Raw genomic sequence first — 43,358 nt, 5'->3', positions numbered from 1 at the left:
CATGGAGCACATTAGCAAATCCGACTTTTCGGACAAAACCTAGGAGCCTAAACTGGGAAAAAGCCATTGTGCGTCAGGCGATTCATTCCGTGTTGTCAGCCGGCAACTTGATCAGCCGTTTCTCGAGAGCTGCGGCGGCAGCTTTAAAACATCAGGAAACTCGATGAAAGAGCCTCGAATAACATTAACCTGTCAAACCATGGTGTGGTTGTTCGGCCTCTGGTTTATCATGGCCGGAAACGCATCGTCGTTTGTGGGCAGTGAAAGCTGTGCAGGTTGCCACGAGAGCGAGTACGCGGATTGGCGTTCTAGCCATCATTTTGCCGCCATGGCTGAAGCAAGCGACGAAACCGTTCTGGGTGATTTCGACGACAGTAGCTTTACTTATAACGGCATCACGTCGCGATTCTACAAGAAGGATGGGCGCTTCTTCGTCTTGACCGATGATGCCGAGGGAGAGCTTCAGGAATTCGAAATCTCCTATACGTTAGGCTTTTATCCTCTGCAGCAGTACCTGGTCGATTTTCCTGATGGAAGAAAGCAGGTGCTGGGCATCATCTGGGACAGCCGAAGCGCCGAGGAAGGCGGTCAGCGCTGGTACCATCTCTATCCCGAGCACGACACGCTCAACCATGGTTAGCCCTCTCGAGCGGTGGATAGCGATGATCCACTACACTGGACGGGCACGTACTTCAACTGGAACAGTCGCTGCGCCAGCTGCCATTCCACGGATCTGCAAAAAGGCTACGATTCCGAGAGAGATCGTTACGACACGACCTGGGCCGAGATCAGTATCGGCTGTGAGTCTTGCCACGGGCCTGCCGAAGATCACCTCGCCTGGGTCCGGCAGCAGGGGGAGCCCCACGAGGCCGCAGCTTACCGTGGTTTTGCTATGTCCTTGCAGCCACGGAATGTCTGGGCGGCGATACAAGGCTTGGCAGACGATGAAACGGCCGACAAGCCGGCGGGAAAAGCCACCAAGACGGCGGAAAACGTCTGTGCCGCCTGCCACTCTCGTCGCTCCGAGCTGGAGCAGACGGACCCGCGGAACGATTACCATGACGCTTATAGCCTGACCCTGCTAGAGGCGCCATTCTATTACGCGGATGGCCAGATACGTGACGAAGTCTATGTCTGGGGGTCTTTCCTGCAGAGCAAGATGCATGGCGAGGGCGTTACCTGCAGCAACTGTCACAATGCTCACTCGTTGGAGCTGAGGATGGACGGCAACGGGCTATGCGTTCAGTGCCATACTGCCCAGGACTTCGATACGCCAAGGCATCATCATCACGCACCCGATAGCGAGGGAGCGCAATGCGTCAACTGCCATATGCCGGCGACCACCTATATGGGGATAGACGCGCGGCGTGATCACAGCCTGAGAATCCCCAGGCCTGAGCAGTCCGCCTCGATCGGGGCGCCCAATGCGTGCAATCAATGCCATCAGGACCAGGGGCCGACCTGGGCTCAGCGCAGCATCGAGGAATGGCTCGCGGGCAGCGGTGACGAGCTAGGACGTCACCCCTTTGCCGATGCCTTCTACGCGGCAGATAACGGAAAGCCCGAAGCCGCGCCACGACTTCTCGAGATTGCCACCGATGATTCGATGCCGGCAATCGCCCGAGGCAGTGCTATCCTCCGTCATGCACCTTATCACCATCAGGGCAGCCTGGAAGTGCTGCAACAGCTCCTGAGGGATGACGAGATATTGGTCCGCCTGGGGGCCCTGCGCTCGATGGAAACGCTGCCTCTCAATGTTCGCTACCATCTGCTGGCGCCACATCTCGATGAGACGGTCATGTCGCTTCGCATCGAAATGGCAAGACTCTTGTCCGGCATTCCCTTGGAACAGATAGAGCCCGACATGGCGAACCAGCTGAGTGGGCTGTACCGAGATTTTCACGAAACGGCTGACTATAACGCGGATATGCCTGGCCCCCAGGTTGTCGTCGGGCAATTCCATGCCAGTAACCGGGATTATGAAGCCGCCGAGGAGGCATATAAAAAGGCTCTGACACTGGCCCCACAGCACGAAGGTGCCTTGCTGAATTTGGCCGACCTCTACCGACAGATCGGGAAGGATACCGAAGGCAAAGCGCTGCTTGAGCGTGCCGTGGCAGCTGCACCAGAGTCTGCGACCAGTCATTATGCTTTGGGCCTATACTTTATCCGTCAGAAGCGTTATGACCAGGCCGCTATCGAATTGAAGGCGGCAGCGGACCTTGCTCTATCCAGTCCACGTTATGCCTATGCCTACGCATTAGCACTTGAGAACCTCGGAGAGGAAGAAGAAGCGATTGCCTATCTTGAGGAGTGGAAGGAAAGGGAGGGACCGCGACCACAGCTTGATCAGACATTACACAGACTAAAGGAAGACAGCCGATAGCATGAACCATGCACGTTTAGTGCGACAACGAGCGATTCTCGGCTGACGATTATCGAAAATGGCAGCAGCGTAGTCACCGAGGCCGGCTCTGGAAAAGGCCTTGGGCATGGTGGAACGCTTCAACGGCCGCATCAACGAGGTGCTGTCGACTCGGTGCTATACCTCCAGGCGAGGAGCTGGAGTAGATGCTCACACGCTATACTTGGCTGTACAATCCCCACATCCCGCAGAAAGCGCTGTATCATCGACCATCGGTTGTGAACCGTCCCAGGATTCCCGGGACGGTTCAGTTGCGCTAATGAAGGAATGGCCAACTAATCGTCCTGAGTTATTTACCAAGCGGATGGTCAAGCGGGCATTCGCAGGCCGAGGTGCAGTCGAAATATCTAGTCAGACTAATGACACAAGGGGAGAACGCCTTGTCCCTCGCTCGGGACGCATCACACGGCGTTTTCCCGATCATGCCTCGGCATGGCTAGCCCGGAGGGATATCGTCCTCGCGTTCACGAGGACGATATTATTACCTGATGACGGTAGTTGTGCTTTCTCAGCTTGCCACCAAGTCGGGACGACGTTGTGTAAAACGGGCGGCCTGTTCATAGGCGTGAGCGATCTTCAGGACCTTGAGATCCTGGTGCCTGCGCCCGATCAGTTGGATTCCCATCGGCCGTCCTTGTGCATCAAAGCCGGCGGGCACATTGACTACCGGGCAACTGGCGAGGGTGCCAGGCGTCACCACCTCCATCCAACGGTGGTAGGTGTCCATCTGGCGGCCGTTGATCTCCTTCGGCCAGTGAGTATCGGCATCGAAGGGGAAGACCTGGGCAGAGGGCAGGGCGACGACATCATAGGTATTGAACAGCTTTTCAAGTGCCCCATACCACCGGGTACGAGCTTCGGAGGCCTGATAAACCTCCATGGCTGACAGCTTCAGGCCGCCCTCGATCTCCCAGATAAGCTCGGGCTTCATGACAGCCCGCTTGTCGGGATTGGCGTAAAGGTCTTGGGCGATACCGGCGATCAGGAAGTGGCGCAGGGTCAGCCAGGTCTCCCACAGCTCTTCCATGGGATAATCCACGTCTACTTCTTCAACCTGCCCTCCCAGGTTTGAGAAATGCTCGAGCGCCTGGCGACAGACATCAAGCACGCCGGGCTCGGTGGCCAGATAGCCATTGAAGTCGCCCAGCCAAGCGACTCGCAGGCCGGCAGTATCCATGGCCAGATCACCGGCATAGGAGGCATTGTCCGTCTCGAGCGACAGCGGTGCCCGAGAGTCGAAACCGGCCATGGTCGACAGTAACCGAGCTGTGTCCTGGACCGTGCGTCCCATGGGGCCTGCGTAGCCGAGCTGCTGATAAAACAGCTCCCGCGACGGACCGCGCGGTACCCGGCCCTGACTCGGCCGAAAGCCTATGATGTTGTTGTAGGCCGCAGGATTCCTCAGCGACCCCATCATGTCGCTGCCGTCAGCCACCGGCAGCATGTGGGTAGCCAGCCCCACCGAGGCACCACCGCTGCTGCCACCGGCGCAGAGGGCTGGATCATAGGCGTTGCGAGTGGTGCCGTAGACGGGGTTGTAAGTCTGGGAGCCCAGGCCGAACTCCGGGGTGTTGGTCTTGCCGATCAGGATGGCACCGGCCCCGCGCAGCCGCTCAACGAAGATGGCATCGTGTTCTGGCACCCTATCCTTGAAGAGAGGGGAACCCATGCTGGTAGTGATGCCCCGAGTCGCAGCCAGGTCCTTCACGGCATGGGGAAAGCCATGCATCCAGCCGCGGTAGTGGCCGTTGGCCAGGTCGGTGTCCGCCGCTTGGGCCTCGTCCATCAACTTCTCGCGGGGCTGCAAGGCGACAATGGCATTATAGGTCGGGTTGTAGCGCTCGATATGATCCAGGTAGGCCGCCATCACGTCTCGGCAACTGACATTCCTCTGATGGATAGCGGTAGACAGGCCGACAGCAGAGAGCGCGATGATGTCCTGGGGCGAGCTTGGCTGCACACTGGCCGCCCGGGCGGGACGAATCCCGCTCAGAGAGGAGGTGGCGGCGAGCACGCCGGCACCAGCCGTCAGCTTGAGGAACCCGCGGCGGTTCAGAGCGGAAATCGTTTTCGTTGTCATAGTGATGGCCTCGCAGCGATGAACAACTGTGGGAAGGCGCCTTGCGTCACCAGGCGCAGTCGGTTACGGCCGGAAGAGCCGAATCATGTCAGAAGGCATAGCGATAGGTCAGGTACAAACGATCGGCATGGTGGGTGATGATGCCCGCCGAGGACCTCTTCAGTGCCGTGCGCTGGACACCATCGGGCGTCCCTTCGGTGTCATGCTCTGTATGCAGCCAGGCCAGACTCAAGCCATCGAGGGCACCGGAGAACCGATATGCCAGCACGCTCTGAATTTCACGACGTGAGAAATCTTCGTAGCCCTCGGCGTGCTCCGAGGCGGCGTAATGCCCCTTCCAGCTCAGTCCGGGGAGCCCCCAGGTGGAGAAATCCAGCCCGGCGGTGAGCTTGACCATGGTTTCGTTCTCCAGCCCGAACCAGTAGAAGTTATTGGCCGAACTGTTCCAGCTGCCTTGTGCAGAGAAAAAGGGTCGATCGTAATCATCACCAGTAACGGTATTGAGATGGGCCCCCAGGTAATAGGGGGCATGATGATACGTCACCCCGAGATCATAGAAGCGGGCATCATGGTCCTCGTCGGCGGCAAAGGGTCCGCCACCTTCCGTTTCGAAGAGCGAGCCGGCATCCCATTGCCGACCATGACGCAGAGTCATGCCAAGGCGCCGCTCGTCACCGAGGAGCAGGTCATGGGTCAGCTCCACGAGGGCGGAGGCGAGGTAGTCCTCCGCTTCGGCGTACTCCGCCGCTACCCGGGTATCGGGGCCGATATCGAGGCTACCACCGAGTAGGCGAAGGTGATCGATGTCCTCGCCCAGAAAGGTATTCAGCGGCTCGGCGAAGCGCGAACTGTCGCGAGAATTGAAGCCTTCGATCTGCGTCATGTAGAGCGAGAGATCTCGCCAGCGATAGTCGACATCAAACCCCAGGGAGGCTGCTGGCAGAATACGCGTGGTGTTGTCGATGTACTGGAGTCGCGTCCTGGTGCGCTTGCCGTAGCCGGCGGTCAGGTGTTGCGTCTCGTCGTCGATCAAGCGCAACCTGCCGTAAAGCTCGCCCATGCCGGCGATGCTGTGGGGATCCTGAACGCTGCTATCCGCCTGCAGGTTGGTGATGCTGTTCGCCTCGTCGCCGACGTGCAGCGCATTGGCGGCCTTGACGCCAACATCGAGGCCAAACAGACCGGCGGCGTAGCCTGAGTGGAAGGTGATCTCTCCACCTTGCACCCATTCGTCCCGAGTCGGGCCGAAGCCATCGTCGGGATCTTCGTTCCAGTAGTACTGGCTGTAGCGAATACGGGTTTCGCTGTCGTCGAGAAAGCCATCGGCGGCTAGTCCCAGAGTAGGCAGCAGGGCCAGGCCAGCGGAAGCCAGGGTGGCGGTCGTCGATCGCATGTGAGCATGCCTTAATATTTTATTGTTAATAAAAGAATCGGAAACACAGTCAAAAGCTTCCGACACAAAAATATCTTGTAGTTATTCAGCACCGAACCGGCATCAACGGCCAGCCGGACAAACAACATTATGATGTTAAAAAAACAAAGCCATCAACCGAGACTTTTCACAATGTGCAAAGTTGCATTTTACATCTCCACCTCCACTACTATAGATTCCCTACCGTCCCCTTCTCACGAGCCTGTTTGCACGTGAAAAATCCAACAACATTGGTTCTGGCAGGAGTTGCTACATGAGACAGATAACACGTTCCAAGCTTGCGCTGACCACCTCTTTTGCCTTGTCCGCCACGATGATGTGCAGTCAGTCTTTCGCCGCTTCAACTGACCCTGACCACCCCAACATCCTGCTCGTGGTAGCCGATGACATGGGGTTTGCTGACCTTGGAAGCTATGGCAGCGAAATCGAGACACCCAATCTCGATTCACTGGCCAGTTCCGGCGTGCGCATGACCAACTTCCACACCACTCCGGCCTGCTCGCCGACCCGAGCCTCGCTGTTGACCGGCGTTGATCCGCACAAGGCAGGGCTTGGCAACATGGCCGAAGAGCTTGCCCCCAACCAGGAAGGCCAGCCCGGTTACGAGGGGCACCTGAACGACCGGGTCGCCGCCCTTCCAGCCCTGTTCAAGGATGCCGGCTACAACACCTATCTAACCGGCAAATGGCATCTGGGGAAGGAAGAGGGAAGCCGACCGACTGATCGTGGCTTCGATCACTCGTTTTCATTGCTGGTGGGCGGCGCCAGCCACTTCTCTGACATGAAGCCGTCTTATGCACCGTCCCCTGAAATCAAGGCACCCTATGCCGAAGACGGGGTGCTATTGGATGAGCTGCCCGACGATTTCGAATACTCATCCCAGTTCTACGCCGACAGGATGATCGAGTACATCGAAGCCGATAAAGGCAGCAACGCGCCCTTCTTCGGCATGCTCAGTTATACAGCCCCCCACTGGCCACTGCAGGCACCGGAAGACGCCATGGAAAAATATCGTGGCCGATACGATGCTGGTTACGATCAAATATTCAACGAGCGGCTGGAAGCACAGAAATCAATGGGGCTGATACCGGCTGATGCCGAAGGAGCTCCCCGTCCTCCCAAGGGACGCCCATGGGACAGCCTGAGCAGCGAAGAGCAGAAAGTCGAATCTCGGGCGATGGAAATATACGCGGCCATGGTGGACGAGTTGGATGCACATACCGGGCGCGTTTTCGATTATCTGAAGCGGAACGATCTATACGACAATACCATCGTCATTTTCATGTCTGACAATGGTGCCGAGGGGCACGACCTGGACGAGACCTGGCCGGCCGACCTGTTCCCGGAAATTCGCAAGGTGATCGACGAAACCAACGATTTCAGCTATGAGCAGATGGGTCGTGTCGGTTCCTACACCTTTTACGGTCCGAACTGGGCCTGGGCTGGTGCTCCCACGTTCAGATTGCACAAAGGGTTTCCGACCGAAGGCGGCACCCGCTCTATCGCCATCATCAAAGCGGCCGATCTGGAAGGCGGTGAAATCAACGACAGCCTCACCTCGGTCAAGGACATAGCACCGACCCTGCTGGAGCTGGCAGGTATTGAGCACCCTGGCACCGAATATAAGGGTCGCGAGATCGCGCCGATCACCGGCACCTCGTTGCTGCCGGTGCTGTCGGGCAATGCCGAGGTCGAGGATCGCGTGCTGGGCGGCGAGCTCTTCGGCAAATATTATATTCGCCAGGGAGACTGGAAGCTGGTCATGATGCCCAAGCCGTATGGCGACGACGAGGTCCAGCTGTTCAATCTCAGCGAAGATCTGGGTGAACGGCATGACCTGAGCCAAGAGCATCCGGAAAAGCTGGCCGAGATGCGTGCTCTGTGGGAGCAATATGCCGAGGAGAACGACGTCATCATCCCGAACTGGGTTAGCGGCTACTGATCCATCAGGCCGAGCCACACCATCCCCGCGTTCTTGACGCTGTTACCACCGACCTCAGCCCTAGCCACCCTTGGCCAGGGCTGTTTTCTGTTCTTCCTGCCCCCCGGAGCCTGACGGGATTCAGGCACACTCGGGCGCTTCAGGCGGCCTCATGATGTCAGTGCCTACACGTTCTCAGTAAAGTTCATGCTGCAGGATCTGGTCAGCGACCTGATCGGCAACGGCTCTGAGTTTGGGTAGAAGCTCCTTTTCCAGATGTTCGGAGGTGACAAGGGCTTCAAACCAGATCAGGCTGATACAGGCCTGCACCTCTTCCATGGCCATGACCGGGACGGCGGCGGCCCTTACCTGATAGGTCTTGCTGTCGTCAGGCCCTCCCTGATACCGCTCGTCGCGAACGCCATAGCCTCTCTCGCGCGTTTCCTGCAGTATCCTCTGCACCCATGGTTCATCGAGCGCCAGCCTATCCTCGGGGCTTTCACTCTGGCGCAAACGCTTGAGAATGGCAGCCTGATCGGCAGGGTGGCTCCAGGCCAGGTAAGCACGCCCCACGGCGGACTGCAGCATATTGGGCCGATACCCCATGAACCCCTTGTTGATAAACAAGGGGGACTGACGCCGTGTGGTTTCGATGATCTCCATGCTCTTGCCATTGTAGATCGCCAGATCCGAAGGCCATATCACCTCCTTTTGAAAGGCGTCCAGGATGGGGGAAGTCAAGTACGCCAGCTCATTCTGGGGTTGGACATGCCCCCCTAGCTCATGTATCTGATAGGTGAGGCGATATCGTTGATCTCCTAATCCACGATATACCCATCCCTCCTCCATCAGCGTCACCAGAATACGTAAAATAGTCGCGCGATCCAGCTGCGTCATGCAGTGCAACTGATTGAGACTCAGTGCACCGCCATGCTGGTTGAAAGCTTCGATGACCCTGATGGCCCGAGATATGGAACGAATTTTTTTTGGCATTGAAAAAGCGCTCTAAAGTATGGCGACAGCGGGATGCAACCTGGGGAGGCCGCCGCCATCCTGATGTCACTGGCGCAACAGCATCCAATCGCCATCCATGACACCCAGCATGTTCATCGCCATTTATAACCAATAAGCCAGCCAACAATGACTGGCCGTGCCCCCATTCCCTGACGGCGGTTTTATCGCATCGGCTCTCGAAAAATCCCTTCACCCCATAATGATAATGGTCATCAAGATATGGCATTGAACGCTGCTGCCATCATGCTTGACCCAGAGTGCCTCCGGCCGTGGGAGCCACCTGCCCGGCATCGCGCCTGCTGTCTGGCAGACAGGGACATGTGCCTGGCAGTCAAGTACAAGCCCGTGGCGCTGGCCAGTGCTAGCGTTGACTCGGACATGACCGACCCACGGCTCTGAGCCGTCGTTCTCTGCATGAGGCATCCACCATGACCGACTTTCCGATCGCACCGCTCCCCGAGGTCGATGCTTTCCTCTCCCGGGCCACCGGCTCCTTCATCGATGGGCACTACCTGACCGAAGGCGACCGCCAGGCCCAACCGATCAACCCCGCCACCGGTGAGCCGCTGGCCAGCCTGGCACTCGCATCGAATGCCGATGTCGACCGTGCCGTGGCAGTCGCCAAGGCCCGTTTCGACGACAAGACCTGGCGCGGCAAGAAACCGGCCGAGCGGGAGCGCATCCTGCTGCGCTTCGCCGATCTGGTCGAGCAGCACACCGAGGAGCTGGCACAGCTCGAGACCCTCAACCAGGGCAAGTCGATCAACCTGACCCGCGTGGTCGACGTCGGCTTCTCGGTGGATTTCATCCGCTACATGGCCGGCTGGGCCACCAAGCTCGAAGGCAAGACCACCGACGTCTCCATCGGCATGCCGGAAGGCGCCGAGTTCCACGCCTACACCCTGCGCCAGCCGGTCGGCGTGGTCGCCGGCATCGTGCCCTGGAACTTCCCGCTGATGATCGCGCTGTGGAAGATCATCCCGGCGCTGGCGGCGGGCTGCACGATCGTCGTCAAGCCGTCCACGGAAACGCCGCTGAGCGCCCTGCGCCTGGCCGAACTGGCGCTGGAAGCCGGCATTCCCAGCGGGGTCGTCAACGTCGTCGTGGGTGGCGGCTCGACCGCCGGTCAGCGCCTGGCGGAGCACCCCGACGTGCGCAAGGTGACCTTCACCGGCAGCACCGATATCGGCAAACGCATCGGTCACGCCGCCGTCGACCACATGGCCCACTTCTCGCTCGAACTGGGCGGCAAGAACCCCATGCTGGTGCTCGAGGACGCCGATCTGGACAAGGCGGTGGAAGGGGCCCTGATGGCCGGGCTGCTCAACCAGGGCCAGGTATGCGCCGCGGCCTCGCGCTTCTACGTGCATCGCCGCCAGTACGAGGCCTTCTGCGAACGCCTGCACCAGGCGATCAGCGGCATGTCGCTGGGGCCGGGCCTGGATCCCACGGCACAGCTCAACCCGGTGGTCTCCCAGCGCCACCAGCAGAGCATCCTGAGCTATCTCGAGATCGCCGAGCGCGAGGGCGCCCGCGTGATGCGTGGTGCCGAGGCGCCGGATGACACCGGCTACTACGTCTCGCCCGTGGTGCTGGCCGACGTCACCCAGCAGATGACCCTGGCCCGCGAGGAGGTTTTCGGCCCGGTGCTGTCAGTGATCCCCTTCGACGACGTCGACGAGGCGCTGGCCATGGTCAACGACAGCGACCTCGGCCTGGCCGCCAGCCTGTGGACCAACGACCTGTCGCAGGCCATGCGCCTGACCCCGGAGATCGAGGCCGGCACGGTATGGGTCAACACCCACGTCACCCTGGACCCGAACATGCCCTTCGGCGGCGTCAAGCAGTCCGGCATGGGCCGCGAGTTCGGCCGCGAGGCGGTCGAATCCTTCACCGAACTCAAGTCGGTGTGTATCGCCTACTGATCATCGATTGGACGTGACTCGGCTTCGCGTCACCTTGCGCCCGATGTGCCCTGTGGCATCGGGCGCTTTTTTGTCGCCGGCCGGCATCGACGCATCCTCCCGGGCACGCCTGGCGATCCGCGCGTCAATGCAGGCTATGGTGACGGCGATAGTCCCGCGGCGACATGCCGTGAGACTTCTTGAAGGCGCGGCTGAAGTGGGCCGAATCGGTGAAGCCCCAGTGGTAGGCGATCTCGGTGATCGAGTGCCGCGCTCGGCGCGGGTCCGACAGCGCCTCGGCACAGCGCGCCAGGCGCTGCCGCTGGACGTAGCGGCAGACGCTGTCGCCGTGGTGCTCGAACAGCCGATACAGCCGACGGACGGAGATGTGCAGCTGCTCGGCCAGGAAGGACGGCGTGAGACGCTCGTCCTGCAGGCGCTGCTCGATCAGCTGCTGGGCACAGCGATAGAGCTCCTCCCCCTCCGCCGGCGCCTCGGTGACCGCGTCGGCGTCGTCCCGACAGGTCGGCGCCAGCAGGGACAGCAGCGAATCACGCAGGCCGATGCCATCTTCTTCGGTCAACGGCTCGCTCAGCTGCCGGGATACCACGCGATTGACGATCAGCTGCAGGATCTGACCGCTGGCATTGCCGGTGTTGAGCTTGCCGAACGGCACCCGGCGATCGGCGAAACGCTCGATGACGGCATCGCGAGGCAGGTGGAAGGAGCTGTGCTCGATGAAGCCTTGGGGCAGGATCTCGCAGTCACGCGCCGAGTCCAGCAGGGCCATCTCGCCCGGCAGCATGTCGATGGTGCGCCCCTGCTGGATGAGGCGGGCACGCCCCTGACGCTGCACGATCAGGAAGCAGTAGCGGTCCTCCTCACGGTCACTGCACGGCCGCTCGCGAACGATGCGCTGCGCGTTGGTGGTGATCTCGGCAACCTCGAGGCTGCCGGCGAGCCGTGTGCCGACCGAGCCGTGGAAGGGCATGTCATCGGGCAGAGGGCATGACTCGAACTGGCCGCAGGTACGTTGCAGCTCGGCGAGCCAGGCGGAAAACGAATCTTGATGGGGATGGGCAGAGATCACAGGACCTCCTGTCAGGTGGCCGCGTCGGTATCATTTTTTATTAACATGTTATTAAAACATAGCGCCACCGGACTCGGGGGTCAATCGCCCCTTTCGTCGAGCCCCGGGGCACACCGGCCCCGGCGGAGAGACAGCAGAACAGGCACGGCCGGCGCTCGCCCTACAGCATCCGCTCGAGGGTGTCGTCACGCCGGCCGAAATGGTGGAACAGGGCGATGCCGACATGCCCGAGGATCAGCACGGACAGCATCCAGGCCAGCGGCGAATGGAGGCTGCCGAGGCCGGCCGCCCAGGCGATCTCTTCACCCTCCGGCACGATCTCCCAGCCGAAGGCGCTCAGACCGTAGCCACCGCCCAGCATGATCAGCACGCCGGACAGCGGCATCAGCAGCATGCCCGCGAAGAGCAGGCCATGCCCGGCCTTCACCAGCCGGGCGGTAGCCGGATGCTGGCGCGGGCGATGGCGGCGCTGGCCGATGACCCACACCAGACGCAGCACGATCAGGCCGAGCAGCAGGGTCCCGATGGAGACGTGCCAGGGCACCAGCGTCTGGCCGATCCAGTGCTCTCCCTCGGCGATGCGGTCGCCGAACTTGAGCAGCTGCCAGGCGATCAGCGCCGTCATCGACCAGTGAAACGTCTTGCTGACGCTGCCATAGCGTTGCTTGGAATCGTGAATCATGGGTACCTCTAAGGGTCGGTTGGGTCATCGTGGCCGCCGATGCCATCGGGCGGCCCTGGAGAAGGCCCTTATCGATCCCAGGTCGGGGCCAGATTGGCCGGGCTGAGGATGCGCCCCTGCGGGCGCGCCAGGCCGTCGATCATGGCCATTTCCTCGTCCGACAGGGCGAAATCGAAGATGGCGGCATTCTCCGCGACCCGCTCGGGGCGGGTGGTGCGGGTCAGGGGCACGTCCCCCTTCTGATGCACCCAGCGCAGGACCACCTGGGCCGCGTTCTTGCCGTGGGCCGCGCCGATGCGGGCCAGCAGCGGGTCGCGGGGCACCGCGCCCATGGCCATCACGAAGAAACCGGTCAGCGGCACGCCGAGCGCGTGCGCCCGCTGGCGCAGCGTCGACTGATCCAGATAGGGATGGATCTCGACCTGGTTGGTCGCGATCGGCGCCTCGCTGACCTCGACCGCGCGGGCCAGCTGGGTCGCATTGTAGTTGCTGACGCCGATATGACGCGTCCAGCCCCGTGCGCGCGCCTCGTTCAGCAGCTCGATCTGGCGCTCGATGGGCATGCCGTGGCCGGGCCAGTGCACCAGCAGCAGATCGACGTGATCCAGCGCCAGCCGGTCGAGGCTTTGCTCGACCGAGGCCAGGAAGTGCGTCTCCGAAAAATAGCGGTTCATCACCTTGGTGGTGACGAAGACCGCGTCGCGCGCCATGCCGATGTCGCTCAGGGCACGGCCCAGTGCCGCCTCGTTGCCGTACAGCTGGGCCGTGTCGAAGGCGCGAAAACCCGCCTGCCAGGCGGCGGGGATCAGCCGGGCGACCTGCCGGTCGTCCAGCTCGTCGAGGCCGAAGCCGATCGGGGGAAGCAAGGAATCCATCAGCACCTCAGTGTCGGAAGGTCAGGTCGGAGCCGTCGAAGAAGCGGTCGTAGCGGTAGATCGCCGGATCGACGGTGGGTGTTTCGCCGGCGATGATCTGGGCCATCATCTCGCCCGCCGCAGGGCCGACGGTCAGGCCGTTGCCCGAGAAGCCGCTGATCAGCGACAGTCCCGGCAGGCGGTCGACGGCGGAGATGATCGGCGTCGAATCCGGCGTGGCATCGATGACGCCACCCCAGGACTCGATGGGCGCGGACGCCCGGAAATCCGGGAAGGCCTCGCGCAGGGCCTCGAAGCGGCGATCCAGCTCGTCCTGGTACGGCTTGGCCGAGAGAAAGCGGTTGCGCTCGAAGGGCGTGACCTCGTCGCTCGACCAGTGGGTCGGCATCCGCAGCGACTCGAAGAAGTCCTGCCCGAAGCGCATGGTGACCAGGCCCGACGCATGACGCAGCGTGGGCAGGAAGCTCAGCAGCTCGGTGAAGCTGGCCCGCGTCACCGGCGCCACGTTGCGCAGCGCGCCCACCACGTAATTGCCATCGATCTGGCGCCGCCAGGTGAAATTGGGCGCATAGCCCGCACCGTCGGGGCCCTGCGCCCCGGTGACGCGCATCAGCGGCGAGGCGATGCCCAGCTGGGGGAAGGGCACGCCCAGGTTGCCCAGGAACAGCCGGCTCCAGGCGCCGCCGGCCACGACCACGTTCGAGGTCCGCACCACGCCCTGCTCGGTGACCACATGACGGATCGCGCCGCCCTCGGTCTCGACGCTGCGCACGGCGCAGCGCTGGATGACGGGTACGCCCTTCGCCTGCAAGGCACGGGCGATCCGCGGCGCCGCGATGGTCGGCTCCGCGATGCCGTCCGAGGGCGAATAGAGCGCGGCCTGGTAGGCCTTGCCCGCGCCGGGGGTCAGCCGCTCGAGCTCTGCGCCGGACACGAGCCGCACGTCCATGTCGGGGGCCCGCTCCTTCGCCTCGGCCAGCCAGGCCCGCTGGCCCTCCACCGCTTCCTCGCTCTCGAGGAGCGACAGGTTGCCGGTGCGGCGGTAACCGATGTCGCGCTCGTTGGCCCGGGCGAAGTCGGCCCACAGCGTCTTCGAACGATTCGCCAGTTCCAGCTTGTCCGGGTGCCAGCCCGCGCTGTAGATCCAGCCGAAGGCCCGGGAGGATTGCTCGCCCGAGACCACGCCCTTCTCCAGGACCACGACGGACAGCCCCCGATCCCGCAGCGCGTGGGCGGTGGAGAGCCCCGCGATGCCGGCGCCGACCACCACGACATCCGCCTGGACGGGCAGCGACCCGGAGGCGCCGACCGTCTCGGCGCGGGGCAGGTCGGCGCCGCGACGCCAGCCGCCATCGGCGCTCAGAAAGGCGCCGGTACCGGCGCCCAGGCCGAAGGTGGCCAGCCCCGCCCCGGCACCCAGCAGGAAAGATCGTCTGGTGACCATGTTGCATACTCCTTCATGTGCGGTGCCCGAGGGCCCGCTTCGGCTATGGATGGGATGGGGCGAGAGGGGCGTGACGCCGGCATGCCGGAGGGCTCGCGCTCGCTCGGCGAAGGCGGAACGTCATTGCCGCCGGAGGGATCGGCGCCGGGCGCCGCCATGGCCGACCGCCTGGCGGCGTGACGGCGCGGGAAAGGCCACCATGACCCGCCCCGCCCAGCATGGGGACTGGGCCAGGCGCGCAGCATGCATTAGTTTCTGCACACACATAAGACGCCGGGAATGGAACCCATGGTTAACGATCTGACAACTCTTGGCGGGGCGCTCGAGGATATCCGCGCCTTCTGTGCCGTCGCCGAGTTCGGCACCATCTCTGCCGCGGCGAGGCAGGTCGGTGAAAGCAAGGGCAGCATCAGTCGCCGTCTGTCGCGCCTGGAGCAGCGCCTCGGGGTTGCCCTGCTGGCGCGTGCACCGCGGGCGGTCTCGCCGACGGAGGAAGGCCTGGCCTTCTATGCCAAGGCACAGGAGGCCCTGGCCTGGCTGGACGATGCGGCGGAAGGCGCACGCCAGTCCCAGGACGTGCCCCAGGGCCATCTGCGGGTGACGTCGCCGGTGGATATCGGCCTCGAGCTCATGCCGGAGATCATCGCGGCGTTCCGCCGCCGGCACCCGCAGATCACCGTCGAGCTGCTGATCACCGATACGCCCCTGGATCTCGCGGCGCATCGCATCGACCTCGCGCTGAGGGCACAGGACGGGAACCTGCCGGACATGGTCTATCGGGCCTCGTCGGTCGCGCCGTTCCGCATGGGGCTCTATGCCGCGCCGGAGTACCTGGCGGCGCATGGCCATCCCGTCGACGCCCCCGATGCGCTGGCCGAACATCACCTGATCGTCTCGCACGAGTTCACGGGCGCCACGCAGCTGACGCTCACGGATCGCCGCGGGCGGTCACGCGAGCTGAGGATCCGCCCGGTCATCCGCACCGGCGACTACGCCAGCGTGCTGCGGCTGGCGCTGGCGGGGGCCGGCATCGGCCCGCTGCCCGACCTGGTGGCCGCCGCACACGCCGCCAAGGGGACCCTGGTCCCGGTGCTGGCGGACTGGAGCCTGTCGGAGGGGCGACTCTATGCGATCAGCCTCGGCGGCCAGAATGCTCCCGCGCGGGTGCGGGTCTTTCGCGAGTTCGTGCGCCAGTCACTGAGCGCCGGCGGCGGCCTCGACTGAAGCCGCCGCCGGCGTCAGGCCGGCTCGCGCTCGGCCCGGTAGCGAGCGCGAGCGGCGACGATGGTGCGGTGATGGGCCTCGGCCCAGTCCACCAGCTGCTGCATCGGCTCGAGGAAGGAGCGCCCCAGGGGCGTCAGTGCGTACTCCACGCGCGGCGGCACCTCGGCGTAGAGCGTGCGGGTGATGAAGCCATCCTGCTCCAGCTGCTTGAGCGTACGCGAGAGCATCTGCCTCGAGATATCGCCGATCTCGCGCCGCAGGGCGTTGAAGCGCAGGGTCCCGGGGGCCAGGGCCTCCAGGATCAGCAGGCTCCATTGATCGCCGATGCGGTCGAGCACGTCGCGAATCGGGCAGGGCTGTTCGAGCACGATCGCATCGTCGTCGGACGGCGTTGTCATGGTATCTCCCTCAACGAGTGGTTCAGTGGCAGGAGAACGGCCCAAAGGTCATCTCGATGTGACCATGTCAGGAGAAGATGACGTCTTGCGCCGGCCCCGGGGCTGGCCTAAGTTTAGCCCACGGTCCACTTTATAGACCAATAGCCGGCGAGCCGCCGGCCGTGCCTCCCTCCCCATCACATCACGAGGAACTGCCATGTCGATCCTGAAATCCCTGAGTGCGGCCGCCACCGCGCTGCTGCTGACCGCACCGGCCGCCGTCATGGCGCAGCCCGATCGCGATGTCGAGGCCGAGGAAGCCAACCGGGCGCTGGTCACCGAGTTCTACAACCAGTTCTTCAACGAGCACGAGACCGTCGAGAGCGCCGGCGTGATCGCGGAGGACTACATCCAGCACAACCCGGGCGTGCCCGACGGCAAGGCGCCCTTCGTGGACTACTTCGCGGGCTACTTCCAGGATAACCCGGACTACCAGAGCGAGATCGTGCGCAGCGCGGCCGATGGCGATCTGGTCTGGCTCCACGTCCACTCGACCAACGGCGAGGAAGACCTCGGCGAGGCCGTGGTCGATATCTTCCGCGTCGAGGACGGCATGATCGTCGAGCACTGGGACGTGATCCAGCCGGTGCCCGAGGAGTCGGCCAACGAGAACACCATGTTCTGAAACGCATGACGCCGCCGGCCCGGCTACGATCGCATCGCGCGTGGCCGGGCCGGCCGAGCTGTCGAGAGGCGCCGCAGGGCGCCGATCGAGGAATGGCCCGGGCGGCCATTTTTTGACGCCACAAAAGCTACCTACCGTTCGGTAGCTTTTTGGGTTAGGATGCCGCCCCCCCCGACGCCACGCCCCCTCGGGCGAGCGTCATCAAGGCCTGGATTCACTGGAGCAACGAGATGTCATCCGCCACGACGCCCGCGCTGCGCCGGGTACTCAATGCCGCCGTCGCGCAGTTCGCCCGGCATGGCTATGAAGGGGCTTCGCTGTCCCACATCGCGGCCGATGCCGGGATTCGCAAGGCATCGCTGTATTCGCATGTCAAAAACAAGGACGCGCTGTTTCGCGCGGTCTTCGAGGATGCCCTGCAGATCGAGACGCGCTTCGCCCGCGAATGCTTCGCGCACCCCGACCCCTCGCTGCCGGGGCAGCGCTACTGCGAGGCCCTGCAGGCGCGCTACGCCGACTCCGAGCACCTCCGCTTCCTGCTGCGGGCGTCCTACATCCCCTCCGAGGCGCTCTTCCACGAGTTCCAGCAGGGCTACGAGGGCTACATGCAGCAGCTGCTGGCCGGCTTCACGGCAGCGCTGCGTCGCCATGTCCGCGGGGCGCTCTCCGACCGGGACGCCGAGGTCATGGGCCATGCCTTCATGGGCATGGTCGACAGCCTCCACGTGGCCCTGATCTATATCGGCCAGGAGCGCTTCGAAGCGCGCCTGCATGCCCTGGAACGCCTGATGCGTGACAGCATCGACCGCCTGAACGAAGGAGAACGACATGACTGACGCGACGACCCGCCAAGGCACCGTGGGCATGGCCCTGGTGGTGCTGCTCGCCCTGCTGACGGCCCTCGATGCCATGGCCATCGACATGTACCTGCCCGGCATGCCGATGATCGGCCAGGACTTCGGGGTCTCAGCCGGCAGCGTCCAGCAGACGCTGTCCGTGTTCCTCGCCGGACTGGCGCTGGGCCAGTGCCTGTACGGCCCGCTGCTGGAACGCTTCGGACGCCGGATGCCGCTCCTGGTGGGGCTGGTGATCTTCGTGGCGGGCTCGGTGGGGGCGGCGCTGGCGCCGACCCTCGAGTGGCTGCTGGTCGCGCGTTTCGCCCAGGCCATCGGCGCGGCCGCCGGCCTGGTGGCACCGCGCGCGATCGTGGCCGACCTCTGCGACGTGAAGAGTTCCGCCAGGATCTTCTCGCTGCTGATGCAGGTGATGATGGTCGCACCGGTGCTGGCGCCGATGATGGGCGGCTTCATGCTCGAGCACGGCGGCTGGCGCGGCATCTTCTGGGTGCTGGCGGCGTGCGGCGGCATCGGCCTGCTGTGGAGCCTGACGGCCATTCCCGAGTCGCTGGCCCCCGAGCGACGCACGCCGCTGAACCCCGGCAGCGTGATGCGCGGCTACCTCGCCCAGTCGCGCCGCCGGGTCTTCATGGCCTATACGCTGGCCGGCGGCTTCGTGCTGGGCTCGCTGTTCACCTACATCAGCGCTTCCGCCTTCGTGTTCACCGAGCACTTCGGCATGACGCCGACCCGTTTCAGCTACCTGTTCGCCGCCAACTCGGTGGGCCTGATCCTCGGCGGCACCCTGGCCAACAAGCTGGCCGCCGGCGGCATGACGCCCGCACGCGTCACCTTCATCGGGCTCGGCCTGCATGCCCTGGCCGGTGCGCTGCTGTTCCTGGCCGTGATGACGGACATGGACACCCTCGCGGTCTATGGCACCCTGCTCGGCGTGGCGATCGGCGCACTCGGCCTGGTGTTCGGCAACCTGACGGCGCTGACCATGAATGCCGGCGGTGCCAAGGCCGGCGTGGCATCGGCCCTGATGGGCACCCTGCATTACCTGGTCGCCGCCGCGGTGGGCTACCTGGCCAGCCTGGTCGTACAGGGGCCCCACGTCATGCCGCTGGTGCTGGCCCTGTGCGGCCTGGCGGCCATCGCGCTCTGCCGGCTCGCCGGCAACCTCGCCGCCCCCGAGCCCGAGGGCGACCTTCGCGCCGCCGCTCCCGGCAGCGCCGAGTGATATCGGCCGGCGCCCGCCCCTCCCGGGGGTGCGCCGGCGATTATCGTCACGCCATCGCCGGCAACGCCATCACGACCCTCAGCCCGCCGCCGGTGCGATTCTCGAGCCTCAGCCGGCCGCGGTGAGCCATCACGATGCTCCGCGCGATGCTGAGCCCCAGGCCGTAGCCGAGAGCGCCACCCGCCTCGGCGTCGCCGCGCACACGGGGCTGCATGATGTCGGCGAGCCGCTGCACCTCGATGCCGGGGCCGTCGTCCTCGATCGTCAGCTCGACCCAGCGCCCGGCCAGGCGCAGCGTGAGCCTGGTGCTGCCCGCATAGCGCAGGGCATTCTCGATCAGGTTGTGCAGCACCCGCCGAATGCTCGCGGCCTGACCCGAGACGAACGCCTCGGCGGCCCCGTCCCAGCGAATATCGCTGCCCGTCTCGACGAAGTCGTCCACCACCTCTCGCACCAGCCCGGCCAGGTCGAAGGCGGACGACTCCTCCGGCCCCGCGCCGTCGCCGACCGAATCCAGCAGCGCCGCGATCAGCGTCTCCATCTGAACGATATTGCCGACCAGTTTTTCCCTGAGCGCATCCTCCCCGATGCCCTCCACCCGGAGCCGCATGCGGGTCAGCGGGGTGCGCAGGTCGTGGGAGACGGCGGCCAGCAGCTCGGTGCGCTCCCGGATCAGGTCGATCAGCCGTTGCTGCATGGCATTGAACGCCTCAGCGGCCTGGCGCATTTCTCTCGGCCCCTCGACCGGCAGAGGCGGCCGCTCGATATCCCGCCCCAGCGCCGAGGCGGCTCGTATCAGCCGACGCAGCGGCCGGGTGCTCACGCGTACCACGACCAGCGCCACCGCGATCAGCGCCAGGGCACGCAGCAGATAGACGCGCAACGCATAGTCGCCCAGCACGATCCAGGCGGGCCGGGCGTTCCACCCCTGCGCCTGGTCCGCCCGGATGCGCAGCCACCGCCTCGGGGCGAGACGCAGCTGGAAGTCGAAGTGTCCGACCACCGGCGAGAGCCCGGTCAGGCCGGCCCAGGTGCTGGCGTCGCCGCGGTCGTTGCGAATATCCACGTCGAGCAGCGACAGCGGTAAGGCCTCTCCCGTCTCACGGCGCAGCGCGTCCTGCATCAGGCGTGCGACGTTCGCACGGGCATCGTCCTGGCGAGGCGTTGAGGGAAGCGGCGCCGCACGGAGCTGGGGGTGGAAGACCTCGGTGGCCAGGTCGTCGATCGCCTTGCCGTCGGCGAGCCGGTTCACGACGGCCGCGGTACGAAAGATCACCAGGCGGGCGGGTTCCTCGAGCACCTGGCTGTAGCGCACGTCATACCAGAGGCTGCCGAACAGCAGCTGGGCCGACAGCCCCCCGACTACCACGATCACGCATAGCTGGCCGAAGAGCGAGTCGGGCCACCGCCGGCGCCAGGCGTTAGCGGCCCCCATCAGCCGGCGTCGGCGGAGAGTTCGAGCAGGTAGCCCTCGTTGCGCACGGTGCGAATGAAGCGGGGGCGGCGGGCCTCATCCTCCAGCAGGCGGCGCAGGCGGCTGATGCAGACATCGATGGCGCGGTCACCGGGAAGATGGTCGCGCCCGAAGGCCTGCCGGCTCAGCATGTTGCGGCTGACGATCCGGTCGGGAGATGCGCTCAGGGCCTGCAGCACCATGAAATCGGAGCGCGGCAGCTCGAAGGATCGCCCCTCGGGCGATTGCAGCCGCCGGGTCCGGAGGTTCAGGCGCCAGCCGGCGAAACGCCGTTCGGCGTCGTCGGGAACCGAGGGTGACGCGGGGGGCCGGGCGTCCTGGCGCGGCGCGCTGCGACGCAGGACGGCACGCACCCGGGCCAGCAGCTCGCGAGGGTCGAAAGGCTTGGCCAGGTAGTCGTCCGCGCCGATCTCGAGGCCGATGATGCGCTCCGAGCAGGCGCCTCGTGCGCTGATCATGATCACCGGCAGCGCACGCCGATCGCGCAGCGTGCGGCACAGGCTCAAGCCGTCTTCTCCCGGCAGCATGAGATCCAGGATCACCAGGTCCACGCCCTCGTCCAGACGAGACCACATCTCGCGGCCATTGGCCGCTCCCCGGGTGCGGTATCCCATGCCGGCCAGATAGTCGCAGATCAGCTCACGGATCTCGTCGTCGTCGTCCACCACCAGCGCGAGGGCGCTTTCATCGTGCGCTCCGGCCCGGGAGGCCGAGGCCGGAGCGTCGTCAATACCATCCATTACATATGCCCCACAGAGCCAAAGGTTCTCCGCCTGAGGCGTCAATATAATCGTCGGTCCTCATTCAGTAAAACGCTAATCATTATTATTTCGAACAGGATCGTTCATGAAACATCGCGCCTCGCAGGCCACCGGAAACGCCGCCAGGACACCAGCAAAGCCGCTCACCGGTGCCCTTGCCGCCACCTTCGGCGGCTGCATGCTCAGCACGGCGGTCGTGGCCCAGACACCAACCGATGCCAACCACGACGAATCGCCCGTCCAGCTGTCTCCCATGACGGTCGAGGCCGGACGCCAGGCGGCACCCGAGCGGAGCTACACGATCCCCGAGACGAACAGCGCCACCGGCCTTGCGCTCTCGCCTCGGGAAACGCCGCAGTCGGTCACCAGCATCACCCGGCAGCAGCTTGACGACCGTGAGGCCGTGGATATCGAGGATGCCCTGGAGCTCACGCCGGGCATCACGGCAAGCAAGGCCGAAGTCGGCGTGCGCACGTCGTTCCGGGCGCGCGGCTACGACATCGGCAACTGGAAGGTCGACGGGCTGCAGTTCTCCGGCGATTCCGGATTCGGCGGCGGCGGCAACGCCCTGAACATGGACCTCTACGAGCGCATCGACATCGTGCGCGGCGCCAACGGGCTGCTGGGCGGCACGGGGGATCCCTCGGCAACGGTCAACCTGATCCGCAAGCGCCCGGAACGGGAGTTCGGCGGCAGCGTCTACGGCGCCTACGGACGCTGGGACCGGTCGCGGGTCGGGGCGGACCTCAATGTGCCGCTGACCGAGGATGGCCGCGTTCGCTCGCGCGTCGTGGTGACCCAGCAGGAGGGGGACACCTTTCGCGACAACGAGTCCGAGCGCCGTCGTGCGGCGCTGGCCAATCTCGCCTTCGATGCGACCGACGACACCACCCTCGGCCTCGGCTACCAATACGAGTATCGCAAGACCGACGGCGCGGGCTGGGGCGCCAACGTGCCCATCTGGTTCGCCGACGGCAGCAGGACGCACCTCTCGCGCAGCACCAACCTGGCACCGGACTGGAGCCATGCCGAGTCCAGGACCAACACGGTCTTCGCCTCGCTGAACCATGCCTTCAACGACGACTGGACCCTCGACGTTCACGCGGCCCAGAGCGACACCGACGCTCTCAACAATCTCGCCCTGGCCAAGGTCAACCGCGGCCCCTCTGGCGGCTTCATCGGCTACTGGGATCAGGACGGCGGCGGGGCGATCCTCAACGCCCTGCGCGAGAGGAACGAGACGCGACAGCGCTCGGTCGGGGTCGACCTGAGCGGCGCGTATGACCTGTTCGGGCGGCGGCACGACCTGATGCTCGGCGCCAGCGAGAGCCGCACGCGCGAGCGCACCCCGGAGCAGGAATGCACGATGTCCAGCGGCACGGCCTCCGAGTACTCCTCCTACTGCATGTTCCGCGCCACCAACGGCCTGGCGATCTCCGACTGGCGTCACGGCGTCGACGACGACATCCGCCTGGATGCCTCCCGCACCGGGCGGGTCAAGACTACCGAGACCCGGCTGCGCGGGTTCTATGCCGCGACGCGACTCGAGGTCACCGAGCCGCTGTCGATCATCCTCGGCGGGCGCGTCAGCGACTACGAGACCGACACCGACGCCTATGACGGCGCTACCACGAGCCGTCACGAACACGACGTCTTCACGCCCTACGCCGGGGCGATCTACGACCTGTCGGACCGCTACTCGCTCTACGCCAGCTACACCAACATCTTCACGCCGCAGAGCCAGCGCGACACCGGCGGGGCCACCGTCGACCCCGTCGAGGGCGACAGCTACGAAGCCGGCATCAAGGGAGAGTGGTTCGACGGTCAGCTGAACGCCTCCGCCGCGCTCTTCCGCACCCGCCAGGAACACCTGGCGGTGATGGATGGCGGCAACCTCACGCCCGATGGGGCCCAGGCCTACAAATCCGGCACCGGCAACGAGACGGAGGGGGTCGACCTGGAAGTGGCCGGTGCCATCACGCCGAACTGGAACGTCTACGGCGGCTACACCTATCTGCACTTTCGCCGGGTGGATAGCGACGGGCGCAGCGATCCCTCGCACCTGTTCAAGCTGTCGACGACCTATGAACCCGGCGGCCGGCTCAACCGCTGGACCTTCGGCGGCGGCGTCTACGCCCAGAGCCATATCGATGCCGTCTCGAGCCCGGCGGGGCAGCCCAGCCATGGCGTCAGCACCGGCTCCACCGCGGTCAAGTGGCCGGGCTATGCGATCTGGAACGCCATGGCCCGCTACGACATCACCGACGACACCCGCCTGAGCCTCAACGTCGACAACCTGTTCGACCAGCACTACTACGACCGCTACGGCTTCTATGCCGGCGCCATCTACGGCAGCCCTCGCAGCGCGACCCTGACCCTGCGCACCTCGTTCTGAGCCCCGCCGCCGCCCCTGCCAGGGGGCGGCCATGCCCCCCCGCCACGACACTTCCCTTCACGGGCGCCGCTCGGCGGGCCTGCCGGACCGCAAGCTCGACGCCCTATCCTCGTTGCCCCCGTCCCACTCACCGACAGGCACCCGGCCCGCCGCTGGCAGGGAACACCAATTGTCTGGCAGTGGCAGTCAAGACGTGACATCCGATTGCAGGCAGATTGAAGTCGACGTCTCTCTGGTTTGATGAAACGACAGAGGCTGGGCACAACAAAGAAGGCACAAGAGCCTGAGGAGATTCGACATGAGCAGCACGATGGTGGGCCGGACGCCAGCCGCTAGCGGGACCGTGGGGCGGCCAGGCACGATCGGCTTCAAGACCATGATGGCGGTCTGCGTCGGCTGCGTGGTGGTACAGGGAGCGATGGCCTCGTCGCTGATAGGCTTCGGCATCGGCGGCCTGAGTTTCCTGGCGGCCATGGTCCTGGCGCTGATCTTCGCCTTCTGCAACGCCATCAGCTTTTCCGAACTTTCCCTGATGTACCCCACCTCCACGGGAACCCTGGCGACCTACACGCAGAAGGCCATCGGCCACTTCCCGGCGATCGTGTCGGTGTTCGCAGGCTACGTGGTGGTGGCGATGTTCGGCCTCTCGGCGGAACTGATCATGGTCGACGCCCTGCTGCAGACGCTCTTCCCCGAGGTGCTTCCCCCTTACCTGGTGCCGCTGCTGCTGCTGTTCGGCCTGGCGGCGCTGAACATCCTCGGCACCGATGTCTTCGCCCGGCTACAGAACCTGTTCACCTTCTCGATGATCGCGGCCATCCTGCTGGTCGGGGCGACGGCGCTGCTGGAGACACCCTCGGCACCGACCGCCCAGGCGGCGGCCGGCATCGACTGGGGCCTGGAGGGCATCCTGGATGGCAGCTTCATCGGCCTGACGGCGCTGGCGATGTGGCTGTTCGTCGGCTGCGAGTTCATCTGCCCCCTGATCCAGGACATCCGCCAGCCGGAACGCCGCGTGCCGCGCGCGATGTTCGTGTCGCTGCTCGTCATCTTCGCCCTGTTCGCCCTGTTCAGCCTGGGCGGCGGGCGCTATCTTTCCCAAGAGACGCTGACGACATCGTCGCTGCCCTATCTGGACCTGGTGGACGGCGTCTTCGGCAAGGTAGGGCTGATCATCGCCACCGTCATGGGCCTGACCGCGACCTGCAGCACCGTCAACACCGTGCTCGCCTCGGTACCGCGGATGATCGCCGGCATGGCCGACAACGGCCAGGCCTTCGGCATCATGGGCCGGAAACACCGCCGCTTCGACACGCCCTGGGTCGGCATCCTGTTCCTGGCCGTGATCGTGGCGGTGCCCTTCCTGCTCGTCAGCCCGGACAACATCGTGCTGCTGTTGATCGGCGCTTCGACCAGCTGGTTACTGGCCTACATCGTCGCCCACATCAACGTCGTCGTGCTGCGCTTCAGGAAGCCGTCGCACGCCCGTCCCTACCGGACGCCGTTCTACCCCATCCCGCAGATCATCGGGATCATCGGAATGGGTTACGTGGCTGCCCATGCGTCCCCCTCGCCGGACCTGACGGCCACCGTCTACACCCTGCTGGGGGCGGTCCTCGGCATCGTCGCCGTGATCGCCCTGTTCTGGGTCAAGCTCAAGATGAAGAAGGGGCTCTTCGAACCGGACATGACAGACTGACCCCGGCACGAACCACCGACCGCGAGACCACTGGCGATCCGGCGATCTCGCGGTCGCGATAACGACAACAACACGATTCAGGAGGCGTTGCCGATGACCGTCTCACTTCATCACTGCGAGGATGTCGCCGAGCATGCCCAGCGGCTGAGCGGCTGGCAGCAGGAATACGACCAGATCGAAGCCGGACACTTCTCCGGCGATATCGTCGATGTCAGCGGCCAGGAAATAAGGCTGTTCCGCGAAAGCGGCAACCTCGGGCTGTCGCACCTGATGCACTTCCCGGAATCGCAATGGCACCTGGTGCTGCCGATCCACTGGCCGAGCCATTCGCTGTTTCAGACCGAGGCCATCAACGTGCTGCCGCACTGCGAGGAATTCCGGGGCGTGGCACCGGCGAACTACGACCTGCTGGTGGTGTCGATCGATCGCCACCGCTACGAATGGCTCGAGCGCGACGACCACCGTCTGCGCCGGCTCGAGGCACCCGCCTCGCTGCTGGCCGACGTCAAGTCACAGTGGCAGGCCATGACGGACTACCTGCTCACGTCGCATGAGGCGCCGTCGCCGGCCCTGCAGCGCACGTTCTCGCGCCAGCTCGAGGAGGGCGTCGAGCTGCTGCTGGGCGAGGCCTCGCGCTCACCGCGGCTCGACGACACCTGCTACCGCACCCGCCGCTACATCGTCGACCGCTGCCATGCGCTGGCCCGAGAGCAGCCGGACGATCCGCCCTCGATCATGAACCTGTGTCAGCGGCTGAAGATCTCCCGCCGCACCCTGCAGTACAGCTTCCAGGTGGAAACCGGGCTCTCGCCGGTCCATTACCTGCGTGCGCTGCGGCTCAATGCGGTGCGCAGAAGTCTCTTGCAGGACCCCTCCCAGAGCATCGCCGACGCCGCCGCCCAACAGGGCTTCTTCCACCAGAGCTATTTCAGCCGCGAGTACCGGCGCCTGTTTCGAGAGCCCCCCTCCACCACCCTGCGCCGCCTCCAGGCGGCATAGGGTGGTCGCGCCGGAACGGCTTCGATGACGAGCCCCCCTGCCGGGGCGCCTGACGGCGCCCCGGTTTCGCGTGCCACCTCCATGGCTGCCGACGACAGAGACATTGCCGATTAGTGCTAACGCCAGCGTTCCCGGCCATGCAACATGCATCAGGAACGAGGCACGTTCGAGGGATGCCGGTTTTCACCCGCGGTGCGATGTCCGCTTCCAGGTGGAAAGGCGGCAGGGGGCCACCCCCTCTCATCCCGCACCCTGCGATCCAAGAGAGGTCCGACGCCATGCTGCCGACAATAAAAACGATCGTGTATGCATCGGATATCACCAAGGGCAGCCGCCCGGCCTTCCGAATGGCCATCGAGCAGGCCGTCAAGCATGACGCCCGGCTCATCTTCCTCCATGCCATCGAACCGATGGGCACGGATACCCACGACATGGTGCGCGACTACCTGCTCTCCCAGGCACAGCTCAAGCACACCCGCCAACTGCTGGACCAGTATCACCACAAGATCGAGCAGCGGATCTCCGATTTCCTGAGCTGCGAGATTCCCGACGACACTCGGCTGAATCAGCCGCCGGAGATCGAGGTCGCCACCGGTCGCCCCGACGAGGTGATCGTCAACGTCGCCCAGCAGCAGCAGGCGGACATGATCGTGATGGGAGATCGCGGCGGGTCGGCCGCTTCCCGGCTATTCCTCGGCTCGACCACGCAGAAAGTCATGCAGCAGACAAGGATACCGGTCCTGATCGTCCCCCTCGGGGGCTAAAACCCGGCCAACTTCAACAACGCTACAACAAAAGAGGAAGACTATGAAAAAGCTGACAAAGACCCTGTCCATCGCCACCTTGGCCCTCTCTCCGCTGCTGGCCACCGCGCCGGCCATGGCGGAATATCCCGAACGCCCCGTCCAGTTCGTCGTCCCCTGGCCGCCCGGCGACCTGGAAGACATCCTCACGCGCATCATCGCCGAGGAAATGACGGACCAGACCGGCACACCGACCTCCGTCATCAACAAGCCCGGCGGCGCGGGCATCGTGGGCGCGCTGGACGTCGCCCAGTCACGCCCGGACGGCCAGACCATCGGCTCCTTCGTCGCGGATATCCTCACCGCTCACATCCATACCGGCAACGCGCCCTACGACCGCTCCACCTTCGAGCCGGTCGGCATCTTCCTCGACTACCCCTTCGTGATCGCCGCCAATGCCGACGCCCCTTACGACAACCTGGAGGAGCTGGCCGAGTACTCGCAGGAAAACGATATTGCCCTGGGTCACTTCGGCTACCAGGCGCTGCCGACGGCCGTCACCTTGCAGGCCGCCAAACAGACGGGTATCCGCTTCAACTCCTATGCCGCCTTCGATGAGAACAACTGCACCACCCTGGCGACCGGTGACGCCGATGTCATCAACACCACGACCCAGCTGATCCTCTCCTGCCTGAAATCCGGCGAGGTCAAGCTGCTGACCTCCCTGACCAAGGAGCGTCTGCCCATCGCTCCGGACGTGGCCACCCTGACCGAGCAGGCAGGCATCACCCAGACCACCTGGAACGGCCTGTTCGTGAAAGCCGGGACCCCGCAGGAGGTGAAGGACCGGATCGCGGAGATCGCCCAGGAGGCCCTGCAGTCGGATCGCGTACGCGAACTGAGCGAGTCGACCGGCGCCGGCATCTACTGGATCGGCGGCGAAGAAGCCGAGGAGATGGTGGCCCGGGACTTCGAGAACTCCGAGGCACTGCTCGAGTTCATGAACCGGTAACCCGCCGGCGGGAATGCGGCCCGGGAGATCGGCCGCATTCCCGCTCCGTTCGTCACCCCATCGTGTCCCGACGCCTCGGAAGGTTGCTGCCGTGCCAACTCAGACCACCGTCAAAGCCGACATCTACTGGATACTGTTCATCGTATCCGTTGTGCTGCTGATACTCGTTCCCGACCAGGCCGCCTGGGTAGAGACCCGGCGAGGCTGGTACACACAGCCCATGATGGGAGCTCTGCTGGGCCTGGGAATCCTGGCGATCTTCTCGGCCTATCGCGCCGTGCAACTGACGCGATGCGAGATCCGCCAGGGCCGCCGCCCCCTGTTTCGGCGCAACCCGCTCGAAACGCTGGTGGGGCTGCTGGACAGCTATCGAACGGCCCTGATCTCGTCACTGCTGTTCTTCCTCTACATCAAGTCGCTGCCTCTCATCGGCTTCGTGCCGGCCACCTTCATCTTCGTCACCGTGCTGCTGTGGCTCTCTCGACTCCTGAACCGTACCTGGCTGGTCGCCACCATCGGTACGTTGATGGCGCTGGTGCTCATCTTCCGGGTCACCGTATCCGTCTGGATGCCTGACGTGTGGCTGTATTCGCTGCTGCCCGATCACCTGGCCGACTTCGCCAACCGCTATCTCTGAGAGGTTCCAGCATCATGGATGCACTACTGCTAGGCCTTAATGAAGTGGCCACCCTGGACGTCATGCTGGCGATCGTCATCGGGGCTCTCATCGGCGTCACCATCGGCTCCATTCCCGGACTGGAACCCGCCGGCGTCATGGCGATCCTGCTGCCGATGACATTCGCCATGGAGCCCCTGCCCGGCGTCTCCCTCCTGCTGGGCGTCTATGGCGGCGCCTGGTACGGCGGCGCCATTCCCGCCATCCTGATGAACACGCCCGGCACGCCGGTCGCGGTGCTGACGACCTATGACGGCTATCCGATGGCACAGCGCGGCGAGGCCCGCCGAGCGCTGTCCATCGCCTATACCTCGTCCTTCGTCGGCGGCCTGATCAGCGTCTTTTCCCTGATCCTGCTGGCACCGACCCTGTCCCAGATCGCTCGTAAGTTCGGCTCCGCCGAGTTCGCCATGCTGGCGGCACTGGGCATGATCTTCGTCGTCCTGGCCCATCGCAAGCACGTGGTCGAGGCGGCCATGATGCTGGGGGTGGGCATCTTCCTTGGCACCATCGGCCTGGACCTGTCCTACAGCACCCAGGTCTACACCTTCGGACAAAGCTGGCTGCTCTCGGGCATTCCCCTGGTGCCCGCAGTAATCGGCCTGTTTGCCATGTCGCAGGCGTTCATCCTGCTGTCACAGCGCAGCAACGACGCGCAGGAGACGAAGCTGTCCGGCAGCGGGCTGTTTTCCGGCGTCTTCGACCTGCTCAAGCACAAGCTGACCGTCGCCCGCTCGGCCGCCCTCGGCGTGATCATGGGACTGCTGCCAGGCGTGGGCGAATTCGGGTCGCAGTTCTTCTCCTACACCCTGGCACAGAAGTTCTCCAGGACGCCGGAGGAGTTCGGTAACGGTGCTCCTGCAGGCCTGATCGCCTCGGAGACTTCCAACAATGCCGTCACCGCTTCCGTGATGGTGCCGCTGCTGGCATTCGGTATTCCCGCCGATGCCCTGATGGCTATGCTGTTGGCGGTCTTCATGGTGCACAACTATATCCCTGGCCCGACGCTGTTCGTGGAACGCCCGGAATTCATCTCCGGCCTGTATATCTCGTTGCTGATGATGAACGTGGTGGTGTTCGCCTACTTGACCTTCGCCACCAAGTGGATCGTCAACCTGACTCGCGTCAGGGGGCGCTTCATCGGTGCCTTCATTCTCGTGCTCGGTTTCATCGGCAGCTACAGCCAGAACTATCAGTACACCGACTGCCTGATTGCCCTCGGCTTCGCCATCTTCGGCTACGTGCTCAAGCGCAATCAGATCCCCGCCGTTCCCATCATCCTTGGGCTGGTACTGGGGCCGCTGTTCCTGACGCGCACGCAGCAGGCGCTGGGCGTCGCCGGAGGCGATCTGACCATCTTCCTTCAGCGACCAATCAGCCTGACCCTGGTGATCATGATCGTGCTGTCGATCAGCATCTTCGCCTGGAGCCAGCTGCGCCAGCGCCGGGATTCAAGGGCATGAGAAGGACTCGGCGCCTGAGAACAGCTTCCATGCGCCTGCGTGCCACGTCTCGCGCTCGAGCGGACGGGCGACATGACAACCACCGGACGAGAGCCCTCTTTCTGTTCCATGAGTCATCATCGGCGCCGCGAGGACCTGTGCACGACGAGGCCTCCGATGCCATGACACAACGCCTCTCCGTGGCCGGCTAGAAGGCCACGCTATTCAACGATAAAAACCGCCATACCAAGGGAAAACTTCATGAAGAAAAACATCAAGCCCTCCGTGAGTGCGATCCTGCTGGGCTCCGCCATCGCCGCCGCCTCCGGCTCCGCGTCCGCCTACAACCTTTACAGCGAAGCGGGCACCGAGCTGAACCTGGATATCGAGGCGGTACTGGGTGTGTTCTCCAGCCAGGAGAGCTACCGGCCCAATTCGGAAGGCGGAAGCTCCGACTGGCAGGAGGGCTACCTCAAGTATGGCCTGTCCGGTCAGCATGCCTTCTCCTCCGGGGCCAGCCTCTATGGCGCCCTGAACCTCGTCAGCTCCGCGACCTGGGGCGATGGCGATGCGGGGGGCTTCACCTCCGGCGATGAATCCGAGACCGAGCTGGAAGACGCCTACGTGGGCTGGCGTTCCGGCAACCTGATCCCGGTTCTGGGTCAGGATGGGCTGGACCTTTCCTTCGGCCGCCAGAGCTTCGTCATCGGCGACGGCTTCTTGATCAACGGCGACGCCCTGAACCTCGGCGATGCCCTGGGGAACGATCTTGACCGTGGCGGCGCCTACTGGCTGGCCGCGCGCAAGGCCTTCGACCGCACCGCCATCGCCCGCATCGGCGGCAGCGAAGGCCTGCGTAGCGATCTGTTCTGGCTGGAATCCGACAACAAGGGCCAGGCGGAAACCGAACTGGCCGGCCTCAACCTCGAGTACGTCATCCCGGAAGGGACCTTCGGCATGACCTATCTCGAGGGCCTGGGCGTCAACGAGGACTTCGGATACGCCAACCGGGACGGCCAGGAGACGGTCAGCCTGCGCTATCAGGGCAATGCCGGCGTCGACAACCTGTTCCTGTCGGGTGAGTTCGTGACCCAGGATCAGGGCGACGACTCCACCGACGGTGACGCCTGGTACCTGGAAGCCGGCTGGACCTTTGCCGAGCTGCCCTGGTCGCCCAGCGTCAACTACCGTTACTCGACCTTCGACGAAGGCTTCGACCCGCTGTTCTTCGGCTTCAACCGCGGTTACGGCACCTGGTTCCAGGGCGAAGTGGCGGCCAACTATGCCGGCCCGTTCAACTCGGATGCCGATGTGCATCACCTGGGCCTGAAGGCCTCACCGACGGAGACCCTGAGCCTGGGCGCGCTGTTCTTCGATTTCAGCGACACCACCGGGGGCAGTGGCGGTCTCGATGGCCAGGAAGTCGACCTGTACGCGGAGTGGGTGGTGAATCCGCACCTGATCGTCAGCCCGCTGGTCGGGTTCTACTCGCCGGACCACAGCGATGAAAATGGCGGTACGCAGATCGGCAACGACGACACCAACGTCTACGCACAGCTGATCGCGGTCGTGCCGTTCTAAACGAAACCCTGAAACGACCTCGTGACGAGGGCCTGCGGGCCTCATCCTCGCAGGTCAGGAGCCTTGCCACTCATGACGACTCAACGTTCAATGCTCATCGATGGGTCCCCCGTGATCGGCGCCGGGGACGCCTTCTCGGTCATCAACCCGGCCACGGAAGAGGCGATCTGCCAGTGCAACATGGCCAGCGTCGAACAGCTTGACCAGGCCGTATCTGCCGCACGGCGCGCCTTCGCGACCTGGCGCCAGACGCCGGATGCGGAGCGGCGCCGGCTCATGCATCGGATCGCCGACCGCCTCGACGAGCACGCGGACGAGCTGGCCGGGATCATCGTGCAGGAACAGGGCAAGCCGCTTGCGCTCGCGCAGATGGAAGTCGGCGCCGCCGCCGCCTGGACGCGCTACAACGCCGACCTGGAGATCCCCGAGCCCCTGCTCGAGGACAGCGACAGCCGGCAGGTGTCGGCCAGCCGCAAACCGCTGGGCGTCGTGGCCTCGATCACGCCCTGGAACTGGCCGCTGATGATCGCGATCTGGCACATCATGCCGGCACTCCGCACGGGCAACACGGTCGTGTCCAAGCCCTCCGGCCTGACGCCCTTGAACACGCTGCGCCTCGTCGAGCTCATCAACGAGGTGCTGCCGGCGGGGGTCGTGAACGTGGTGATGGGCGAGGCCGAGATCGGCAGCGCGATCAGCGCGCATGAGGATATCGACAAGGTCATCTTCACCGGCTCGACCCCCACCGGCCAGCGCATCATGACCAACGCCTCCGGCAACCTGAAGCGTCTCACCCTGGAGCTCGGCGGCAACGATGCCGCCATCGTGCTTCCCGATACCGACCTGGACACGGTCGCGGAACGCATCTTCGATACCGCCTTCATCAACATGGGCCAGACCTGTGCCGCCCTCAAGCGGCTCTATGTCCACGAGAGCCAGTACGAGGCGATGTGCTCCCGGCTGGCCGAGCTGGCCGCCCGGCAGAAGGTCGGCGACGGGTTCGATCCCGACACCACCTTCGGCCCGGTGCAGAATGCCGACCAGCACCGGCTCGTCTCGGCACTGGTGGAGGACGCCCGCGCCAACGGTGGACGCATCGTCTGCGGCGGCGAGGCGCCCCGGGGGCCAGGCTATTTCTATCCCCCCACCATCGTGGCGGACGTCTCCAACGGCCATCGCCTGGTCGATGAGGAACAGTTCGGGCCGGTGTTGCCGGTCGTCGCCTATCGCGACCTCGAGCAGGCCGTCAGCATGGCCAACGACGGCGCCTTCGGTCTCGGCGGCTCGGTCTGGGGATCGGATCTCGAGCTGGCCAACCGCCTCGCCACGCAGCTGGAATGCGGCACCGTCTGGATCAACAACCATGCCGAGGTACTGCCGAACATTCCGTTTGGCGGCAGCAAGATGTCAGGGATCGGCGTCGAATTCGGCCTCGAGGGGCTGCTGGAATACACCCAGCTCCAGGTGATCAATTCTCGTAAGTGAACCGAGCATCTCTCGGGCACCTCTTGCATCAAGAGGCTGCTTTTGGCTCCCACCCGGGAGCCTTTTTTATGCTCGGCATCGACGGCGGAAGACCGTTCCCCTGCGCTGGTGCAAACGCAAGGGGCCGCGGCCATGTGGCAGCGGCCCCTCGGCGCCACGCCGGTCGTCAGGGCCGGGAGGACAGATACCGTTCCGCCTGCTCGCAGGCGCGACGGATCAGCTCGGGCGCAAGCTCACGCGCGGTATGGGTTTCCTGGCGACTGCGGATCCAGCCCAGGTAGGTACAGGCTCTCGCGGTCAGGAACAGCTCCAGGCGATCCAGATCGTCGTCCGACAGGGCCCGACGCTCCCGATAGCCGTCGATCAGCGCCTGTTTGGCGACCGGATAGCAGGCCTCTTCCTGAATGTGGTAGAGGGCCGTGGCCAGCTCGAACATGTGCCACCCGAACCCGGCATCGTCGAAATCGATCAGACGCAGACGACCGTTATCGGCCATCAGGTTTTCCAGCACGAAGTCGGCGTGAATCAGGCTATAGCGCTGGGGCGAGCGGTCGACCTCCGACAGCTCGCGGCTGATGCGGTCACGCGCCGTTTCCAGCAGCCGCCGCTGAGCGTCATTCAGCAGTTCCAGTTCCCAGAAGCGCCCCCAGAAGGGCGCCTCCCCCACCAGGCCGTCATGGTCCCAGGCGTGTCGCTCGAACCCTTCCGGCAACGCCCAGCGGCTCGACTGATTGTGCAGCTCGGCGGCGGTCCGCCCCAGGTCGGCATACAGCTTGTCGACATGCTCGGCGTTGTCGCCCAGCCCCTCTTCCTCGGACCCCAGGGGAGCCCCGTCGATCCAGCCGAAGAGATCGACATGGCGAGGCGCCGTGATGACCTCGGTGGACTCGCTGACCAGCAGGCGGCCGTCGGTCGTCGGAAGGACCTCGGGGACGGCGATGCCGCTGTCGTTCAACGCCGCCATCCACTGCAGCTCGGATTGCAGTGCGGCGAGGCTGTGATAGCCGTGACGGTGGATGCGCAGGGCGTAGCGCTCACCGTTTCCGGCGGACACCTGGTAGACCGCATTCTCGCGGTATTTCACCAGCGACAGCTCGCTGCCTTCCAGCCCCCAGTGACGCAGGGAGCGTTGCGCCAGCTCCTTCAGATGAACGCCCTGATGCTCCGGGGACAGGTTGTCGAACGTGCTCATGCGGTCACCTCCTCGGTCAGTTGAGTCAGGGCCTCATCCAGGGTGTGCAGCAGGATATCCGCGTGCTCGGTCTGGAACGGCATGGGGGGGCGCAGCTTCAGGATGGCGTCATGGACGCCGATCTTGCTGATCAGCACGCCCTTGTCGCGCATCAGGTTGATGAGGCGACGCGTCTCGGCCTGGGCCGGCGCCTTGCTCGCGCGATCCTTGACCAGCTCCACGCCGAAGAACATGCCCAGATCGCGGACCTCGCCGATCAGCTCGTGCTTCCGTTGCAGCTTGCGCAGGCCCTCGGCCACATAGGCGCCGGTGGTGACCGCGTTCTGCATCAGGTTGTCTTCCTCCAGGGCATCGAGCACCGCCATGCCGACGGCGGTGGATACCGGCGTACCGCCGAAGGTATTGAAGTACATCGCCTCCTTGCTGAACGCCTCGATCATCTCGGGACGCGCCACCACGCCGGCCAGCGGGTGACCGTTGCCCATGGGCTTGCCCATGGTGACGATGTCGGGGGTGACGTCGTACCACTGGTAGGCCCAGAAATGCCGGCCGCTGCGGCCGAAGCCCGCCTGCACCTCGTCGGCGATGAACACGCCGCCGGCCTGGCGGACCTTCGCCACGGCCTTCTCCAGGAAGCCCGGCGGCACGTCGAGCAGGCCTTCGTTGGCAAAGTCGGGGCACACCAGAATGCCGGCCACCTTGATGCCTTCGGCGTGGAATTCATCGATCGCCTGCTGGACCCGGTCGGCATAGGCCTGGGCCAGGGCCTCGCCCGAGAGCCCGTCGAGGGGACGATAGGCGTCCGGGATCGGGAACGACTTCACGCGCTTGGTGGTCCTGGCCTCCGGCATGAAACCGGTGCCGATCTCGGCCACCGCCTCCGTGTTGCCGTGGTAGGCGAAGTCGGTGACGATGATGCCCTGCCCGCCGGTACAGAAGCGCGCCATGCGCAGCGCCAGCTCGTTGGCTTCGCTGCCGGTGCAGGTCAGCATGGCCATCTGCAGGCCGTCGTCGAAGGTGCCGGTCAGCCGCTCGAGGTAATCGACGATGTTGTCGTGCAGATAGCGGGTGTGGATGTTGAGGGTCGAGGCCTGGCGGTGCATCGCCTCGACGACGCGGGGGTTGCAGTGCCCTACGTGGGGCACGTTGTTGTACACGTCCAGATACCGCTTCCCCTCGCTGTCCCAGAGCCAGACGCCCTCGCCGCGCACCAGATGCAACGGCTTGTCGTAAAACAGCGGCGAGTGGTGCCCCATGACGCGATATCTTCTGGAAAGAAGATCCTTAGCTTGATCGTCGGCCATAGTGTGAGTCGCCTCCTCAGCGAGAAACGAGCGATGAATGCGAGACCAGTATTCGGTGTTCCGCCACGAGACGGCATCCATCAGAGGGTGGAGTTCAACGATTCAGGTCCGCCAGCACTCTCGCGACCAGCTCGCTGCGAGTGCGCACGCCGACCTTCCGGAAGATATGGTGGAGGTGGGTCTTGACCGTCGCCAGACCCAGCGACAGCCGCTGGGCAATCTCCTTGTTGCCGCCGCCGCGCAGCACGAACTCCAGCACATCCAGCTCACGCTCGGTCAGGCCATAGGTCGCGGCGACGCCCTCCCGCTCCCGGTCGCGCTGGGGCAGGTAGGTCGCGTTGAGGGAAAATTCGATGAACGGCTGGACCTGGCGCAGCAGCTCCAGCTCCTGCGGCCGGAAATTCCCCATCGATGCCTCGCGCAGGATGGTGATGCCCGCGATGATCCGCCCCTCGCGACGAAAGAACATGTCCGCCACGTAACGATGGTTATGCGGCACCATGAACTCCTGGTAATAGAGCGTCTGCTTCAAGAAGTGCGGATCGATCTGCGAGTCCAGCGTCACCACGGTGTCGTCACGGCCGGCGAAGCGTTCGGGGTGCAGCGGATCCAGGGCACCGTACTCGGTGCAATACTCGCGCTCGGCATCCGGGGGCAGGTTATACAGCAGGGTGCCGGCATGCCGCATGTCCGGGTTGACCAGGAAGAATGCCGAACCGCTCAGGGGGACCAGGCGGCCGATCAAGGCCAGGGTTTCACGCTGAAAGCGCTGGGCATCCGGGTGATCGTTCATGATGCGCAAGCCTTCTTCGGAGTCCACGACCGCGGGCAGCGTGACCGGCATGAAGCGGGCCGCCGCCCTCCGCAGGCGCCGCCTCATGCGGCGGCGACGCCCGGCGTGAGCGCCTGAGGCTGGCCCTCAGAAGCGCTCGAAGCGGTAGGGGGACGGATCGATGATCGGCGTTTCGCCGGACAGCAGGTCGGCCGCCAGCTGCCCCGCCGCCGGCGAGGTGCCGAAGCCGTGGCCGGAGAAGCCGGACGCGATGCTCAGCCCCGGGATACCGGGCACCGGTCCGATGACCGGGTTGGAGTCCGGCGTGATGTCCATCATCCCCGCCCAGGCCGACTCCACGGTGGCCTGCTCGAAGATCGGCCAGGCGGCGGCGAGATTGCGCTGGGCCTCGGCGTTGATCGTCGAGTTGGCCGCCGGATCCAGGGTCCGGACGCGCTCGAAGGGCGAGGTCTTGCTGCCGCGCCAGCGCCTCGGCAGCGCCAGATCGCGCAGGAAATGCTTGCCCAGCGAGATCCGCAGCAGGTGGCGCTGGGAGCGCAGCGACCCCAGGTAGCGTGACCCGACCAGCAGGTGATCCAGCATCAGGGGAGCATCCAGCGCACCGCGCTGGGTGACGATGAAGCCGCCGTCCTGGTGCTTGCGGAAGGAGAAATCGGGGCCGCCGACGGCGATGTCCGTCGGCCCTTCCATCGGCGTCGTCTTGAACACCGAACAGATCAGCGGCAGGACCGGCAACGAGACGCCGAGGTTGCCGAGGAAACGCCGGGACCACATGCCGCCGGACAGCAGCACCTGATCACAGCGGATCTCGCCCTTCTCGGTCACCACGCCGCTGACCTTGCCGGCCGACCGAGACACCGTGCGCACCGCGCAGTTCTCGACGATCACCGCGCCCTTGGCCATGGCGGCCTTGGCGATGGCACTGGAGGCCAGGGTCGGCTCCGCCCGCCCGTCGGAGCCGGTGAAGATGCCGCCGGCCCACTCGCCCCGGCCGCCGGGCACCCGCTGATCGATGTCCTTGGCGCTGAGCAGCTGCGAGTCCAGCGACAGCGACTCGACCGACTTCAGCCAGGCTTCGTGAGCGGCCAGCTGCTCGGTGGTGCGGGCCAGGAACATGATGCCCGTCTGACGATAGCCGACATCGCTGCCCACACGCTCGGGCATGCCGGCCCACAGCCGATCCGAGGCCAACGCCAGGGGCACGTCGTCCAGCTGGCGGCTGGTCTTGCGAATCCAGCCCAGGTTGCGGGAGGACTGCTCGGCGGCGATACGCCCCTTCTCGAGCACCACCACCGGGATGTTGCGCTCTGACAGGGCCAGTGCCGCCGTCAGGCCGATGATGCCACCACCGATGATGACCACGGTGGTCGAGGCGGGGAAGTCGGTGGACGTTTGAACGGGCTCGATGGTCGGTGCTGCCATGGCGGGAATCCTGAACGAGTCGGTGAACGACGAGCGCGCGGCGGCCGGCCCTGTTGGCCGGTCACCGCGGCAAGAACGAGCTGCCGCCTTACTGGGCGGAGGTGTCGATCCGCTCCACGTCGGCGCGGCCGGCGCCACGATAGGCGGTCACTTCCAGCTCCACCTTGTAGACCTCGGAGCCCAGCGGCGGGCAGGTCACGGTGATGGACGGATCGACGCCGCGCATCTTCTGGCCGAAGAGGGTCATGACGGTCTCGGTGTCGGCCGGATTCTGGATGAAGATCTTCGCCGATACGATGTCGGCCAGGCCGCTATCCACGGAGCCGAGCGCGGTCTCGATGTTGGCGAAGACCTGCAGCAGCTGCTCGCTGACGTCCTCGGGGATCTCCTTGGTCTCGGGGTTGCGCCCCGCGGTGTTGGACACGAGGATCCAGTTGTCGACGGCCACCAGCCGCGAATAGCTGGCGTGGGTTTCGAACTTCGAACCTGTCTTGACCTTCACGATATGGGTCATGATCTCTCCCGGTAACGTCATCGGATGGAAAAAGGGGCCATCGCCGGACGGCGATGGCCGGGGAGCCTGCGCCTGGTCTCAGCGGAGCGCAGGGGTGTCCCAGAGGTTGAGCTTGACGCCGATGCCCTGTTCGATCGCCCGGCGATAGACCACGGTGGCCCAGGCCACGTCCTCGACCGGCATGCCGCCGACCGACATCATGATGATCTCGTCGTCGTTCTGGCGGCCCGGGGCATCGCCGGCCACGATCGCGCCCAGATCCTCGAGGCCATCGGCGGAGAAGCGGCCTTCCTCGATCATGTCCATGAACTTCATGCCCACCAGCGGAATGCAGTGGTGAGCCGGCTTGGGGACTTCCTCGTACCAGGCCTCGTACAGGCCGGTGTTGTCGAGTACCTTGCGCACGTCCGGCGCTTCCATGCCGGCATCGAAGTTGCACGGCGCCGGCATGGCCAGGAAGGTGCCCGGGCTGACCCACTCGCGCTTGACCAGCGGGTAGTCGTCGGGATTGCCCACTTCCCCGGAGGCACAGTAGGTCACGATGTCGGAGTCGCGCACGACCGCTTCGATGTCGTCGACCACCTGGACGGTGAGCTGCGGGTAGTTGTCATGGACCCAGTCGGTGAAGGCCTCGAGGCTCTTCTTGCCACGTCCCTTGACCTTGACGGTGTCGATCTGGGGACAGGCGGCGATGAAGGCGGCCAGCGAGGTGCGCGCCATCACGCCGGGCCCGAAGATGCCCACGACCTTCGAATCCTTGCGCGCCAGATGGCGGGCGCCGACGCCGGGCACCGCACCGGTGCGGTAGGCCGACAGCAGGTTGGCCGACATGTAAGCCAGGGGGGCGGCCGTATCGGCGTCGCTGAGGGTGAACATGAGGATGGAGCGCGGCAGCCCCTTTTCCTTGTTCGCGATATTGGAGCCGTACCACTTGACGCCCGAGGTGCAGAAGCTGCCGCCGAGATAGGCCGGCATGGCCATCATGCGACGATCGGCGGTGGGCTTGGGCATGTTGGGGAAGGGCGAATCTTCCGGGAACATGATCATGGCGCCGTGCGAATCGTTGTTGGGGCCGGCCATGCGGTAGTCGCCGTGGTAGAGAAGTCCGAACATCTCCTCCATGGTGTCCACGCAGGCCGCCATGTCGGTGACGCCGGCACGGATCATGTCCTGCTCGGAGAGATAGATGAAGTCGATCCGGGTATCGTTGGCCATGCTGGAATTCCGCTTTGTTGTTGGGTGTGAAGCTCGCAGGCCCTCGGCCAGTGGATGGGTGGCGCTGCCGAGCCTCATCGTCAACTCGCTCCTGGGCATCGGGCTGGCGGCATCGACGGTTCGAGACGAGCGAGATGACGGCCGGCGAGCCTCAGCGGGAGCTTCTTATCGACTGACATAGTGCGTGTCAGTCGACGCCGGCGTTAGCACAAATCGGCAATTCATCCTCGGGACCTCCGATGGTCGATCATGACGACCTGGCCCAGAGTTTCCACGATACGAAGGCCTCGAAACGGGCATGCAGAAGGCCCGTCGGCCAGCCATCACCCAGGCCCCGTGAAGAAATAATTCCCTTCAGCATCAAATGGTTGATGAAACAATTCCGGGAACGAGGTCACACCTCCGGAGACCATCGCGCGGATGCGGCGAGGGAAGAGAACACATGGCCGGCCCAGCCTTGTCAGGCATGGCGGAATATCAAAAGCGATACGCTTGTTTAGGTCCTGTACGAATACGGTCTGCGCTCGCCCATACGGCGTTAAAAATCGGCTCAAAGTCCTCATTGACACCACGTAAACTCCGCCTTTTCACCGATGTTTGCCTTGCGACCCACAGGGAGGTGGAAAGTGCGTTGGCCCGCCGGGAACGGGCCTGGCCCTGGCCATCGCTCGCCGACTTTTCGCACAAAACCCAAGACGGCTTCACTGAAGCTCGATCAGATACCACTTACTGCAGAGTCGTATTGGCTCTCGGCAATCTCTCCTTGTTCACGATGTCGCCGACACTCGGCGACACGACGGCAAAACCCTCTCGCCCATGACGGCATGTGGACTCGCCGCTGTTTCACACGGTGAAAAAGCGAATTGATCCACGATCGCTTATTTCAGAGCCTTGCTCCGCGACACCCGATGTCAACGACAACAACAGCCATCATGGGAATACATAATGACAACCGCGACACGCCTAGCCCTGGCGCCCCTGGCGCTCTTCCTGACGATGCCCGCCCAGGCCGTGGCCGACGCACCGCACGCCGGGCCACATTTCTCCGGCACGCTGAGTGGCGGCGTCCTCGACGTCGATGATCGCGACAGCGATCTCTGGGCCTTCAAGGCGGAAGCCGGCGTGGATGGGCTCTACCGGGTCAACGACGACCTGCGTATCCGCTATGAGCTGGTCGGCGACTTCGCCAATGCCATCAACTCGGTGGACGCCCAGACCTGGACGCCCGGGGCGCATGCCCAGGAAGAGGGCGAGATCTATGTCCGCACCGCCAGGGTCTTTCTGTTGACCGACTACGGCAGCCTGGGATTGCAGCCGAGAGCCCCTTCGGGGTTCTGGGGGCAGATCTATCGCAACATCGATACCTTCGAGTACAACCGCCTGCACAAGCAGACAGGTCAGAACGCCATTTTCGGCCAGTCTGAACAAGGCACGGACGTACTCTCCTATGGCTCCCCCAAGTTCCACGGCTTCCGGTTCATCGCTGCGGCTCTGACGCCGGATAACCATAACGGCGAAGAGCTCGACGTGGTGACCGGGCGCCTGGTCTATGATCAGGGCCCCCTGAATGCCGGTATCGGCCACACCCGGATCGATACGCCCGCGGGCGATGGCTACGACCTCACCCGCACCTCCTTCGGGCTCGGCTATGACTTCGGCATGATCCGCCTCGGCGGCGTCTACGAGCACAATGGCGACCGTGCCGACAGCACGAACCGCGGCTTCGATGCCTGGGGCGTGAACGCCTCGGCGCGTTTCACCGACGCCTGGTCGGCCTCGCTCGGCTACGCCGAGAACGACAAGCCGGGCGATGCCGACAACAGCAACGTCACCGGCATCGTCCGCCACCATTTCAATGACCGGGTCTACGCCTTCCTCGAGGCCGCCAGCTACCAGAACAGCGACGACAACCTGGCCACGGGGATCAGCGTCAGCTTCTGACGCCTGTCGTCCTCGGCGATACCGGGCGCACGCGCCCGATATCGCTGCCCTGCCGTGCGAAGCACGGCAGCGGGCATGACGGCCGGCTCGCCACCATTGCCGCTAGACTCGCAGCGGATGACGCTGCACACGACATGGCGCCCTCACCCCTATTTCATCTTGTGAAAACCGGCATTGCGCCCCGTCCCCAGCCTGCCTAACGTTGGGGATATTAAAATCTTCACAAAACGAAAATCCCACACAAAAACCAATAATTACAAACACTTGAAAGAGGAAAACGCCATGTCAGCTCCTCCCCGAGACCGTTCTCCGCTGACGATGCTCATCACCCCCCTGATGTTCCTGGTCGGGGCGCTGCTGATCGGCGGTGCCCTGTATACCGCGAAATACGGCGTGTTCGACGATGCGCTGGTGCGCGTCGGCGGCTTTTCCCTGGGCGCGCTGTTCCTGCTGCTGCACTCCCTGCGCCAGCCTGCCTCCCTCCTTCGGCGGCTCCTGGATATCGCCCTGGTGGCGATGATCGTCATCGCGGCCTGGCGCTACTTCATCATCTCGGGGCGGCTGGAGTCGGGGCTCTACTTTCTTCAACCCCTCGACCTCTGGTGTGGCCTGGCGGGCATGCTGGCGCTGCTCGAGCTGACGCGCCGCGTCATCGGCGTTCCGCTGGTGATCGTCGCCCTGCTCGTGAGCGCCTATGCCTATTTCGGAGATGCCCTGCCGGGATTTCTCAGTCATGCGGGCATTTCCTACCCTGAGATGCTCCAGACGTTCTGGTACAGCTTCGACGGCGTCTTCGGTCAGCCCCTGGCCGTGGTCACCAGCACCATCCTGGTCTTCATCATCTTCGGCGCCGTGCTCGAGGCCCTGGGCATTGGCCAGGTGCTGCTCAACCTGTCGCTGCGCAGCCTCGGTCGGCTGCGCGGCGGTGCGGCCTATGCCGCGGTGATGGCGAGCGGCCTGTTCGGCACCGTTTCGGGCAGCGTCGTGGCCAATGTGGTGGGGACGGGCGTCGTCACCATGCCGATGATCAAGAAGAGCGGCTTCAGCGCCCGTTTCGCCGGTGCCGTGGAAGCCGCCGCTTCCAGCGGGGGGCAGATCATGCCCCCGATCATGGGTGCCGTCGCCTTCATCATGGCGGACATGACCGGCATTCCTTATCTGGAGATCTGCCTCGCGGCCCTGATTCCGGCCCTGCTGTTCTACGGCAGCCTGTTCGCCAGCGTCGGCGCCGAGGCGCGTCGCGCGGGCATCAAGGCGCCCGATCGAGCCACCCTGCCGAGCCTGAGCCGTCAGGACTGGCTGCTGCTCTCGGCCTTCGTGGTTCCCCTCGCCCTGATCGTGGTGATGATGATGCAGGGGCGCTCTCCGGCCCTGGCCGGGCTCTGGGCCATCGGCGCCGCCGTGGCGCTGGGGCTGCTGTTCAATCCCCGGGCCCGCAACCTCAAGGCCCTGCTGAACATCGTCGGCAGCAGCGCCAA

35 protein-coding genes and 1 pseudogene (1 of these 36 only partly in view) are annotated in these 43,358 nt (G+C 64.6%); 20 read left to right on the top strand and 16 right to left on the bottom strand.

The annotated features are described in order from the left end of the window. The first annotated feature begins 163 nt into the window (after window positions 1-163). From C9J49_RS00630 to C9J49_RS00625, 3 genes and pseudogenes are all read left to right on the top strand, one after another. A complete protein-coding gene (locus C9J49_RS00630; protein ID WP_107181082.1) occupies window positions 164-640 on the top strand; it encodes a multiheme c-type cytochrome in 477 nt (158 codons plus the stop codon). 12 nt (window positions 641-652) lie between these two features. After that, a pseudogene (locus C9J49_RS17430) lies at window positions 653-805 on the top strand (hypothetical protein); the annotation flags it as partial. A 129-nt stretch (window positions 806-934) separates the two neighbouring features. Further along, window positions 935-2,386 carry a tetratricopeptide repeat protein gene (locus C9J49_RS00625; RefSeq protein ID WP_258393714.1) on the top strand — a complete coding sequence of 484 codons (1,452 nt, stop codon included), beginning with the start codon at window positions 935-937 and terminating at the stop codon, window positions 2,384-2,386. A 547-nt stretch (window positions 2,387-2,933) separates the two neighbouring features. Here the strand turns inward: C9J49_RS00625 and C9J49_RS00615 are convergent. Both C9J49_RS00615 and C9J49_RS00610 read right to left on the bottom strand, forming a co-directional pair. Next, window positions 2,934-4,505, bottom strand: coding sequence for an amidase (locus C9J49_RS00615; RefSeq protein ID WP_107181080.1), 1,572 nt, complete (start codon window positions 4,503-4,505; stop codon window positions 2,934-2,936). Window positions 4,506-4,593: 88 nt separating this feature from the next. After that, complete coding sequence (locus C9J49_RS00610; RefSeq protein WP_107181079.1) at window positions 4,594-5,898, bottom strand: OprD family outer membrane porin; 1,305 nt, start codon at window positions 5,896-5,898, stop codon at window positions 4,594-4,596. A gap of 292 nt (window positions 5,899-6,190) precedes the next feature. On the opposite strand from C9J49_RS00610, the gene C9J49_RS00605 reads away from it, so the two are divergent. Next, window positions 6,191-7,879 (top strand): arylsulfatase, encoded by a 1,689-nt coding sequence (locus C9J49_RS00605; RefSeq protein WP_107181078.1) that lies wholly within the window; start codon window positions 6,191-6,193, stop codon window positions 7,877-7,879. Window positions 7,880-8,053: 174 nt separating this feature from the next. Here the strand turns inward: C9J49_RS00605 and C9J49_RS00600 are convergent, their stop codons facing one another. Further along, a complete protein-coding gene (locus C9J49_RS00600) occupies window positions 8,054-8,851 on the bottom strand; it encodes a helix-turn-helix domain-containing protein (protein WP_107181077.1) in 798 nt (265 codons plus the stop codon). 449 nt (window positions 8,852-9,300) lie between these two features. Between C9J49_RS00600 and C9J49_RS00595 the strand changes: the two genes are divergently transcribed. Next, the gene (locus tag C9J49_RS00595; RefSeq protein WP_107181076.1) at window positions 9,301-10,797 is read left to right on the top strand and encodes an aldehyde dehydrogenase; all 1,497 of its coding nucleotides are present in this window, start codon (window positions 9,301-9,303) and stop codon (window positions 10,795-10,797) included. Between the two features lie 124 nt (window positions 10,798-10,921). On the opposite strand, the gene feaR is transcribed toward C9J49_RS00595, so the two are convergent. The 4 genes from feaR to C9J49_RS00575 all read right to left on the bottom strand — a co-directional run bounded on the left by feaR (window position 10,922) and on the right by C9J49_RS00575 (window position 14,867). Beyond that, window positions 10,922-11,866 (bottom strand): transcriptional regulator FeaR, encoded by a 945-nt coding sequence (gene feaR / locus C9J49_RS00590; protein WP_107181075.1) that lies wholly within the window; start codon window positions 11,864-11,866, stop codon window positions 10,922-10,924. Window positions 11,867-12,026: 160 nt separating this feature from the next. Then, window positions 12,027-12,548, bottom strand: coding sequence for a cytochrome b (locus C9J49_RS00585; protein ID WP_181454221.1), 522 nt, complete (start codon window positions 12,546-12,548; stop codon window positions 12,027-12,029). A 68-nt stretch (window positions 12,549-12,616) separates the two neighbouring features. Continuing rightward, window positions 12,617-13,423, bottom strand: coding sequence for an aldo/keto reductase (locus C9J49_RS00580; protein WP_046078992.1), 807 nt, complete (start codon window positions 13,421-13,423; stop codon window positions 12,617-12,619). A 7-nt stretch (window positions 13,424-13,430) separates the two neighbouring features. Next, complete coding sequence (locus C9J49_RS00575) at window positions 13,431-14,867, bottom strand: FAD-binding oxidoreductase (RefSeq protein ID WP_107181074.1); 1,437 nt, start codon at window positions 14,865-14,867, stop codon at window positions 13,431-13,433. Window positions 14,868-15,155: 288 nt separating this feature from the next. On the opposite strand from C9J49_RS00575, the gene C9J49_RS00570 reads away from it, so the two are divergent. Next, window positions 15,156-16,091, top strand: coding sequence for a LysR family transcriptional regulator (locus C9J49_RS00570; RefSeq protein ID WP_046078991.1), 936 nt, complete (start codon window positions 15,156-15,158; stop codon window positions 16,089-16,091). A 14-nt stretch (window positions 16,092-16,105) separates the two neighbouring features. On the opposite strand, the gene C9J49_RS00565 is transcribed toward C9J49_RS00570, so the two are convergent. Beyond that, window positions 16,106-16,489, bottom strand: a complete 384-nt coding sequence (locus C9J49_RS00565; RefSeq protein WP_046078990.1) for a helix-turn-helix domain-containing protein — start codon at window positions 16,487-16,489, stop codon at window positions 16,106-16,108. A gap of 196 nt (window positions 16,490-16,685) precedes the next feature. On the opposite strand from C9J49_RS00565, the gene C9J49_RS00560 reads away from it, so the two are divergent. The 3 genes from C9J49_RS00560 to C9J49_RS00550 all read left to right on the top strand — a co-directional run bounded on the left by C9J49_RS00560 (window position 16,686) and on the right by C9J49_RS00550 (window position 19,232). Beyond that, a complete protein-coding gene (locus C9J49_RS00560; protein WP_046078989.1) occupies window positions 16,686-17,153 on the top strand; it encodes a nuclear transport factor 2 family protein in 468 nt (155 codons plus the stop codon). 230 nt (window positions 17,154-17,383) lie between these two features. Then, complete coding sequence (locus C9J49_RS00555; protein ID WP_046078988.1) at window positions 17,384-17,989, top strand: TetR/AcrR family transcriptional regulator; 606 nt, start codon at window positions 17,384-17,386, stop codon at window positions 17,987-17,989. Continuing rightward, a complete protein-coding gene (locus C9J49_RS00550; RefSeq protein ID WP_046078987.1) occupies window positions 17,982-19,232 on the top strand; it encodes a multidrug effflux MFS transporter in 1,251 nt (416 codons plus the stop codon). The genes C9J49_RS00555 and C9J49_RS00550 overlap by 8 nt, the downstream gene beginning before the upstream one ends. Before the next feature lie 46 nt (window positions 19,233-19,278). Here C9J49_RS00550 and C9J49_RS00545 read toward each other — a convergent pair whose 3' ends face one another. Both C9J49_RS00545 and C9J49_RS00540 read right to left on the bottom strand, forming a co-directional pair. Further along, window positions 19,279-20,607 carry an ATP-binding protein gene (locus tag C9J49_RS00545; RefSeq protein ID WP_181454220.1) on the bottom strand — a complete coding sequence of 443 codons (1,329 nt, stop codon included), beginning with the start codon at window positions 20,605-20,607 and terminating at the stop codon, window positions 19,279-19,281. A 59-nt stretch (window positions 20,608-20,666) separates the two neighbouring features. Next, window positions 20,667-21,446: a response regulator gene (locus tag C9J49_RS00540; RefSeq protein WP_107181072.1), complete on the bottom strand. Its 780-nt coding sequence runs from the start codon at window positions 21,444-21,446 to the stop codon at window positions 20,667-20,669. Window positions 21,447-21,552: 106 nt separating this feature from the next. Here C9J49_RS00540 and C9J49_RS00535 point away from each other — a divergent pair, with 106 nt between their 5' ends. From C9J49_RS00535 to C9J49_RS00495, 9 genes are all read left to right on the top strand, one after another. Next, window positions 21,553-23,862 carry a TonB-dependent siderophore receptor gene (locus C9J49_RS00535; protein ID WP_046078984.1) on the top strand — a complete coding sequence of 770 codons (2,310 nt, stop codon included), beginning with the start codon at window positions 21,553-21,555 and terminating at the stop codon, window positions 23,860-23,862. A 298-nt stretch (window positions 23,863-24,160) separates the two neighbouring features. Next, window positions 24,161-25,561 (top strand): APC family permease, encoded by a 1,401-nt coding sequence (locus C9J49_RS00530; RefSeq protein ID WP_052719334.1) that lies wholly within the window; start codon window positions 24,161-24,163, stop codon window positions 25,559-25,561. Window positions 25,562-25,654: 93 nt separating this feature from the next. Next, window positions 25,655-26,560, top strand: coding sequence for a helix-turn-helix domain-containing protein (locus tag C9J49_RS00525; RefSeq protein ID WP_107181071.1), 906 nt, complete (start codon window positions 25,655-25,657; stop codon window positions 26,558-26,560). A gap of 278 nt (window positions 26,561-26,838) precedes the next feature. After that, window positions 26,839-27,324 carry a universal stress protein gene (locus C9J49_RS00520; protein ID WP_046080347.1) on the top strand — a complete coding sequence of 162 codons (486 nt, stop codon included), beginning with the start codon at window positions 26,839-26,841 and terminating at the stop codon, window positions 27,322-27,324. 43 nt (window positions 27,325-27,367) lie between these two features. After that, a complete protein-coding gene (locus C9J49_RS00515) occupies window positions 27,368-28,315 on the top strand; it encodes a tripartite tricarboxylate transporter substrate binding protein (protein ID WP_046078983.1) in 948 nt (315 codons plus the stop codon). Between the two features lie 91 nt (window positions 28,316-28,406). Further along, window positions 28,407-28,952 carry a hypothetical protein gene (locus C9J49_RS00510; protein WP_046078982.1) on the top strand — a complete coding sequence of 182 codons (546 nt, stop codon included), beginning with the start codon at window positions 28,407-28,409 and terminating at the stop codon, window positions 28,950-28,952. 14 nt (window positions 28,953-28,966) lie between these two features. Beyond that, entirely contained in the window at window positions 28,967-30,454 is a 1,488-nt protein-coding gene (locus C9J49_RS00505) for a tripartite tricarboxylate transporter permease (protein ID WP_046078981.1), read from the top strand. 240 nt (window positions 30,455-30,694) lie between these two features. Continuing rightward, on the top strand, window positions 30,695-32,014 hold the full coding sequence (locus C9J49_RS00500; protein ID WP_106488097.1) for a hypothetical protein: 1,320 nt from the start codon (window positions 30,695-30,697) through the stop codon (window positions 32,012-32,014). Between the two features lie 72 nt (window positions 32,015-32,086). Continuing rightward, on the top strand, window positions 32,087-33,499 hold the full coding sequence (locus C9J49_RS00495) for an aldehyde dehydrogenase family protein (RefSeq protein ID WP_258393713.1): 1,413 nt from the start codon (window positions 32,087-32,089) through the stop codon (window positions 33,497-33,499). A gap of 166 nt (window positions 33,500-33,665) precedes the next feature. Here C9J49_RS00495 and C9J49_RS00490 read toward each other — a convergent pair whose 3' ends face one another. The 6 genes from C9J49_RS00490 to C9J49_RS00465 form a co-directional block, all read right to left on the bottom strand. After that, a complete protein-coding gene (locus tag C9J49_RS00490) occupies window positions 33,666-34,691 on the bottom strand; it encodes a phosphotransferase enzyme family protein (protein WP_046078978.1) in 1,026 nt (341 codons plus the stop codon). Beyond that, window positions 34,688-35,995, bottom strand: a complete 1,308-nt coding sequence (locus C9J49_RS00485) for an aspartate aminotransferase family protein (protein WP_107181069.1) — start codon at window positions 35,993-35,995, stop codon at window positions 34,688-34,690. Before C9J49_RS00485 ends, C9J49_RS00490 begins: the two co-directional genes overlap by 4 nt. Window positions 35,996-36,089: 94 nt before the next feature. Continuing rightward, window positions 36,090-36,788 carry a helix-turn-helix transcriptional regulator gene (locus tag C9J49_RS00480; protein ID WP_237022336.1) on the bottom strand — a complete coding sequence of 233 codons (699 nt, stop codon included), beginning with the start codon at window positions 36,786-36,788 and terminating at the stop codon, window positions 36,090-36,092. 126 nt (window positions 36,789-36,914) lie between these two features. After that, window positions 36,915-38,210, bottom strand: coding sequence for an FAD-binding oxidoreductase (locus tag C9J49_RS00475; protein WP_107181068.1), 1,296 nt, complete (start codon window positions 38,208-38,210; stop codon window positions 36,915-36,917). An 88-nt stretch (window positions 38,211-38,298) separates the two neighbouring features. Next, on the bottom strand, window positions 38,299-38,724 hold the full coding sequence (locus C9J49_RS00470) for a Rid family hydrolase (RefSeq protein WP_046078975.1): 426 nt from the start codon (window positions 38,722-38,724) through the stop codon (window positions 38,299-38,301). 78 nt (window positions 38,725-38,802) lie between these two features. After that, the gene (locus C9J49_RS00465) at window positions 38,803-39,939 is read right to left on the bottom strand and encodes a tyramine oxidase subunit B (protein ID WP_046078974.1); all 1,137 of its coding nucleotides are present in this window, start codon (window positions 39,937-39,939) and stop codon (window positions 38,803-38,805) included. Window positions 39,940-40,884: 945 nt separating this feature from the next. Here C9J49_RS00465 and C9J49_RS00460 point away from each other — a divergent pair. Further along, window positions 40,885-41,880: a porin gene (locus C9J49_RS00460; protein WP_107181067.1), complete on the top strand. Its 996-nt coding sequence runs from the start codon at window positions 40,885-40,887 to the stop codon at window positions 41,878-41,880. A gap of 174 nt (window positions 41,881-42,054) precedes the next feature. Then, window positions 42,055-43,358: the 5' portion of a TRAP transporter fused permease subunit gene (locus C9J49_RS00455; RefSeq protein ID WP_237022335.1), read on the top strand. 676 nt of this gene lie beyond the right edge of the window; only the first 1,304 of its 1,980 coding nucleotides appear in the window; it begins with the start codon at window positions 42,055-42,057; its stop codon lies beyond the right edge, outside the window.

Source organism: Halomonas sp. SL1 (assembly GCF_003030865.2).
Lineage (GTDB): Bacteria > Pseudomonadota > Gammaproteobacteria > Pseudomonadales > Halomonadaceae > Halomonas > Halomonas halophila.
Note: the sequence above shows the minus strand (reverse complement) of the source record. Positions and strands in the feature narration are given on the sequence as shown.

Excerpts from the sequence above, each read along its gene's own strand:
- C9J49_RS00630 (WP_107181082.1), top strand. The coding sequence starts at position 164 with ATGAAAGAGCCTCGAATAACATTAACCTGTCAAACCATGGTGTGGTTG.
- C9J49_RS00615 (WP_107181080.1), bottom strand. The coding sequence starts at position 4,505 with ATGACAACGAAAACGATTTCCGCTCTGAACCGCCGCGGGTTCCTCAAG.
- C9J49_RS00610 (WP_107181079.1), bottom strand. The coding sequence starts at position 5,898 with ATGCGATCGACGACCGCCACCCTGGCTTCCGCTGGCCTGGCCCTGCTG.
- C9J49_RS00605 (WP_107181078.1), top strand. The coding sequence starts at position 6,191 with ATGAGACAGATAACACGTTCCAAGCTTGCGCTGACCACCTCTTTTGCC.
- C9J49_RS00600 (WP_107181077.1), bottom strand. The coding sequence starts at position 8,851 with ATGCCAAAAAAAATTCGTTCCATATCTCGGGCCATCAGGGTCATCGAA.
- C9J49_RS00595 (WP_107181076.1), top strand. The coding sequence starts at position 9,301 with ATGACCGACTTTCCGATCGCACCGCTCCCCGAGGTCGATGCTTTCCTC.
- C9J49_RS00585 (WP_181454221.1), bottom strand. The coding sequence starts at position 12,548 with ATGATTCACGATTCCAAGCAACGCTATGGCAGCGTCAGCAAGACGTTT.
- C9J49_RS00580 (WP_046078992.1), bottom strand. The coding sequence starts at position 13,423 with ATGGATTCCTTGCTTCCCCCGATCGGCTTCGGCCTCGACGAGCTGGAC.
- C9J49_RS00575 (WP_107181074.1), bottom strand. The coding sequence starts at position 14,867 with ATGGTCACCAGACGATCTTTCCTGCTGGGTGCCGGGGCGGGGCTGGCC.
- C9J49_RS00570 (WP_046078991.1), top strand. The coding sequence starts at position 15,156 with ATGGTTAACGATCTGACAACTCTTGGCGGGGCGCTCGAGGATATCCGC.
- C9J49_RS00565 (WP_046078990.1), bottom strand. The coding sequence starts at position 16,489 with ATGACAACGCCGTCCGACGACGATGCGATCGTGCTCGAACAGCCCTGC.
- C9J49_RS00560 (WP_046078989.1), top strand. The coding sequence starts at position 16,686 with ATGTCGATCCTGAAATCCCTGAGTGCGGCCGCCACCGCGCTGCTGCTG.
- C9J49_RS00555 (WP_046078988.1), top strand. The coding sequence starts at position 17,384 with ATGTCATCCGCCACGACGCCCGCGCTGCGCCGGGTACTCAATGCCGCC.
- C9J49_RS00550 (WP_046078987.1), top strand. The coding sequence starts at position 17,982 with ATGACTGACGCGACGACCCGCCAAGGCACCGTGGGCATGGCCCTGGTG.
- C9J49_RS00540 (WP_107181072.1), bottom strand. The coding sequence starts at position 21,446 with ATGGATGGTATTGACGACGCTCCGGCCTCGGCCTCCCGGGCCGGAGCG.
- C9J49_RS00535 (WP_046078984.1), top strand. The coding sequence starts at position 21,553 with ATGAAACATCGCGCCTCGCAGGCCACCGGAAACGCCGCCAGGACACCA.
- C9J49_RS00530 (WP_052719334.1), top strand. The coding sequence starts at position 24,161 with ATGAGCAGCACGATGGTGGGCCGGACGCCAGCCGCTAGCGGGACCGTG.
- C9J49_RS00525 (WP_107181071.1), top strand. The coding sequence starts at position 25,655 with ATGACCGTCTCACTTCATCACTGCGAGGATGTCGCCGAGCATGCCCAG.
- C9J49_RS00520 (WP_046080347.1), top strand. The coding sequence starts at position 26,839 with ATGCTGCCGACAATAAAAACGATCGTGTATGCATCGGATATCACCAAG.
- C9J49_RS00515 (WP_046078983.1), top strand. The coding sequence starts at position 27,368 with ATGAAAAAGCTGACAAAGACCCTGTCCATCGCCACCTTGGCCCTCTCT.
- C9J49_RS00505 (WP_046078981.1), top strand. The coding sequence starts at position 28,967 with ATGGATGCACTACTGCTAGGCCTTAATGAAGTGGCCACCCTGGACGTC.
- C9J49_RS00500 (WP_106488097.1), top strand. The coding sequence starts at position 30,695 with ATGAAGAAAAACATCAAGCCCTCCGTGAGTGCGATCCTGCTGGGCTCC.
- C9J49_RS00495 (WP_258393713.1), top strand. The coding sequence starts at position 32,087 with ATGACGACTCAACGTTCAATGCTCATCGATGGGTCCCCCGTGATCGGC.
- C9J49_RS00490 (WP_046078978.1), bottom strand. The coding sequence starts at position 34,691 with ATGAGCACGTTCGACAACCTGTCCCCGGAGCATCAGGGCGTTCATCTG.
- C9J49_RS00485 (WP_107181069.1), bottom strand. The coding sequence starts at position 35,995 with ATGGCCGACGATCAAGCTAAGGATCTTCTTTCCAGAAGATATCGCGTC.
- C9J49_RS00480 (WP_237022336.1), bottom strand. The coding sequence starts at position 36,788 with ATGAACGATCACCCGGATGCCCAGCGCTTTCAGCGTGAAACCCTGGCC.
- C9J49_RS00475 (WP_107181068.1), bottom strand. The coding sequence starts at position 38,210 with ATGGCAGCACCGACCATCGAGCCCGTTCAAACGTCCACCGACTTCCCC.
- C9J49_RS00470 (WP_046078975.1), bottom strand. The coding sequence starts at position 38,724 with ATGACCCATATCGTGAAGGTCAAGACAGGTTCGAAGTTCGAAACCCAC.
- C9J49_RS00465 (WP_046078974.1), bottom strand. The coding sequence starts at position 39,939 with ATGGCCAACGATACCCGGATCGACTTCATCTATCTCTCCGAGCAGGAC.
- C9J49_RS00460 (WP_107181067.1), top strand. The coding sequence starts at position 40,885 with ATGACAACCGCGACACGCCTAGCCCTGGCGCCCCTGGCGCTCTTCCTG.